At 36.3% G+C, this 57,671-nt stretch carries 52 protein-coding genes and 2 tRNA genes (2 of these 54 running past the window's edge); 9 read left to right on the top strand and 45 right to left on the bottom strand.

Annotation, left to right across the window (positions count from 1 at the left end):
* The 9 genes in view from murG to ACIGAM_RS07150 are tightly spaced (at most 37 nt apart) and all read right to left on the bottom strand, a layout consistent with a single transcriptional unit that may run on beyond the window.
* Nucleotides 1-443: the 5' end (the start) of an undecaprenyldiphospho-muramoylpentapeptide beta-N-acetylglucosaminyltransferase gene (gene murG, locus ACIGAM_RS07190; protein WP_396510788.1), read on the bottom strand. 652 nt of this gene lie to the left of the window's left edge; only the first 443 of its 1,095 coding nucleotides appear in the window; its start codon is at nucleotides 441-443; the stop codon falls past the left edge of the window.
* 18 nt (nucleotides 444-461) lie between these two features.
* Entirely contained in the window at nucleotides 462-1,667 is a 1,206-nt protein-coding gene (locus ACIGAM_RS07185; protein WP_396510787.1) for an FtsW/RodA/SpoVE family cell cycle protein, read from the bottom strand.
* A 26-nt stretch (nucleotides 1,668-1,693) separates the two neighbouring features.
* On the bottom strand, nucleotides 1,694-3,028 hold the full coding sequence (gene murD / locus ACIGAM_RS07180; RefSeq protein ID WP_396510786.1) for a UDP-N-acetylmuramoyl-L-alanine--D-glutamate ligase: 1,335 nt from the start codon (nucleotides 3,026-3,028) through the stop codon (nucleotides 1,694-1,696).
* Nucleotides 3,029-4,261, bottom strand: a complete 1,233-nt coding sequence (gene mraY / locus ACIGAM_RS07175; protein ID WP_396511022.1) for a phospho-N-acetylmuramoyl-pentapeptide-transferase — start codon at nucleotides 4,259-4,261, stop codon at nucleotides 3,029-3,031.
* 37 nt (nucleotides 4,262-4,298) lie between these two features.
* Nucleotides 4,299-5,762 carry a UDP-N-acetylmuramoyl-L-alanyl-D-glutamate--2,6-diaminopimelate ligase gene (locus tag ACIGAM_RS07170; protein ID WP_396510785.1) on the bottom strand — a complete coding sequence of 488 codons (1,464 nt, stop codon included), beginning with the start codon at nucleotides 5,760-5,762 and terminating at the stop codon, nucleotides 4,299-4,301.
* Entirely contained in the window at nucleotides 5,759-7,750 is a 1,992-nt protein-coding gene (locus ACIGAM_RS07165) for a penicillin-binding protein (RefSeq protein WP_396510784.1), read from the bottom strand. The genes ACIGAM_RS07170 and ACIGAM_RS07165 overlap by 4 nt, the downstream gene beginning before the upstream one ends.
* Before the next feature lie 6 nt (nucleotides 7,751-7,756).
* A complete protein-coding gene (locus ACIGAM_RS07160) occupies nucleotides 7,757-8,074 on the bottom strand; it encodes an FtsL-like putative cell division protein (RefSeq protein ID WP_396510783.1) in 318 nt (105 codons plus the stop codon).
* 7 nt (nucleotides 8,075-8,081) lie between these two features.
* Nucleotides 8,082-8,978 (bottom strand): 16S rRNA (cytosine(1402)-N(4))-methyltransferase RsmH, encoded by an 897-nt coding sequence (rsmH, locus tag ACIGAM_RS07155; RefSeq protein WP_396510782.1) that lies wholly within the window; start codon nucleotides 8,976-8,978, stop codon nucleotides 8,082-8,084.
* Nucleotides 8,965-9,438: a division/cell wall cluster transcriptional repressor MraZ gene (locus tag ACIGAM_RS07150; RefSeq protein ID WP_396510781.1), complete on the bottom strand. Its 474-nt coding sequence runs from the start codon at nucleotides 9,436-9,438 to the stop codon at nucleotides 8,965-8,967. Before ACIGAM_RS07150 ends, rsmH begins: the two co-directional genes overlap by 14 nt.
* A 252-nt stretch (nucleotides 9,439-9,690) precedes the next feature.
* Here ACIGAM_RS07150 and ACIGAM_RS07145 point away from each other — a divergent pair, with 252 nt between their 5' ends.
* Together ACIGAM_RS07145 and yihA are read left to right on the top strand one after the other, a co-directional pair.
* Nucleotides 9,691-10,455 (top strand): alpha/beta fold hydrolase, encoded by a 765-nt coding sequence (locus ACIGAM_RS07145; RefSeq protein ID WP_396510780.1) that lies wholly within the window; start codon nucleotides 9,691-9,693, stop codon nucleotides 10,453-10,455.
* Nucleotides 10,456-10,464: 9 nt separating this feature from the next.
* Nucleotides 10,465-11,073 (top strand): ribosome biogenesis GTP-binding protein YihA/YsxC, encoded by a 609-nt coding sequence (yihA, locus tag ACIGAM_RS07140; RefSeq protein ID WP_396510779.1) that lies wholly within the window; start codon nucleotides 10,465-10,467, stop codon nucleotides 11,071-11,073.
* Here yihA and ACIGAM_RS07135 read toward each other — a convergent pair.
* Genes ACIGAM_RS07135 through gldB form a run of 3 tightly spaced genes read right to left on the bottom strand, consistent with a single transcriptional unit; the run spans nucleotide 11,060 to nucleotide 12,774 of the window.
* Nucleotides 11,060-11,425, bottom strand: coding sequence for a GTPase (locus ACIGAM_RS07135; protein WP_396510778.1), 366 nt, complete (start codon nucleotides 11,423-11,425; stop codon nucleotides 11,060-11,062). The two genes, yihA and ACIGAM_RS07135, sit on opposite strands and share 14 nt — an antisense overlap.
* Before the next feature lie 2 nt (nucleotides 11,426-11,427).
* A complete protein-coding gene (gldC, locus tag ACIGAM_RS07130) occupies nucleotides 11,428-11,751 on the bottom strand; it encodes a gliding motility protein GldC (protein WP_028377560.1) in 324 nt (107 codons plus the stop codon).
* 9 nt (nucleotides 11,752-11,760) lie between these two features.
* Entirely contained in the window at nucleotides 11,761-12,774 is a 1,014-nt protein-coding gene (gene gldB, locus ACIGAM_RS07125) for a gliding motility lipoprotein GldB (protein ID WP_396510777.1), read from the bottom strand.
* A 53-nt stretch (nucleotides 12,775-12,827) separates the two neighbouring features.
* Here gldB and nadE point away from each other — a divergent pair, with 53 nt between their 5' ends.
* Together nadE and ACIGAM_RS07115 are read left to right on the top strand one after the other, a co-directional pair.
* Nucleotides 12,828-13,619 (top strand): NAD(+) synthase, encoded by a 792-nt coding sequence (gene nadE / locus ACIGAM_RS07120; protein ID WP_396510776.1) that lies wholly within the window; start codon nucleotides 12,828-12,830, stop codon nucleotides 13,617-13,619.
* A gap of 96 nt (nucleotides 13,620-13,715) precedes the next feature.
* Nucleotides 13,716-14,354: a response regulator gene (locus ACIGAM_RS07115; RefSeq protein ID WP_396510775.1), complete on the top strand. Its 639-nt coding sequence runs from the start codon at nucleotides 13,716-13,718 to the stop codon at nucleotides 14,352-14,354.
* Between the two features lie 2 nt (nucleotides 14,355-14,356).
* Here the strand turns inward: ACIGAM_RS07115 and dnaG are convergent, their stop codons facing one another.
* The 14 genes from dnaG to rsgA form a co-directional block, all read right to left on the bottom strand.
* On the bottom strand, nucleotides 14,357-16,312 hold the full coding sequence (gene dnaG / locus ACIGAM_RS07110; RefSeq protein ID WP_396510774.1) for a DNA primase: 1,956 nt from the start codon (nucleotides 16,310-16,312) through the stop codon (nucleotides 14,357-14,359).
* 122 nt (nucleotides 16,313-16,434) lie between these two features.
* The gene (locus ACIGAM_RS07105; protein WP_396510773.1) at nucleotides 16,435-17,469 is read right to left on the bottom strand and encodes a hypothetical protein; all 1,035 of its coding nucleotides are present in this window, start codon (nucleotides 17,467-17,469) and stop codon (nucleotides 16,435-16,437) included.
* 82 nt (nucleotides 17,470-17,551) lie between these two features.
* Nucleotides 17,552-18,298: a hypothetical protein gene (locus ACIGAM_RS07100; protein ID WP_396510772.1), complete on the bottom strand. Its 747-nt coding sequence runs from the start codon at nucleotides 18,296-18,298 to the stop codon at nucleotides 17,552-17,554.
* Nucleotides 18,279-18,848, bottom strand: coding sequence for an RNA polymerase sigma factor (locus ACIGAM_RS07095; RefSeq protein ID WP_396510771.1), 570 nt, complete (start codon nucleotides 18,846-18,848; stop codon nucleotides 18,279-18,281). The genes ACIGAM_RS07100 and ACIGAM_RS07095 overlap by 20 nt, the downstream gene beginning before the upstream one ends.
* 255 nt (nucleotides 18,849-19,103) lie before the next feature.
* Nucleotides 19,104-20,081, bottom strand: a complete 978-nt coding sequence (locus tag ACIGAM_RS07090) for a polyprenyl synthetase family protein (protein WP_396510770.1) — start codon at nucleotides 20,079-20,081, stop codon at nucleotides 19,104-19,106.
* 72 nt (nucleotides 20,082-20,153) lie between these two features.
* Complete coding sequence (rlmN, locus tag ACIGAM_RS07085) at nucleotides 20,154-21,197, bottom strand: 23S rRNA (adenine(2503)-C(2))-methyltransferase RlmN (RefSeq protein ID WP_396510769.1); 1,044 nt, start codon at nucleotides 21,195-21,197, stop codon at nucleotides 20,154-20,156.
* A 114-nt stretch (nucleotides 21,198-21,311) separates the two neighbouring features.
* A complete protein-coding gene (queA, locus tag ACIGAM_RS07080) occupies nucleotides 21,312-22,361 on the bottom strand; it encodes a tRNA preQ1(34) S-adenosylmethionine ribosyltransferase-isomerase QueA (RefSeq protein ID WP_396511021.1) in 1,050 nt (349 codons plus the stop codon).
* 99 nt (nucleotides 22,362-22,460) lie between these two features.
* On the bottom strand, nucleotides 22,461-23,684 hold the full coding sequence (locus tag ACIGAM_RS07075; protein WP_396510768.1) for a 3-phosphoshikimate 1-carboxyvinyltransferase: 1,224 nt from the start codon (nucleotides 23,682-23,684) through the stop codon (nucleotides 22,461-22,463).
* 26 nt (nucleotides 23,685-23,710) lie between these two features.
* Nucleotides 23,711-24,037, bottom strand: coding sequence for a nucleotide pyrophosphohydrolase (locus ACIGAM_RS07070; protein WP_396510767.1), 327 nt, complete (start codon nucleotides 24,035-24,037; stop codon nucleotides 23,711-23,713).
* A 96-nt stretch (nucleotides 24,038-24,133) separates the two neighbouring features.
* Nucleotides 24,134-26,146, bottom strand: coding sequence for a transglutaminase (locus ACIGAM_RS07065; RefSeq protein ID WP_396510766.1), 2,013 nt, complete (start codon nucleotides 26,144-26,146; stop codon nucleotides 24,134-24,136).
* A 3-nt stretch (nucleotides 26,147-26,149) separates the two neighbouring features.
* Entirely contained in the window at nucleotides 26,150-28,183 is a 2,034-nt protein-coding gene (locus tag ACIGAM_RS07060; protein WP_396510765.1) for a transglutaminase domain-containing protein, read from the bottom strand.
* Nucleotides 28,184-28,186: 3 nt separating this feature from the next.
* On the bottom strand, nucleotides 28,187-30,106 hold the full coding sequence (locus tag ACIGAM_RS07055) for a DUF3857 domain-containing protein (protein ID WP_396510764.1): 1,920 nt from the start codon (nucleotides 30,104-30,106) through the stop codon (nucleotides 28,187-28,189).
* Nucleotides 30,107-30,134: 28 nt separating this feature from the next.
* Nucleotides 30,135-30,587: a D-aminoacyl-tRNA deacylase gene (gene dtd / locus ACIGAM_RS07050; RefSeq protein ID WP_396510763.1), complete on the bottom strand. Its 453-nt coding sequence runs from the start codon at nucleotides 30,585-30,587 to the stop codon at nucleotides 30,135-30,137.
* Between the two features lie 24 nt (nucleotides 30,588-30,611).
* A complete protein-coding gene (gene rsgA, locus ACIGAM_RS07045; RefSeq protein ID WP_396510762.1) occupies nucleotides 30,612-31,568 on the bottom strand; it encodes a ribosome small subunit-dependent GTPase A in 957 nt (318 codons plus the stop codon).
* Between the two features lie 217 nt (nucleotides 31,569-31,785).
* On the opposite strand from rsgA, the gene ACIGAM_RS07040 reads away from it, so the two are divergent.
* On the top strand, nucleotides 31,786-32,433 hold the full coding sequence (locus ACIGAM_RS07040) for a hypothetical protein (RefSeq protein ID WP_396510761.1): 648 nt from the start codon (nucleotides 31,786-31,788) through the stop codon (nucleotides 32,431-32,433).
* Between the two features lie 69 nt (nucleotides 32,434-32,502).
* Here ACIGAM_RS07040 and ACIGAM_RS07035 read toward each other — a convergent pair whose 3' ends face one another.
* Genes ACIGAM_RS07035 through ACIGAM_RS07020 form a run of 4 tightly spaced genes read right to left on the bottom strand, consistent with a single transcriptional unit; the run spans nucleotide 32,503 to nucleotide 36,501 of the window.
* Nucleotides 32,503-33,594: a chorismate mutase gene (locus tag ACIGAM_RS07035; protein ID WP_396510760.1), complete on the bottom strand. Its 1,092-nt coding sequence runs from the start codon at nucleotides 33,592-33,594 to the stop codon at nucleotides 32,503-32,505.
* Between the two features lie 28 nt (nucleotides 33,595-33,622).
* Nucleotides 33,623-34,483 (bottom strand): prephenate dehydrogenase, encoded by an 861-nt coding sequence (locus tag ACIGAM_RS07030; protein ID WP_396510759.1) that lies wholly within the window; start codon nucleotides 34,481-34,483, stop codon nucleotides 33,623-33,625.
* A 48-nt stretch (nucleotides 34,484-34,531) separates the two neighbouring features.
* Entirely contained in the window at nucleotides 34,532-35,680 is a 1,149-nt protein-coding gene (locus tag ACIGAM_RS07025) for a pyridoxal phosphate-dependent aminotransferase (protein ID WP_396510758.1), read from the bottom strand.
* Nucleotides 35,680-36,501 (bottom strand): prephenate dehydratase, encoded by an 822-nt coding sequence (locus tag ACIGAM_RS07020; RefSeq protein ID WP_396510757.1) that lies wholly within the window; start codon nucleotides 36,499-36,501, stop codon nucleotides 35,680-35,682. The genes ACIGAM_RS07025 and ACIGAM_RS07020 overlap by 1 nt, the downstream gene beginning before the upstream one ends.
* 442 nt (nucleotides 36,502-36,943) lie before the next feature.
* Here ACIGAM_RS07020 and gldA point away from each other — a divergent pair, with 442 nt between their 5' ends.
* Together gldA and ACIGAM_RS07010 are read left to right on the top strand one after the other, a co-directional pair.
* Entirely contained in the window at nucleotides 36,944-37,837 is an 894-nt protein-coding gene (gene gldA / locus ACIGAM_RS07015) for a gliding motility-associated ABC transporter ATP-binding subunit GldA (RefSeq protein WP_396510756.1), read from the top strand.
* Nucleotides 37,838-37,846: 9 nt separating this feature from the next.
* Complete coding sequence (locus ACIGAM_RS07010) at nucleotides 37,847-38,896, top strand: endonuclease/exonuclease/phosphatase family protein (protein WP_396510755.1); 1,050 nt, start codon at nucleotides 37,847-37,849, stop codon at nucleotides 38,894-38,896.
* A 293-nt stretch (nucleotides 38,897-39,189) separates the two neighbouring features.
* Here ACIGAM_RS07010 and ACIGAM_RS07005 read toward each other — a convergent pair whose 3' ends face one another.
* From ACIGAM_RS07005 to ACIGAM_RS06980, 6 genes are all read right to left on the bottom strand, one after another.
* Nucleotides 39,190-39,876: a hypothetical protein gene (locus tag ACIGAM_RS07005; RefSeq protein ID WP_396510754.1), complete on the bottom strand. Its 687-nt coding sequence runs from the start codon at nucleotides 39,874-39,876 to the stop codon at nucleotides 39,190-39,192.
* Between the two features lie 121 nt (nucleotides 39,877-39,997).
* A complete protein-coding gene (locus ACIGAM_RS07000) occupies nucleotides 39,998-41,254 on the bottom strand; it encodes a cation:proton antiporter (protein WP_396510753.1) in 1,257 nt (418 codons plus the stop codon).
* Nucleotides 41,255-41,276: 22 nt separating this feature from the next.
* The gene (locus ACIGAM_RS06995; RefSeq protein ID WP_396510752.1) at nucleotides 41,277-41,720 is read right to left on the bottom strand and encodes a VOC family protein; all 444 of its coding nucleotides are present in this window, start codon (nucleotides 41,718-41,720) and stop codon (nucleotides 41,277-41,279) included.
* A gap of 15 nt (nucleotides 41,721-41,735) precedes the next feature.
* Nucleotides 41,736-44,372, bottom strand: coding sequence for an MGH1-like glycoside hydrolase domain-containing protein (locus ACIGAM_RS06990; protein WP_396510750.1), 2,637 nt, complete (start codon nucleotides 44,370-44,372; stop codon nucleotides 41,736-41,738).
* The gene (locus ACIGAM_RS06985; RefSeq protein WP_396510749.1) at nucleotides 44,365-45,183 is read right to left on the bottom strand and encodes an SDR family oxidoreductase; all 819 of its coding nucleotides are present in this window, start codon (nucleotides 45,181-45,183) and stop codon (nucleotides 44,365-44,367) included. Before ACIGAM_RS06985 ends, ACIGAM_RS06990 begins: the two co-directional genes overlap by 8 nt.
* A gap of 293 nt (nucleotides 45,184-45,476) precedes the next feature.
* Nucleotides 45,477-46,697: a serine hydrolase domain-containing protein gene (locus ACIGAM_RS06980; RefSeq protein WP_396510748.1), complete on the bottom strand. Its 1,221-nt coding sequence runs from the start codon at nucleotides 46,695-46,697 to the stop codon at nucleotides 45,477-45,479.
* A gap of 542 nt (nucleotides 46,698-47,239) precedes the next feature.
* Here ACIGAM_RS06980 and ACIGAM_RS06975 point away from each other — a divergent pair.
* Together ACIGAM_RS06975 and ACIGAM_RS06970 are read left to right on the top strand one after the other, a co-directional pair.
* Complete coding sequence (locus ACIGAM_RS06975; protein ID WP_396510747.1) at nucleotides 47,240-48,631, top strand: aminopeptidase P family protein; 1,392 nt, start codon at nucleotides 47,240-47,242, stop codon at nucleotides 48,629-48,631.
* Nucleotides 48,632-48,634: 3 nt separating this feature from the next.
* On the top strand, nucleotides 48,635-50,890 hold the full coding sequence (locus ACIGAM_RS06970; protein WP_396510746.1) for a DPP IV N-terminal domain-containing protein: 2,256 nt from the start codon (nucleotides 48,635-48,637) through the stop codon (nucleotides 50,888-50,890).
* 169 nt (nucleotides 50,891-51,059) lie between these two features.
* Here ACIGAM_RS06970 and ACIGAM_RS06965 read toward each other — a convergent pair.
* The 9 genes from ACIGAM_RS06965 to ACIGAM_RS06925 form a co-directional block, all read right to left on the bottom strand.
* Nucleotides 51,060-51,134: transfer RNA gene (locus ACIGAM_RS06965), tRNA-Val, on the bottom strand.
* 103 nt (nucleotides 51,135-51,237) lie between these two features.
* Nucleotides 51,238-51,312 (bottom strand) — tRNA-Val (locus tag ACIGAM_RS06960).
* Nucleotides 51,313-51,371: 59 nt separating this feature from the next.
* Nucleotides 51,372-52,595, bottom strand: coding sequence for a bifunctional folylpolyglutamate synthase/dihydrofolate synthase (locus ACIGAM_RS06955; protein WP_396510745.1), 1,224 nt, complete (start codon nucleotides 52,593-52,595; stop codon nucleotides 51,372-51,374).
* Nucleotides 52,595-53,425, bottom strand: a complete 831-nt coding sequence (locus ACIGAM_RS06950; RefSeq protein ID WP_396510744.1) for an energy transducer TonB — start codon at nucleotides 53,423-53,425, stop codon at nucleotides 52,595-52,597. The genes ACIGAM_RS06955 and ACIGAM_RS06950 overlap by 1 nt, the downstream gene beginning before the upstream one ends.
* A 150-nt stretch (nucleotides 53,426-53,575) precedes the next feature.
* Nucleotides 53,576-53,968: an ExbD/TolR family protein gene (locus ACIGAM_RS06945; protein WP_396510743.1), complete on the bottom strand. Its 393-nt coding sequence runs from the start codon at nucleotides 53,966-53,968 to the stop codon at nucleotides 53,576-53,578.
* 1 nt (nucleotide 53,969) lies between these two features.
* Nucleotides 53,970-54,674, bottom strand: a complete 705-nt coding sequence (locus ACIGAM_RS06940; RefSeq protein ID WP_396510742.1) for a MotA/TolQ/ExbB proton channel family protein — start codon at nucleotides 54,672-54,674, stop codon at nucleotides 53,970-53,972.
* Between the two features lie 56 nt (nucleotides 54,675-54,730).
* Complete coding sequence (gene nhaB / locus ACIGAM_RS06935; RefSeq protein ID WP_396510741.1) at nucleotides 54,731-56,203, bottom strand: sodium/proton antiporter NhaB; 1,473 nt, start codon at nucleotides 56,201-56,203, stop codon at nucleotides 54,731-54,733.
* 28 nt (nucleotides 56,204-56,231) lie between these two features.
* Nucleotides 56,232-57,458, bottom strand: a complete 1,227-nt coding sequence (locus ACIGAM_RS06930) for a Glu/Leu/Phe/Val dehydrogenase dimerization domain-containing protein (protein ID WP_396510740.1) — start codon at nucleotides 57,456-57,458, stop codon at nucleotides 56,232-56,234.
* A gap of 66 nt (nucleotides 57,459-57,524) precedes the next feature.
* A protein-coding gene (locus tag ACIGAM_RS06925) for an anhydro-N-acetylmuramic acid kinase (protein WP_396510739.1) crosses the window boundary here: on the bottom strand, nucleotides 57,525-57,671 show its 3' portion. 930 nt of this gene lie beyond the right edge of the window; only the last 147 of its 1,077 coding nucleotides appear in the window; the start codon falls outside the window, past its right edge; its stop codon occupies nucleotides 57,525-57,527.

Raw genomic sequence — 57,671 nt, 5'->3', positions numbered from 1 at the left:
TAAGCCACACAAATTTTCTGCACGTTTTTTGCTAATAGTTTATTTGTAATACCTGCAAAACTATTTTGCTCCTGAATCAATGCAGGAATGTTTGACCGTGTTGCCATTTTTAGTAACGGTCCGCTTGCAAAACCACCGGTGCCTATTACTGCATCAGGCTTGAACTTTCTAATTATCTTAGCAGATTTTATTAAACTACTCATTAATTTAAATGGAAACATTAAGTTTGAAAGAGTGAGTTTACGTTGCAAACCTGCAATCCATAATCCTTCAATCGTATAACCGGCAGCCGGTACTTTTTCCATTTCCATACGATCCTGAGCGCCTACAAAGAGAAATTCCGCTTGCGGGTATTTTTCTTTTAAAGCATCTGCAATAGCAATCGCAGGGTAAATATGCCCTCCGGTTCCGCCACCTGATAGTATGAATTTATAGTTTTTCAAATCTTAATTTATATCTTATTAAATCGCTTCACTTAAAATATCAAGCGGATTCATTTCCTCTTCTTCTTTGACCCGTACTTCATCTCGTTTAACACTTACGCTTAGTATAATTCCTATAGCTAAACAAGTCATCCAGATAGAAGTCCCTCCACTACTTACAAGTGGCAATGTTTGCCCCGTTACCGGAAATAATTCTACAGCTACAGCCATATTGATTAATGCCTGAAAAACAATAGGGATACCTACTCCTATTACAGCTAATTTACCAAACACAGTAGGCGCTTTGTTTGCGATAACCAAAATTCTAAAAAGCAACAGTAAATACATTACTAAAAGCGTTAACCCGCCTATTAGACCAAATTCTTCAACAATTATCGCGTAGATAAAATCTGAAGATGATTGCGGTAAAAAGTTTTTCTGAATGCTTTTACCCGGCCCCATACCCACAAGACCACCGGTCGCGATCGCTATTTTTGCCTTTTCTATCTGGTAATCACCCTCACTATCTTCATCATCAGAAAAACTGTCTATACGACTAATCCACGTATCAACGCGGTTAGGAAAAACTCCCGGAAATGCTTTTGCTGCCAGAACAAATAAGGTTAGCGCTAGCAAACCTGTAGCTACAATAATCGATAAATATTTAATGGGATATCCACCTAAGAAGACCAGTGTCAATACCATCACAAACATGATAGCAGTTGTAGAAAAGTTAGCCGGCAATATCATTCCTAAAATAAGCGCAACAGGAACCCAAAGCGGCAAAATACTCTCTTTAAATGTGATTGTTTTATCCTTAATTCTAGAAAGATAGCGCGCTATATAAATCATTAACACAACCGAAGCCAGCGTAGAAGTTTGAAACGTAATCCCTACAAATGGCACTTTAATCCATCTACTGGCATTAGAACCGTCTATCACAGTGCCCTGAGCCATTGTAATTATTAGAAGAATAATTACAATAGGGATACCTATAATTGAAAGCCCTTTAAAATAATGAGAAGGCACTTTATGTACACCGTAGATAATTGCAAAACCCAAAACTAAGTGCATAAAATGACGCAACAAATACGGAAACGTATCTCCGTTACCGCCGTATAAATACGCGAGGTTACTGCTTGCACTAAATACCGGTAAAAAAGAAAACAATGCCAGAAAAGCAGTGATAGCCCATATAGAGCGATCTCCTTTTAAAGTGGCAAATATGTTTTTTGATGTACTCAACTAAGTTTGTAATTAATTATTAAGTATTATAAATTTCTTACTGCATTTTTGAATTGTCTGCCGCGATCTTCGTAATTATCAAACAAATCAAAACTTGCACAAGCCGGTGACAGCAATACATTATCTCCCTTATCTGTTAATTTATAAGCGATCTTCACTGCTTCAGAAATAGATTCTGTCTCAATAATAGTTTCTACCATATTACTAAAAGTGTGTAGCAATTTTGCATTGTCAACACCCAGACAGATTATAGCTTTCACTTTCTCATTCACTAACGGAAAAAGGTCTTTATAATCATTTCCTTTATCTACACCTCCTACAATCCAGACTGTAGGTGCGCTCATGCTGTCAAGGGCATAAAATGTAGCGTTCACATTAGTTGCTTTAGAATCGTTTATATAAGACACATTGTTAATCTTTAAAACGTATTCTAAGCGATGTTCTACACCCTGAAAACCTTCTAAAGATTCTCGTATGGTAGCCTTGCGAATACTTAGTAATCGAGAAGCTGTCGCTGCTGCCATCGCATTTTTAGTATTATGAGCACCTTTAATTTCTAATTTTTTTGTTGACATAGTCATTCTCGTATCGTCAGTTATTATGTTTATTTCTTCGTTTGCGTAAAACGCTCCTTGTTTTAATTCTTTTGTAATTGAAAAAGGCATCAGTCTTGATTTAACCGGGTGCTTTTCTAACCATTCTGTAATCACGGGATCATCAGCATCGTAAATCAAAAAATCATTTTCGGTTTGATTTTCCGCTATGCGGAATTTAGACCGGATGTAATTTTCAAATTTGTACTCATATCTATCCAGATGATCTGGTGTTATGTTCATTAGTATGGCGATATGCGGTGCAAAACTTGTTATACCATCTAATTGAAAGCTACTAATCTCAAGCGCGTAATAGTCTTGATCATTTATAGCTACCCACTTTGCAAAACTGTCTCCTATATTACCTGCTGCAACACTCTTAAGTTCTGCATGTTTTAATATATGTGCCATGAGCATTGTGGTAGTTGTTTTGCCATTACTACCCGTGATACCAATTAAAGTTCCGGTTGTAAATCGCGCCGCAAACTCAATTTCTGAAATCACTGAAACTCCTTTAGCCACTAATACTTTTACTAATGGTGCTTTATCAGGAATCCCGGGACTTTTCATAACCAGGTCTGCGTTAACAATTTTAGCCTCAGTATGACCGCCATCTTCCCATTCAATCTCAAACTCTTTAAGAACGTCTCGGTAGTTGTCTTTTATCTTCCCAAAGTCAGATACAAAAACTTCAAAGCCTTGTTTTTTACCAAGTATTGCAGTACCAACTCCGCTCTCACCACCACCCAAAATCACTAACCGTTTCATCTACCTTACTTTTAAGGTTACAATTGTGATAATAGCTAGTAAAATGCCTATAATCCAAAAACGAGTAACAATCTTACTCTCGTGTATTCCTTTCTTTTGGTAATGATGATGTAACGGCGACATTAAAAATATGCGACGCCCCTCACCAGATTTTTTCTTAGTGTATTTAAACCAGCTCACCTGTAGCATTACCGACAGCGTTTCCATAAAGAAGATCCCGCAAAGTATAGGTATTAGTAATTCTTTACGAATCGCAATTGCAATAACCGCAATAATACCTCCTATAGTTAAACTCCCCGTATCCCCCATAAACACTTGAGCTGGATAAGTATTGTACCAAAGAAAACCAACTAAGGCTCCTACAAAAGCGGTAATAAAAATTACCATCTCCCCAGATCTCGGGATATACATAACATCTAGATAATCACTAAATATGATATTACCAGAAACCCAGGCAAAAATCCCCAGGGTCAACACAATTATAGCCGAAGAACCCGCTGCGAGCCCATCTATTCCATCGGTAAGATTTGCACCATTAGAAACTGCTGTCACTATAAAAATTACAATAGGGATAAATAGCAACCACGAGTATTTTAGATAATCAGGACCTAACCAACTTACCAAAATACTGTAGTCTATCTCATTATTTTTGACAAATGGGATAGTTGTAGTCAATGCTTTTTCTTCCGAAGAAAATTCACGCGCACTACTATCTACAAGCTCTTCTTGTTGAATAGGGTTATTTGCAATTTCTTGCTTAACCGTAATTCCCGGATGAAAGAACATTGTTGCTCCTACAATTACACCCAGCCCAATCTGACCAAATATTTTAAACTTCCCCTGAAGCCCTTCTTTGTTCTTCTTTTTGATTTTTAAGTAGTCATCCATAAAACCAATTGCACCCATCCAAAGAGTAGTTACAATTAAGAGGATCACATAAATATTCTCTAGTTTAGCAAGTAATAAAACTGGTATTAAAGTTGCCAATATTATAATTAGACCTCCCATAGTAGGAGTACCTGCCTTTTCTACCTGACCTTCTAAACCAAGGTCTCGTATAGATTCTCCTAATTGCTTTCTTTGTAAATAAACAATGATTCGCTTTCCCCAGATTGTAGAGATTGCTAACGACATTAAAATTGCAATAGCCGCCCTAAACGTAATAAACCCAAAGAGACTTGCCCCCGGGAAATTGTATGTACGCTCTAAATATTCAAAAAAGTAAAACAGCATATTTTTAAAATTCAATTACGCAATGCGCGTTTTTGACTTATTTATTTAGTTCAGTTAACAGTTCTTGCACAATTTTGAAATCATCAAAATCGGTTCGTTTTCCTTTTACTTCCTGGTAAGTTTCATGTCCTTTCCCGGCGATCAAGATGATATCATTCTCTTCTGCCATTTGACAAGCCGTTTTAATTGCTTGTTTTCGTGACGTAATTGAAAGTGTCTTTTTATAATCTAGCGGCTCTACACCTTTTTCTATTTCTTCAATAATAGCATCAGGATCTTCACTACGTGGGTTGTCACTCGTGAAAATTACTTTTGTACTTAATGCTGCTGCAATCTTACCCATAACTGGACGCTTAGTGCGATCTCGGTCACCACCACAGCCTACAACTGTAATCAGGTTTTCATTTTTTGTACGGATGTCATTAATTGTTTCAAGCACGTTTTTTAATGCATCTGGCGTATGTGCATAATCTACAATCGCAGTAATTTTTTTTGATGAAATCAAATACTGAAACCTTCCACTTACACTCGTTAATTCAGACAAATACTGAAGTGCCTCAATCTGTGTTAGACCCAGCAACTCTGTAGCAGCATAAATAGCCAGTACATTATAAGCGTTGAAAGATCCTATTAACTTCACCCAAACTTCAGTATCATTTACCTTAAGCAATAAACCAGTAAACTGATTTTCTAAAATTTGTGCTCTATAGTCTGCATACGATTTAAGCGCATAGGTTAATTTTTTTGCCTGAGTATTTTGAAGCATAATCTGCCCATTGCGATCATCTATATTCACAAGCGCAAATGCATCTTTAGGTAACTTGTCAAAAAATGATTTCTTTACATCTCTATATTCTGCAAAACTGCTGTGGTAATCGAGATGGTCGTGTGTGAGGTTTGTGAAAATTCCTCCAGCAAAATGTAAACCTTCAGTACGCATTTGATGAATGCCGTGTGAGCTAACTTCCATAAAGCAGTACTCAATACCTTCAGCATTCATTTCTGCTAAATATCTATTGATTGTAAGTGAATCTGGTGTGGTATGAGTGGCAGCATATTCTTTATCTGCGACCATAACCCGTACTGTAGAAAGTAAACCAGTTTTAAAACCCGCCTTAGTAAAAAGCTGATATAATAATGTGGCTATAGTTGTTTTACCGTTTGTACCGGTAATACCTACTAATTTTAAATTTTCTGATGGATTGTTGTAATAATTAGAGGCAATTATTGCCAAAGCTTTCGCAGAGTTTGAAGTCTGCACATACGTTATCCCATTTACAAATTGAGACGGCATCTCTTCACAAATGATGGCAATCGCTCCCTGCTTTTCTGCTTTTGCTATATACTCATGACCATTGCTTTGCGTACCTTTTACAGCTACAAAAACATCATTTAAGCCTACTTTACGCGAATCAAAGTGCACCTCATTAACAGGCACATTAGGATTACCTGTTACAGACTCTAATGTCACTTTATACAATATGTCTTTTAATAAAATCACGACAGTTGTAAAATGATTTTTTGGTTCTTACTCAGTTTTTGTCCGGCTTTTAAAGATTGTTCTCTCACTTTACCGTTGCCTCTATATTCTACTTGTAAACCTAAATTCTCTAAAATAGATACCGCATCCATCCCACTCATACCTTTAACATTAGGTATTGTTTGCGCTCTGTTTTGCGACATTTTATAGTAACCCTCATAATCAGAAACCACAGGTTTTGTATTTGTGTCAGCCAATTTAACCTCATCAATTATAGGTGTATCACTGTAAATCTTTTGCGCAATTTTTTTAAATACAGGAGCTGAAACTATATTGCCATAATACCCTAAGCTTTTTTTAGGCTTATGAATAACCACAATACACGAATACTCAGGATTTTCAGCAGGAAAATAACCTGCAAACGAGGCAATGTATTTACCCTCCTCTAACCAATACTCTGTTTGACAGGTCCCTGTTTTACCTGCCATAGAAAAATCTTTAGAATAGATATTACTTGCTGTACCACGCTCTACAACATGCAGCATCATATCTTTTACTTTATTAATAGTCGTCTGTGAACAAATCGCCGGGTTAATTACCTGCTTTTCAAATTTCTCTACAGAAACATCCCACTTTTTTATCTCTTTTATAAAACGAGGTTTTACCATCTCTCCATTATTAGCAATGGCATTATAAAATGTAAGTGTCTGAAGTGGTGTCAACGAAACCCCATAACCAAAAGCCATCCATGGTAGTGTTGTACCGTACCAGTTTGCGTCACCCGGATATGGGAAACGTGGCGATCCTTCTCCTTTTATCTCTAGTCCTATTTTATCATTAAGACCCATATTATAAAGACGCTTTAAAAATCGCTTAGGATCGTCTTTATAATTTTCATTAATCATTTTTGCAAAGGCTGTATTTGAAGAAAGTTCAAATGCTTTTGCTGCGCTTATTTTACCATAGCCTCCCCAATGCGAATCATAAACAGTACGGTTATAAAATTTAACCCGCCCGTTTTCGGTATCTACAACATCGCTACTATCTATAACTTTATCTTCTAAAGCAGCAACCATAGACATTAACTTAAAAGTAGAACCAGGCTCTGCAGACTCATACACTGCATAATTACGATCTTCATAATAGCCACCATCTTCCATACGACCCAGATTAGAAATCGCCTTAACCTCTCCCGTCTTTGTTTCCATTACTACAACACAGCCGTGATCTGCTTGAAACTTTTCTAAGGATTCTAATAAAGCGTGATGTGCAATATCCTGAATGTTTACATCTATTGTAGAAATTACATCATAACCATCTTGCGGCTCTACAATATTATCATCGCCTATAGGTTTCCATTGCCCTTTGGCAATACGCTGCTTTAAGCGCTTGCCTTCTTTACCCCTTAAATATGTACCAAAAGCACCTTCAAGTCCCGCTTCGCTATATCGTCCATATTCGGTTAAACGATCATAGCCTATGGTTCGCTCTGCGATTTTATCTAACGGATGCTCTCTTACGGTACGCTGCTCAGTTATGATACCTCCCTTGTAGGGACCCTTATTAAACAACGGTAATTTTTTAACAGCTAAATATTTTGAATACCCCAGGTTTCTCGCCAAGAGCAAGTATCTGTTTTTATTAACCCTGGCTTTACGCAACGCACTTATGTAATGCTCAACCGGCTTACCCAATTCTGCAGATAAGCCCTTAGCTAGATCCTGTACATTTGCTTCAAAATCTGTCTGCGTAGGTGCTAATGCATCAAAACGGATATCATACTTAGGTACTGAAGTTGCTAGCAAACTCCCATCACCAGCATATAAATTGCCTCTATTTGCAGGAATTGTAAACATGCGCTCTGTACGAGCTTCAGCCAGTGCCTTATACTTATCACCTTCAGAAACCTGAATATTAATAAGTTTAAACGCAACAAAAAAGGCAAAGAGAAACATAGCTCCTGCCACTAAATACATCCGGTTTAATATGTTCTTTTCGCTAGTCGCCATTAGAACTTAAGGTGCTTTACTTACGTTAATTTTTTTTGGCGGCGTCATTGAAGGTGCCAAGCCACTTTCTGACACTTTACGCGTCACTACACTTTCCATTTTAGATCTGCGTGCTTCTAAACGTGCATCTACAAACTCACTATGTAATTCTTTCACTTCTGCACTAAGGCGTGATATCTCGTGTACTTTCTTATCTGCACGATGCGAACTGCCAATCATTATAATCGCCAGAAATGACAAGAATATGATCATACGCCAGTTCTTCATAGCATCATCGCTAAAAAGAAACTTACCTTTTAATATGTTATAAATACCTTGCTTCAAAATGCACTTATAGTTTTTCAGCAATACGCAGTTTTGCACTACGCGCTCTATTATTCTCTTTAATTTCAACCTTACCGGGAACGATAAGACCACCTACCTTTTTAAAAGGCACAGTGAAATTGCCAAACATATCTTTCTCAGGCTCACCTTCAAATAACCCATTACGTATGTAACGCTTTACCAACCTATCTTCTAAAGAGTGATATGAGATAAGACTAAGTCTCCCACCTGGTTTTATAAGCTCTTCGGTCTGACTTAAAAACTCTTTTAAAGCTTCAATTTCCTGATTTACTTCAATACGAATCGCCTGATATACCTGAGCCAAAACCTTATTCTCTCTATTAAGAGGTAGATATGGTTTTAAAGCACTTTTTAAAGCTTCAGTAGTTTTAATAGAATTTTCTTTTCGCACAGAAATAAGCGTTCGTGCAATTTTAGGAGCACTTCTCAACTCACCATACTGTAACAATACTCTACTCAAATCCTCTTCAGCATACTCGTTAACCACATGATATGCAGAAAGCTTATTTTTTTGGTTCATTCTCATATCCAATTCCGCGTCAAAACGTGTTGAAAAACCACGTTCTGCGACATCAAATTGATGAGAAGAAACACCAAAATCCCCCAATATACCATCTACCTTAGCCGCACCGTAAAATCTCAAAAAGCGTTTTGCAAAGCGAAAATTCTCGTGAATAAGTGTAAATCTTGAATCTTCAATTTTATTCTCTAAAGCATCAACATCTTGATCAAAAGCAAATAATTTTCCGTTTTCATCAAGACGACTTAAAATCTCTTTTGAGTGACCACCACCTCCAAATGTCACATCAACATAGATACCATTTGGCTTTATAGCCAAACCATCTACTGTCTCTTTTAATAATACTGGATTATGATAACTCATCTATTATATCATTTTGACCTCCCATTACATCTTCTGCAAGCATAGCAAAATCACCATCATTATCGCTCACAGCCACTTCATAAGCTACTAAATCCCAAATCTCAATTATATTACCTCCTGAGGTCAACACAATATCTTTTGAAATTGAAGCAAATGATATCAAGTCTTTAGGAATAAGTAATCTGCCGGCAGCATCTGCTTCAATCAACTTAACTCCCGCAGTAAATCTTCTTATAAACTCTACATTCTTTTTAACAAAACGATTAAGACCGTTAAGCTTTTTCATCATTACCTCCCACTCAGACATAGGCCACAACTCAAGACATGAGTTAAAAACAGAACGCTTTATCACAAAGCCCTCCTGCAACTCTTTTGCCAGCTGTTTTTTTAATGCAGAAGGCATCATAAGACGTCCTTTAGCATCAACTTTGCATTCATATGTCCCTATTAGGCTGAGCACTAATACTGTAGGTTTTGATTATTATAACTTCAAATATATAGAATTTATTACCACAATCTCCCACAATCTACCACTTTGTTAATAAGTCTACCCACTTGTTGACTATTGCTAAAATCTTAACAGTGGGCTATATCCCTGTGCGCAAACTCATTGTTGATAAACCCTTGACATACTTCTACAATCCCTTTATTTTTAAATTTCGATTTTAGTCTAATTGTCTATATTTGTGCGAAAGCCTCTTGCCGACCAATTATGAAGCACCAATTAAAAACCGAGGGAAAATTCACCTACCTAGAAGCAGGCGAAGGCACCCCTATAATTATTCTTCACGGACTCATGGGCGGACTCAGCAATTTTGATGAGGTAACCGAGCATTTTTCTAAACTTGGTTATAAAATCGTCATTCCAGAATTGCCTTTATACGCTATGCCTCTCATAAAGACGGGTGTTAAGACATTTGCAAATTATCTGAATGAGTTTATAAAACTAAGAGGGTATAAAGACCCTATTTTATTAGGAAACTCATTAGGAGGGCATATAGGTCTTATACACACAAAACTCTATCCTGAAGCCACAAAAGCTTTAATTATCACAGGAAGTTCTGGCTTATACGAGAGCGCAATGGGCGAGAGCTATCCTAAACGAGGAGATTACGAGTATATAAAAAAGAAGGCAGAAGATGTTTTTTACGATCCTGCTGTAGCAACAAAAGAAATTGTTGATGAAGTTTATCAAACGGTTAACGACCGCAATAAACTCATTAAAACTTTAGCAATTGCTAAAAGTGCTATACGTCATAATATGGCTCAGGATTTACCACACATGAATACCCCTACTTGTATTATTTGGGGTAGAAATGATACCGTCACTCCACCAGAAGTAGCAGAAGATTTCAGCAAACTTTTACCCGATTCAGATTTGTTTTGGATTGATAAATGTGGTCATGCAGCAATGATGGAGCGCCCGGTTGAATTTAATGAGATTCTTTCAAGCTGGTTAAAAGACCGCAATTATTAAAACCAAACCATGCGAATCAAATCTGCTGAATTTTTAGTAAGCAACTCTAACGTAGCTAAGTGCCCGCAAAACAAAATGCCCGAATACGCCTTTATAGGCCGTTCTAATGTGGGTAAGTCGAGCTTGATTAACATGCTTACCGATCGTAAAAATTTAGCAAAGACATCTGGAAGACCTGGTAAAACTCAGCTTATTAATCACTTTGTAATTAATGAAACCTGGTATCTAGTTGATTTACCCGGTTATGGTTATGCCCGTGTATCTAAAAAAGCTAAAAAAGAATTCCAGAAATTTATCACCCAGTATTTTGAAGAACGAGAGCAATTAGTTTCGGCTTTTGTACTTATAGACTGCAGACATGATCCTCAGCCTATAGACAAAGAGTTTATGGAGTATATGGGTGAAAAGCAAATACCGTTCTCAATAATATTTACCAAGGCAGACAAATTAAAACCAAAAGCACTTGAGCGTAATATTGAAAATTACAAACAAGCTTTACTCGAAGGAGCATGGTTAGAGATGCCCAATTACTTTATAAGCAGTGCCTCTAATTCTGAAGGAAAAGAAGAAATTCTAGAATATATAGGATCTATAAACGAGCAGCTTAAAGACCAGTAGTCTTTAAGTTAATTAACGTTATAAGCTCTTTCTCGTTTTTCAAATTATCTAATTCTGCTTTAGAAATAAATTCTCGCAAGACATTATTTTCTTCATTGAGAATTATAGGATAGGTAAACCGTGCACGTGCATCTGCTCCAAATTTATTTTTGAACTCATCTAAGTGATGAAACTCTAAATCTAAATCTGTATTATCTTTAAATGATTGCCACTCTGGCTTTATTTTTAAAACACCGTAGGTTATATCACATAAACTACAAGGATATGTCTTAGGACTTATCACTTTATGCAAGCTATCAAGATACCCATTTAGCTTCCCAGAGTTGGCGTTATAAACAAATATGAGTTTCATATTTATTTCTTTAATTCTAATTTTTCTGCAAAGTAATCACAGAAATCCATCATCGTTGCAGACATTTTCTCATCATCTGTTGCGCGCTGAAATGTTTTAGCCATACTCACTAAAGTTTGATGAAAAAACACCTTCATCTCATCTACAGGCATATCTTTTGTCCATAAATCTATACGCGCTGCCTCCTGTGTTTTTGCATCCCACAAGGCAAGCATTAAAGCCTTAGCAGGCTCATTTGCAACACCACCATCGGGAGCATTCCAGGAAATTTTTTCGGGTACTCGATTTGCGTCTAATTCTACGTTTATTCTAATTTCAGTTTTCATGAACCGTTATTAATTACGGGGTTTATAATTTGTTTTCTCAAAAATCTCATCTGTGCTTTTTTCCGGAAGCATTTGCAAAGGTATTGCATTACGCTCCATATAGCGATTTACAATTCGCCAGCCTATATAGCGTCCTAATCTAGGTGGGCTGTCATTATCAAAATCAAGATAAAATTTTGAAAAAGGGGCCGGATTCACAAAGCGACTTAGCAGCTTACTGTCTGTATCAAAAAGTAATTGATTTTCTATAAAATATTTCCAGATGTCAACTTCATTTGCTTCAGCCCAGTTATATTGATCTGCGGTATAACCTATAATCTCATACTGCGGCTTTAAAGTCAAAAGTTTTTGCATCATATACAGTCGTTTTCCGTGATAAATCATTTCATCAAGAAACCTGCGATTACCTTTATGCTTTATAAGTTTTGAAACAAATGCATCTGCCACATTTACATCTATCTGCTCTTTTTTAAAATTTTGCGTGTAAAAACGCTGTATTCCATTGTAAAAAGGATGTTCTGGACCTAAATAATTATCAAGGCCTATAAGAAGTAAACTATCTGTTAAAATAACAGGCATTTTATAAGATACATCTGAAGTTATTGTTACCACCTCTGGAGCGGTAAATTTTGGATAATAGAACTTTATATGCTTAAAAACGTTTTCTAACTCGAGCTCAACAATATCTAAATGAGGAAAAGCTTCTGCTACCTCTGTATTTAGCTCAAGCTGTATGGTGTCGTTAATTTTAGCCACCCAAAAACTATCTGGATATTCTTCTGGAAACAGATATGGATACTCGCTTATTAAGTTTTTTAAACCGGCAGAATCTACCCTGGCAAACTTAGCATCAAACCTATCTATATGTATATCTATTGCTATTTCAGAAATTTCATCGGGTAATTTTGCATCTTTCTTACAAGCGGTAATTAAAAATAATAAAAGCCCTAAAAAAATGCTAAATCTACCAAGTATAGCCCTCTTCGCTCCAATAAACTTTTTAAAATTTAGTAATTTCACCATAATAAAAAATTGCGCCGCAAAGGTAGTATTTACATCTAATAAATCTGTTTCTTATGCAAACTGAAAAAGTAATTGATCACATCGTAAACTGGCTAAAAGATTATGCCATCAATGCCAACATAAATGGTTTTGTTGTGGGTATTAGCGGCGGAATTGATAGCGCAGTGACCTCTTCACTTTGCGCAAGAACAGGATTACGCACACTATGTGTAGAAATGCCCATACATCAACCGCCTGCGCACGTAACTCGAGGTAAGGAGCATATTGCACAGTTAAAAAAACGATTTGCAAATGTGAGCGATGTAAATACAGATTTAACCGAAACATTTGAAGTATTTAAGGCTGCACTTCCTGAAATATCAGCTAGTCCAGAACTTGAGTTAAGCCTTGCAAATACAAGAGCTCGCTTACGTATGAGTACTTTATATTATTTTGCTGGCGTTCATAAATACTTAGTCGCCGGGACAGGAAATAAAGTTGAAGATTTTGGCGTGGGTTTTTATACAAAATATGGTGATGGCGGAGTAGATCTTAGCCCTATTGCTAATCTTATGAAAAGCGAAGTTTATGAACTTGCTAAAGCTTTAGGCGTGCCTCAAAGTATACAAGTAGCCAAACCTACTGATGGACTATGGCAAGATGATCGTAGTGATGAGGATCAAATAGGTGCAAGTTATGACGAACTCGAATGGGCAATGCTTGAAGATGAAAAAGGCCATACGGCTACAGATTTTGAAGGACGTCAAAAGCAAGCTTTTGAAATTTACAAACGCTACAACAATGCTAATAAACACAAAATGGAACCTATTCCTGTTTGTGAGATTCCGGCTAATTTGAAAGAATAATGACGTTAAACCTGTAAATTTATTCTTACACCGAAAAGCATTTGCAGTTCAATTAAATCATACTATTTTAGCTGTTTAGAAGAATTTTTCTCTCTTATGATTACAATTACAGTAGCAGATCACCATCCCATAATAACAGATGGTTTGTCACATATTTTACGCAATACAGAACACCAGATTTTAGATGTAATTGTTGACGGAAACAACTTAGCAGCTTCTCTAGAAAATCAGGTTCCTGATCTTGTGGTAATGGAGATTGACTTGCCTAATCTACAAGGCCTGTCTGCTATTAAAGAGTTACGCAGAAATTTTCCGGGATTGAAGATTATGATTTTTAGTACCCACCCTGAAGAAATGTACGCGCTAAGCGCTATCAAGGCAGGTGCAATGGGTTATGTAGGCAAAACGGTAGATTCTGCAACAGTTTTAAAAGCCGTAATACAAGTAGCTCGTGGTGGCATCTACTTGAATAATGCTCTAGTAGAAATGTTATCAAATACAGATCCTTCTAAAAATAATTCGCTTGCATACCGTTACAAAAAGCTTTCTACTCGTGAGACCGAAGTTTTAAATCTATTATCTTCAGGAAAACGCAATAAAGACATTGCAGAATCTTTAGATATAAATGAGAAAACAGTAAGTACTTATAAAACACGTTTGCTTAAAAAGCTAGATGCCGGTAGCCTTGCAGAACTTATTCAGCAAGCGCGATTGTTGCAAACTTCAGATTTGTAGCACTAGACTACCCTATTTAATTTTAAGGCTATAAATTTATTCAGCTCCTGATAATCTTTTATATCCATTAGTACTTCCATAGAAGAATTCTCGGGTACCCTTATTACTTCAGCAAGTTGTTCTATCTTTTGTGAAACGTAAAAACGCCGTAGATAAAGCACTGTTTGAGAAACTACCTGTGCAACCGTATGTTTTTTAAGCTTTACGTAGATTTCCTGAGTATCCCACCTGTGTAATACATACTTATCTTCATTTAAAATGATATCAGAAATTAATGACCCCTCATCAGGATTAACTGTATTAATAAAGGTTTCTATTTTAAAGTTTTCGCGTTGTTGCGTCAAGGCATCAATCAATTTAACGTAGAGATTTCTAAATTGCTCATTTGCAAACTCAGTCTCATCTTCTTGAAGATCAAGGTATATTTTCTCATACACATCAAGCTCTAATACAACTGGTTCCTCTACAGGATCACCATCTTCATTTTCTTTTACAATAACATCATCAAATTTTATTTTCTGATTTCCGTAGAGTAATAAAAGCTCTATAAGTTTACGCTCTAAGACAAATTGCCGGTCAACCTTTTCGGTGGTCTTTTTTTCAACCACCTTCATTTGCCCTGCGTTAGGCTTAGTAGGCGCAGGTGCTTCTTTTTGCCCTTTATTTAGAATTTGAGCGAGCGTATTAAACAGCACATCCTCTTTAATGTCCATTATGCGGGCGCACTCCTGAATGTAGATCTCCCGTTTAATAACATCAGGAATTTTACCAATGCTCTCTACCATATCGCGCACAAGTCCGGCTTTTTTTATAGGATCACCATGCGCCTCTTCCATAAGAAGAGAAGCTTTATACTGTATAAAATCTTTGGCATTGTCCTTAAGAAAATCCTGAACCTCAGTCAACGTATTTTTACGCGAGAAACTATCAGGATCTTCTCCTTTGGGAAAACTACACACCTTAACATTCATCCCCTGCTCAAGGATTAAATCTATACCTCTCAGCGATGCCCGTTGACCAGCGGCATCCCCATCAAAAAGAACTGTAATATTTGGCGTAAGCCGATTTATAAGACGTATTTGTTCTGGGGTAAGAGCAGTACCAGATGAAGACACCACATTCTCAATTCCCAATTGATGCATTTGAATCACATCTGTATACCCTTCAACCAGATAGCATGTATCCTCTTTAGCTATAGCTTGCTTTGCGTGATATATTCCATAAAGAACTTTACTCTTATGGTAGATATCGCTCTCGGGACTGTTTAGGTACTTTGCGGCCTTTTTATCATTTGTTAAAATACGCCCTCCAAAGCCTAAAATTCTTCCGCTTAAAGATTGAATAGGAAAAATTACTCTTCCCTTAAAGCGATCAAATTGCTTTTCTTCTTTAATTATTGAAAGTCCTGTTTTTTCTAAGTACTCTAGCTTATAGCCTTTGCGTATCGCTTCACTGGTAAATGCATCCCAGGTATCTGGTGAATATCCTAACTGAAATTTTTCTATAGTTTCTGGAGTGAAACCACGTTCTTTGAAATAAGTGAGACCAATAGCCTTACCGGCTTCTGTATTTAAAAGTGTTTTATGAAAATAATCTTTTGCGTATTCTGAAACCACATACATGCTCTCACGCTCATCTGCCTGCTCTTTTTGCTCATCTGTTTGCTCGGTTTCTTCAATCTCAATATTGTATTTTCGAGCCAGGTATTTAATGGCTTCAGGATAGGTGAAATGCTCGTGCTCCATTAGAAAAGCAACTGCATTGCCTCCTTTTCCGCTTGAGAAATCTTTCCAGATCTGTTTAACCGGCGACACCATAAAACTGGGTGAACGCTCATCTGTAAACGGACTCAACCCCTTATAATTACTTCCCGATTTTTTGAGATTTACAAAATCACCTATAACCTCCTCTACACGAGCAGTTTCAAACACATTATCTATGGTGGTTTTAGAGATCAATTTTTTTTAAGTTATCAGTTAAGCACTAATTGCATAGGAGCGGCTGCAAATTTAAGCAATAAAAAACCTGCACGTTAAGTTAACGTGCAGGCTTATTAAAGTTTTTATACACACAGTAGACACTAGTCCATATCAAATCGAAGACCTACAGATATATTGCGCTGATCAACAGGATTATCTTTAAAGATGGTATTTAAATCGTATTTGACGTAAAGCGCTGTATCACCAAAAGCAACATAACTACTTAAGCCGTAAATAAAATTATTAGTATTAAAATTTTGCTTAAACTTATCTTTACGATCCTCACCGTTTTCTTCGTATTTCAGCTTTTGAATAGTCAATAAATTAAAGCCGGCATAGCCCCCTAACCCAAGTTTGAATTTGTTTTTTGTAGAATATCTAAAGTAATTATCACCTTCTCTTTTAGTTGAAGGCCCTATCTCAAAATGAATTGGAAACACTAAATTATCCATTCTAAACTTAGCCTTATCGAGATTTAGAGGATAGGTTTCTAAAACCGTCTCATCACCCTGCTCCACTAAGTATTGATTGTCATCAATCTTCAACCCATTAAACTGAAAACTAAAACCGTATTTTAAACGTAGAAAATTAGAGTTATCAAACACACGTGTTTTCCACGCGTAACCCAACTCAAAAAAGCGGCTTCCTCCTATTTTATAGGGTGAATCATTTAATCCCTGACCGTTAATAATCGCATTATTAAAACCTATTGCCAAAACAATATCTGCTGTTGTGCGGCGATCGTAAACGATGTCACGCTCACTAGAATCACCTAATTTAAGTTTATCGTTACCTATAAAAATCCCAAAAACACTACCATCATATATACTATTGTTACGTTCTAAAAGATCTATTTGACTTTCTATAATAGCAAGCTTATCTTCTATATTGCGGGCGTGCTTTTTAGCAGCTTCTTTTTTTAATTTGCCAGCTTCTGTTTCCGTGATTTCATTATTCGAAAGGCGTTTATTTATGGCCAGCACTTCGGTTTTCAAAGCTTCTTTTTCTTGATTCACAACCTCTTCTTTTTTAATTTGAAGTTGTTTTACAGTTTCTGTATTTTCTTCAGATTGTGCGAATGTTAGCTGTGGTATAAAACTTAGCCCAACGATAAAAAGTAAAATTAAAGTTCTCATAATTTTTGATTTAGTTTCAGGTCACCACTCTCCGCCATAGACGGAGATTAGCTTCCCAAAGATTGATGAATGAATATTTATATTAATTATTGCGAGATACAACAGCCTCTCTAGCTTTTAAAAAACCATCTTTAAGTGCTTCAAATATGCGGTCTCTAAAGGAGGGATCTAACTCTTCTTCAACTTCATAAAGTAATGCCTGTGCATTTACTTCATTTTGAGCATTTTTAAATAGTTTTTCGGTAATTATATCACGTTGCGCTTCGCGTAATAGCATATCGATTTCTACATCAGAATAAGCTACACCGGTGTTTTGCTGCTGCTGTACTTTTAAAAGCAGCTGATCTACTTCTTCATTAATATAATTCTGAATAGGAGCATCTAAACTAGTCTCTTTTGTAGTCTTTTGAGACAAAGCTACAGCCTCAGTATTCTTTTTAACTACAACTGAATTTTCAGGAAGTATAGCAACCTTTTTAACTGCATCTTCTCTTTCTACTTCAGCAACTACCTCCTTAGCTGTATGAGGCAATTGCTTTTCAGTAAGCTTGTTTTCTGGCAAATAATCTTCAGTTGTAGTTTTTTCTACGGGAATTTCTACTACCTGTTGATTTTGTGGAATCTCGTTTTCAAAAAATAGCGTTCCTGTTAGTATTAATATTCCAACAAAACTAGCTGCCATAACTAACCAACCGTAGCCTTTTTTATTTTTCCGCTTTGCGGAAGAATCAAGCTCATTTTCTATACGTTCCCAGGCAATTGAAGTAGGATTAATCTCCCTATTCTCAAGCTTCTCGCGTATGTTTTCTTCAAATTTCATCGGTGCCATACAGGTATAGATTAGATTCTTTTAATTTGTACTGAAGTAGTTTTCTAGCCTTAAACAGTTGAGTTTTAGAAGTACTTTCTGAAATTTCAAGCATCTTTGCAATCTCCTGATGCTTAAATCCCTCAACGGCATACATTACAAAAACAGCACGATAGCCTTCTGGTAATTCGTCTATTAAAGCTTGAATATGCTCAACCTCAAGGTCACTGTCTTGCGGACTGTACGTCGCATCATTAATCTCTTCTGAATATTCCGTAAAAATGATCTTTTGCTCTTTGCGCAAATAGGAGATTGACTCATTTACCATTATACGTCGCATCCAACCTTCAAAACTACCTTCTCCTCTAAAGGATTCCAGATTTTTAAATACCTTCAAAAAGCCATTGCACATCGCTTCTTCAGCCTGCATAATATCTTTTAAATACCGTCTGCAAATACTCAGCATTTTAGGAGCATGCAAATTATAAAGTGTTCGCTGCGCATCACGATTTCCGTTAGCTGCTTTCTTTATAAGCTGTTTCTCGTTATTAAAAAATGAAATGACTTTCACAAAAGAGGGTTTTAAAACTGCCTTCACTTATATAGACGCAGCATTTTATAAAATGGTTGCCTGAGATTAAAAAAAAACTGAATTTAATTTTAGATAGCTCATTATCAACAACCAATTGTAAAATAAAACAAAATGAAGTCTATAATAAAACAATTGAAAATAAGTCTTTGTAGATGAAGACATTTATAAATTGACGCACGACTATATATAAGCACTTTGAAGATTATAGCGCTACTACCTTTTAAACTAAAAGTGTTACTTTTTACGTTCAATTACATAATTCACCATAAGAATAAGTGAATCTTTATATTGAGATTCGGGATATTTATCAAGCATTCTAAGTGCCTGTTGTTGCAGGGAGACCATTTTATCAACTGCATAATCTAAACCCCCAGATTTCTTCACATAATCAATCACCTCGTTTACGCGATTTTTATCTTTATTATGATTCTTAACCGAGTTGATGAGCCATTTACGCTGTTTTTTATCACTATTGTTTACCGCGTAGATTAGCGGAAGAGTCATTTTTTGCTCTTTAATATCTATTCCGGTAGGCTTTCCTATTTGTTGAGTTCCATAATCAAAAAGGTCATCTTTAATCTGAAACGCAAGGCCTATTAGCTCTCCAAATTTGCGCATAGCCTCTACATCTTTTTTACCTGCGTGTACGGCACAAGCACCCATCGCACAACAAGCAGCTATTAATGTTGCTGTTTTTTGACGTATGATTTCAAAATAAATTTCTTCGGTAATATCAAGGTTCCGTGCTTTTTCTATCTGAAGTAATTCACCTTCGCTCATCTCGCGTACTGCTACTGAAATAATCTGCAAAAGATCAAAATCTTCGTTATCTATAGAAAGTAGCAATCCTTTTGAAAGTAAAAAGTCACCTACTAAAACGGCGATTTTATTTTTCCAAAGTGCATTAAGACTAAAAAAACCACGACGGCGGTAACTATCATCAACCACGTCATCGTGCACTAATGTAGCTGTATGTATCAATTCTATTACAGAAGCACCGCGATAGGTACGGTCGTTAAGGCGATCATCTCCCAGCATTTTTGCTACCAGAAATACAAACATAGGTCGCATTTGTTTTCCCTTGCGATTTACAATATAATGGGTAATGCGGTTGAGAAGTGGCACTTTTGATTTCATCGAAAGCGAGAACTTTTGCTCAAAGAGTTCCATCTCGTGAGCAATAGGTTGCTTAATTTGTTCGACTACTTTCACTAATTTTTGTGTTATTATATACCTTTAAAAATCTCTAAAGCATCTTACAAATGACAGCAGAGAACTAATTACTTATCCATTTTTATTTGCGAGTTGACCACAAGCCGCATCTATATCTTTTCCTCGAGAACGTCTTACGGTTACCGTTATACCTCTCTCTTCAAGTTTTGTAACATAACGATCTATCACTTCTGGTGCTGCCTGTTGAAACTGGCCGTCGTCTATAGGATTGTATTCGATCAAATTTACTTTACTTGGTACTGCCAGGCAAAATTCGATTAACGCCTCTATATCTTTATCCCGATCATTTATACCACCCCAGACAATATACTCATAGGTTATAAACTTCTTTGTTTTAATATACCAATATTGGAGCGCTTCTTTAAGTTCTATTAAAGGCATTTGCTCATTAAAAGGCATAATATCTGTACGCACCTCATCTAAAGCAGAATGCAACGAAACAGCAAGATTAAATTTCACGGCGTCATCTGCCATCTTCTTAATTATCTTAGGCACACCAGAAGTAGAGACCGTTATACGTTTTGGTGACATTCCTAAACCATCTGGAGACGTTATTTTCTCAATAGATTTTATTACGTTATTGTAATTCATCAACGGCTCCCCCATACCCATAAATACGATATTAGAAATTGGTCTGTCGAAGTATAATCTACTCTGCTGGTCTATCGCTACAACCTGATCAAAAATCTCATCAGGATTAAGATTACGCATACGTTTTAAACGCGCCGTAGCACAAAATTTACAATTTAAACTGCATCCTACCTGTGAAGATACACAAGCTGTAGTTCTACTAGCCGTAGGTATTAAAACAGATTCTACAGTAAGATTATCGTGAAGTTTCACCGCATTTTTAATTGTACCATCTTTACTGCGCTGCATCTGATCTACCTTGATGTGGTTAATCACAAAATGAGTATCTAAGAAGCTGCGGGTTTCTTTAGACAGGTTTGTCATGTCATCAAAAGAGTGTGCTCCTTTGCTCCACAACCATTCATAAACCTGATTGCCTCTAAAAGCCTTCTCACCCTGAGTTACAAAATAATCCCTCAATTCATCACGGGATAATGCTCGAATATCTTTTTTAGTTTGTATCACGCTGTAAAGTTACTATTTAACAAGCTGCTTCCTATAACCAAAGCCTTAAGTTTTATACTAAAAAAATCCCCGACACAACTGCCGGGGATTTTAGTATTATAACTACAATTAGAATTAGATGATTAACATCGCATCCCCGTACGTGTAGAATTTATATTTCTCTTTTACTGCTTCTTCGTAAGCCTCTTTCATAAAATCATGACCTGCAAATGCTGAAACCATCATCATTAGCGTAGATCTTGGGGTATGGAAATTAGTTACCATACAATTTGCAATACTAAAGTCATAAGGAGGAAAAATAAATTTATTTGTCCAGCCCCCAAACTCGTTTAACGTATGATTAGAACTTACTGCACTTTCAAGGGTACGCATTACCGTAGTACCTACAGCACAAATTCTTCTCTTTTCGCTTATTGCTTTATTTATTACCTCTACAGCTTCGGGCTTAATGTAAGCCTCTTCGCTATCCATCTTGTGCTTAGATAAATCTTCTACCTCAACGGCGCTAAAAGTACCTAAACCTACGTGAAGTGTAACTTCAGCAAAATTAAGACCTTTAATCTCAAGACGCTTTAATAAATGCTTGCTGAAGTGCAATCCTGCTGTAGGAGCAGCAACAGCACCTTCTTCTTTAGCAAAAATAGTTTGATAACGCTCTGCATCTTCAGGCTCTACCTCACGTTTGATGTATTTAGGAAGTGGTGTCTCTCCTAATTCTGTAAGTTTATTTCTAAATTCCTGGTATGAACCATCGTATAAGAAACGTAAAGTTCTACCTCTAGAAGTCGTATTGTCAATTACTTCAGCAACCAGACTCTCATCATCGCCAAAATAAAGCTTATTACCAATACGTATTTTACGTGCAGGATCTACAAGCACATCCCATAATCGCGTTTCTGAATTAAGTTCTCTCAATAAAAACACTTCAATACGAGCGCCTGTTTTTTCTTTATTTCCATAAAGACGTGCAGGAAAAACCTTTGTATTGTTAAGAACCATGATATCATTAGGCTCAAAATAATCTATAATATCTTTAAAGAGCTTATGCTCTATAGTTTTAGTTTTACGATTAAGAACCATTAAGCGTGCTTCATCCCTATTTTCGGCAGGATATTCAGCTAATAGCTCGTCTGGCAAATCAAAATTAAAATGCGAAAGTTTCATTCCCATGGGATGTCTTTTTTAGGTATTTAAAATAGCGTGCAAATATACAACCTCAAGGTAGGGGTTGTCAAGTAAAACACGGTTTAATTTAGTACAAGCCTAAACTTGCTCTGTTTTGAAGCCCAGCCCCCTAAAATCAGCCCAAAAATCAGGATATGATTTGTTTACAACCTCTGCATCTTCAAAAATAATTGGTACTTTAAGTGCTAAAGGTGCAAAAGCCATCGCCATTCTATGGTCTTGGTAGGTTTTTATAGTAACATTTTCTACACAGGTTCCACCAGCTTTTAAATGAAGAGATTTATCAGTCACTTCAATAGTCGCACCTAGTTTAGTAAGTTCAGCTTTTAAGGCCTCAAGACGATCTGTCTCTTTAATTTTTAAAGTGTGAAGTCCCGTTAAATCGCAAGATATTCCCAGACCAAAACATGTAACGGCTATTGTCTGAGCTATGTCGGGGCTGTTTGCAAGATCAAAAGATATGTGCTTTAAGTGAGCATCTTTTTCTTTTTCAAGAATAATCGAATTTTCTAAAAAAGTAGTTTTTACACCAAGTTTAGTATAAAGCTCTGCTAGAACAGCATCACCCTGTAGGCTTTCCTTTTTATAACTTGATAGCGTAAGTCTCGCCGTTTCTGAAAGTGCAACCAGACTGTAATAATAAGAAACGCTACTCCAGTCAGACTCTACCGTCATTTGTGCAACAGTCACATTATGAGCCGGTGCTACACGTATAAGTTGACCTTCAAAACTGCTGTCTATCTCAAGTTGGGTTAATAAAGAGCGTGTCATTTCTATATAGGGTACCGAAGTAATATTCCCCAGTAATTTAATTTCGATACCATTTTCAAATGAAGCACCTACCATCATAAGCGCAGATATATACTGGCTACTTACGTTAGCGGCTAATGACACTTTATTTTTAGTAAGTCTTTTGCCTTTAATTAATAAAGGCGCAAAACCCTCTGCATCTACATATGTAATATCTGCACCTAAACTTCTAAGTGCATCAACCAGAAGCCCTATTGGACGCTCCTTCATACGTGGGCTACCGGTAAGTAAGGTTTCTCTACCTTCATAAGCTGCGAAGTAGGCGGTAAGAAATCGCATAGCCGTACCCGCATGGTGTATATCTACAGTTTTTTCTGTGGAAGCTAAAGCTTTTTGCATCACTTCACTATCATCGCTATTTGAAAGATTATTTATCTCAAAATTGCCAAAAAGCGCCTGAAGCAGCAACAATCTGTTGCTTTCACTTTTTGATCCTGTTATACGTACATCTCCAGATAAATGCGGACTTTTTTGTTCTAATTTAAGTATCAAAATTGTAGTGTATTAAGAAAGTGCGATTACTTCAGTTTATCATTATTATGGTGACGATCGTGATCTCGCTTCGTCTTTAAATCAAGCTTTTTATCAAAAGCGTCCTGTAGATTTATTCCGGTTTGATTTGCTAAACAAAGCACTACAAATAGTACATCTGCCAATTCTTCTCCCAGATCTTTATCTTTGTCGCTCTCTTTCTCGCTTTGTTCACCATAACGGCGTGCGATTATACGCGCAACTTCACCTACTTCTTCGGTAAGTTGAGCCATATTAGTAAGTTCATTAAAATAGCGAACTCCGTGTGTTTTTATCCACTCGTCAACAGCTATCTGAGCATTATCGATTTTCATGATTGGGTTGTTCTTACTTACGACGCTAAAATAAGGTAAAGTAAAAAACTAATCACTTAAAGAATCAAAAAAGCCTAACAAAGCATTTACAACAGGTCAGATTTTTTGAAGAATCACACGTTCATTTTCTTTATCTACTTTCAATTTGAAAAATTCTTTTAAAGAAAAATAAAATGCACTATCTATAATATGCTGTTTTACATTAAAGCGTGCCATAATTTGCAACGTTCCGGATGTATGTACAATAGTATATAAAAAATCTCCCATGTCATTGGGCAAACTTATACGCATTGCCTTAGGCAAACTATTTACCTCATAACCTTCAGGTATTTTAATATTAATACGAATATCGCGTAGAAAAGGATACTCAAAATCTATAGGAAACTGGCGTTCATCAGATTTGAAAGGTGATTCAGTTTCAGTGAAAAATAATAAGGGGCTTATGACAATTTTATCCCCTATAATATCTACTGCAACTTCTCTCTTAAAGTTAAAAGTCTCTACCACGGGCTCTGGTAATTCTTTAAGATTCTTTAATTTGTAATTGCTAATTGCATCTAATCCCAGTTTTTCCTGTTCCTTTTCTGCATAGTTATTTTTGTCGGCATTGCTGTATTTTGCTCTAAAATCTAAAGCATCAAGACCTGTATAACGCTTAATGACCTCTCCACTTAATGAGCCTTCTTTAGATAGCGTAGCATTTAAAAAGATATGTGTAGATGGTTTTAAATCTTCAAAAAGATCTATTTCCTGAGAAATACCGTCTTTATTGATCATTCTGCCATACCAGTTGTATACACGCGTGGGAAGAATATTAGGCGCGCTGAATTTATCTGTAGCATCAAGAAGTATCGTATTACCACCATCCCGCACACCTGCCAAGACATAATTAAACCCTTCTAAGGTGGGAAAGTTAGGAATCCCGTACTGCTTTGTACTTACTAAAACAGGGTTTGCATTCACTCCTACCTCCCGAAGAAGAGCTACAAGCATAAGATTAATTTCAGCAACATTACCAGAACCTAAAATGAAGGCCTTTTTTAAACCCTGATCTGTATATTTCCCGTAATCCCCATTCCACGTCATTTTACCTTTGATGGTTTCTAAAGATGCTGTGATTTTATCTTCGGTACTTGTATTAGAGATAGTAATTGTTTTTCCTAAATCCCTAAGGTAAATAGTACGCTCTAATTGGCCTCCAAAATTAACCGACTTAAAAATTGATTTTGCAACCTCTTCCCAGTTTGTGGCATACTCTCTTTTATTTCCTTTATCAAATTCTGTTGAAACCAACTCATAGACTACAGACATTCTGTAATTTTCAGGATTGTTCATAAACACCTCTTTCTTTAAAGCTGGGATATTTTGTTTTGAAAATTCAGCAGTGATTTCACTAAATGTAATATTCATATTTCTTGTAGTAGAAAGACGCGAACCATAAGCTCCTTCAGGATTATAACTAATTCCCAAAGTTCTTTTCTTTACAGATTCTTGAGGTTCAATAGTAAAATATCCTTTTTTAATTCTTCTAAATGTAAACATACCCGGTGTACGCACTTTGGCATAATAATTTAAAACCGGTATATTCTCCTGAAGTATTAAATCGTCAATTTTATAAAAAGGAGATATTGTCTTATAACTCCATTCTACAATACTGCCTACACGTGCATCTGGAAGCGTAAAACTGCTCTCATTAAAATTTTCGCTTACCTCTTGTTGAAAAATTGCCTCTTTTGTAAGCTTGTGTTTTTTAATCTGCCCATTATCTAAATTATACGTAAGACCGCTCACATCTTCAACTTCCTCTTCTCTTTTTTCTTTTTTATATAATTTGATTCGTTTTGTAGCATAATCAAGCCCGCTCGTATTTAATATTTTAATACGCTCTGTAATTTCATTTATAAAAACCCAATTTTTAAGAGTAGAGTCGTAATCAAGATAAGTCTCCCTTATTTTATCAATATAAACTGCGGGTACTGTAGAATCATTCTCATAGATTCTAGAACTTAGATCTTCTTCAGAAATTTTATCAAGCTTGTACTCTTGTGCACTAAGTGTATTGAAAGAGATAATAGCTATTAGGCATAACCTTAATTTGTAAAAACTCACATCTTATGCTTTAGATAAAACTATCTTATCATTTTGCTTGGAGACGACAAGCTCGTAGAATTTCTTCAAATCCTGGTAATATTGCGGGGTAATTATAGATGAATTTAATGCCATTTCACAAGAAACCTGCACATACCCATTAGTATTGGATATTAAATATTTAAATACCCCTAAATCTTCAGCAAGATTTACAATCGTATTTTGAGGAAGGCTTTCTACCACATAGCCTTGAGGAACTTTAATGTTTATGATAAATCTATCTTTCCACGGATACATAAAGTCTACAGGATGTTTGCGCTCTTCAGATTTGAAGGGATTTTCTTGTGTTGCTAAATGTAGAAATGGCGATATGTAGAGTTTACCTCCTATTTCTTCTATACCATCTAGAATTTCAAAACTATAATTCAATTCTACAGGCTCGTAAACTTTTTCTATATTTTTAACTTCTAATTCATTAATTTCAATCCCCGAATACCGTTCTTCAAGAGTTTCCAAACTTTCCTGCTCACTTTTTCCACTATAATTTCTTCTGTAAGACAAACCGTAATTACCCGTATATTGGCTACGCGCCTTACAAGAAATTGCTAAATCTTCTGATATTTCTAAATTAAGCATGGTATTTTCTAACGCATGTTTTATAGGGTTTAAACTCACCCATTCTGATGAACCATCTTCACGTATTAATCTACCATTCCAGTTTAAAAGCTTTTCCTCAAGCAAATTTGCAGCTCCCATTTTATGAGTAGCGTCCATCAGAATTACGTTCTCATCAAGTTTAACTCCCGCAATTACATCGTTAAAACCATTACGCGTAGGAAAAAGAGGAATACCATTATCGCGTGTACTTAATATAATAGGGTTTGCATCAAGTCCCGCATAACGCAACATACTTACTAACAACAAGTTTATATCTGCAGTATTACCTACTCCTGTTTTATAAGCATCTTTCACACCCTCATCTGCATAAATACCTATGTATTTATTCCAATTCATTTTTTGTTTAACAAACTCATAGATTCGCGTTGCTTTTTCTTCAGAAGTTGTTGAGCCCGATATAACCGCATCTACATCATCAGCATAAAACCGGTCGTTTTTTAACTGACCTCCAAAATTTTCAGAATCATAAATCGTTTTTGATACAGCCTCCCATGTACTGGTAATCGTCTCAAAAGGTTCGTTGGGGTATTTAGTATAGGCCAGCTCAAAGGTTATTGCAGACCTATAGTTATCAATATTAGAAGAAAACACCTCATCTTTCATTGCGGGTACATTTTCAACATTAATCGAATAACTATTAGCTTGATAATCTATAGTTTGATTCTGCGTGGTATTTCTCTTTTGTAATTGACTGCCACTTAAGGTTGCAAAGCCTGCATTGCGATCAACACGTACTACATAATTTAATTTTGCAGCTTTACTCGACTCCTCTACTTTAAAAGGTTGTAATCCTTTACGATGCATCTGATACACCAACCACTCTGGGCTGTAAAAGCGAATATCTGCCTTGTTTAAAGGGATATCTTCCTGAAGACGTATTTCATCAATATTTGATAGAAACGGGGATACAAGCTTATACTTAAATTCTATAATACAACCCGCCTGAAGATTAGGCATTGTAAACTTTTCTACGTTGTAAAACTTATTACGTACTTCTTTAAAAATACCGTCATTCTGTAATTTAGTTTCAACTACTTTTCCATTTTCTAGCGTATAGGTTACCGCTTTAAGACTATTAATGTCTTCTTCATTATCACCTCCTCCCTGATATATTGGGATTACATGAGTACCCCATTCAAAACCTTCTGCGTTGTAAATTTTGATACGCTCATATATTTCTGTTGTGAGTGTAAAACCGTTATTCTGACTGTAATCAATGTGAGAATATTGCTCTCTAAATAAAATAGCTGCATCAGCATCAGAATCAAGCGCGTGAGATTCTTCTTTGAGTTCTTCTATAGAAACTTTTCCAAACCTAAAGTCCTGACCAAAGTTTACTGTCGTAATTAGTAAAAACAGGAATAATGTAATTTTATGCATATTTTATTTTGTTTCAATTAGTAATTTTTGACCATCTAAACGCACACAGTTTTTATAAAAATCACGATACGCATTATAAACACCTACCGAATATTCTCCTTCGTTTAATTTTAAAATGCGCGTATAGTATAGCATACCCTCTTTGATTTTGTAGGTTGCCTTGTAGGAGGCAAATTCTTCAGTAATTTCGATATCTTCAGGAAGACTATTTACTGTGAAATTTTGAGGAAGCGCAATTTCAACTTCCTGTTTTTGCACCGTGCCTCTTAGAATTATAAAATTCGATTTTCGATCTACATAACGTGGCGGTATTGCATCTCTTGTAAGCGCAAAGGGATTTACTTCAATTAAAAAATTCTCGTTTATTTTTGAAGCATATCCAGATGCTTCAATGTTCATGTCTTCTTTATAGTTAATTGCCAGCTTATCATTTTGCAAACTAATATCTGATACCGACAGATTCTTTATACCGTCAAAAGTGTTGTAGTAGTAATCTTTGAGATCTTTATCATTCTTAGTGTCTAACTGCATTCGGGCCGAATAATAAATTCCCTCAGAAGTTCTGGAAATAGAACCCGATAAATCACCTGCGGCGTCTAAAATAAATTTTGCTGAGACTTTATTGAGATTATCTTCCTGCTCGTATTTTGTAGTTCGTGCCAGCTTACCACCTTCTTCGGTTACTAATAAAACGTCTCTGTCATCTGTAAACAAACCCATATAACCAAATGGAGTCTCCTGACTGGTACATTCTAAAAATTTAATAGAATCTCCAAGCTGTACACCCAAAATTGCGTGATTACCCTGCATAGCAACAACATCTGTCTCTAATGACTCTTTACCGGTATCACCGTATAAAATGGTATAAAAGGATTTTATACCCGCCGCTTTAAGCAAACTTTGTGTATAGCTACTTAAAGCCTTACAGTCGCCATAACTTAATCGCTGTACATCTGAAGCATTCATAGGTTTCCAACCACCTATTTCAACCTGCACACTAATGTACCTTACCTTATCCTGTACAAATTGATAAATAGCTCTTGCCTTAGCCTCCTCATCTGGTAAATCTTTAACAAGTTCCTGCACTTGCGCTATAGTCGCTGCATCGAGATCTTGTGTATCTATAACCAATTCATCATACATCCATTTCCCAAAATCTTTCCAATTGCCGGCAATACCGGGTACCCCTTCTAAATAAAACGTATCAAAAAAGCACTTTACACGTGGCATTCTTTTATCGAGAGCAGGAGAATTATATTCTTGTGATATCGGGGCAATATTACGTGCCGTCCAAACGGTTTTACCTGCTGTTTCTTCTACCGTAACATCATACTCCTCTAGTTGTGTAGATTTTGATCTTAAGATATTTTCAGGGTTATGTATTACGGTAAATTGTGAATATTGAGTTCCACTTTCATACCGGGAGACGGGCATCCATTCTCTGAGAAAAGCAGTGGTTTTAGATTCGGTTTCTGAAACAAAACTTACCGTATAGGGATATGAAGTTGCCGTATAATCTAAATACATGATGCGACTATCTGCATACAACGTTCCGCCGCTTACTGCACTCACATCTTTAAAATCGCGCTTTTTTATTTTTTGCTTTTCATTACCCAGTAAGTCATAGATAACTGCTTCAATTTTAGAAACTTTAGAATTGTTATTGTAACTAGCATAGGCTTTCACATCAGATAAACCAGCCTTATTATAAACGGTAACAACTCTATAAACTGAAGTTTTTAAAGTGCCTTCTTCTGAAAGATCTAAAGTGATTTCTTCGTGTATAATTACACTGTCTGCTCCCTGAGAAAGGGCAGAGTCGACATTTAATGCTGAGAAGTTTACTTCTTGACTAAATGTAAGTAGGGGGCAAACAATTAGGAGGAATAATAACTTTTTGATAATATGTATATTGTTTAGCAATATACTAAAATCTTAATATTTTCCTAAACTATTCTCTGTTTTTAGAATCAATTGTAATAGTTACTGGCCCATCGTTGATGATGGAAACTTTCATATCGGCGCCAAATTCACCTGTTTTAACCCGTTTACCAAGCTTCTGAGAAAGGGCTCCTACAAAATTCTCATAGAGCGGTATTGCAATTTCGGGCTTCGCGGCATTTAAAAATGAAGGACGATTTCCCTTTTTTGTTGATGCAAATAAAGTAAACTGACTTATTAAAAGTATCTCACCATTTTGATCAATAATACTTTCATTCATTAAACCTTCGGCATCACTAAAAACACGAAGCCCACATATTTTTGAAGTTAGCCAGTCAATATCAGACTCGTTATCATTAGGCTCAATACCCAGAAGTATCATAAATCCAGAAGCTATTTCTCCTTTGATAACATTATCTATTATTACTGAAGCTTCGCTTACCCGCTGAATTACTACACGCATACTTTAAATATTAGTAAATGAAACTTAGGGCTGAGGTTGATCATAAACATTACGACGGTAATTTTCCTCATCTCCTTCAATAATCTGTTTGTAGCTTTGATAACGCGACCAGCTTAATTGGTCATCTTCAAGCGCTTCTTTTATTGCGCATTTAGGTTCTTCAAGGTGTAAGCAATTATTAAATTTGCATTGATCTTTTAAAGCAAAAAACTCAGGGAAATAATTGCCTAACTCTTCTTTCTCAATATCAACAACGCCAAAACCTTTAATGCCAGGAGTATCTATAATACGAGCGTCAAATGTAAGATCATACATCTCTGCAAAAGTAGTTGTATGTTGACCTTGCATATGCTGACCGCTTATTTCTTTAGTTTTTAAATCTAATGAAGGCTCTAGTGCATTGACCAGCGTAGATTTACCCACACCACTATGCCCCGAGAACATACTGGTTTTACCCAGCATTAATTCTTTGACCTGATCTACATTTTTACCGGTTTTTGCAGAAACACCAATACAGGTATACCCTATTTCACGGTACATTTCGGCCAGATATTTAACCTCGCCAAATTCTTCGTCATTTAACGTATCTACTTTATTAAAAAGCAGAACAGCTTTAATATGATAAGCCTCACACGTAACTAAAAAACGATCTATAAATGCAGTAAATGTAGGTGGATTGTTAAGCGTAACTACTAAAAAACACAGATCTATATTTGCAGCAATAATATGCGTCTGCTTAGACAAATTTACAGATTTACGTATGATGTAATTTTCTCGTTTGTCTATATCTTTAATAACTCCCGTTACAGCATCACTGGTCTGCTCTAACTCAAACACAACCGTATCGCCTACCGCCACAGGATTTGTACTTTTTATACCCTGCATTCTAAAGCGCCCCTTAATACGACAATCGTAAGATGTGCCGTCTTCTGTTTTAACGCTGTACCAACTTCCGGTAGATTTGTAAACCGTTCCTTTCAAAAATTATTTTTAAATAATGAGTTTGTAAAACTACTTTATTTTAAAGAACTCAAATAGTTAAAGCGTAAAATACATTAGCGGTAAAGCGCTTTAGATTAAAAAAATAAAGGAGATTGAGTCAAAGTCATAAAACGCCTTTATAAAATAATTTTGAATAATACTAATTTGAAAAGTCATTAGTTTTGTGGTTATTGCGAACCAAACAATAACCTCAAATATGAAAAAAATTACACAATTCCTTTTTCTAGTTACTTTTTTAAGCGGATTTATCGCCCAGTCTCAAACGCATTTATATGAAAATCCAAAGTTTGACGAGCTAGCCAAAGACCATAAAAACATTGCTATTCTACCTTTTAAAACAAAAATAGAATTACGCCCCAAGCAGATGGAAAAGTTGGAGCCCGGTCAACTGGAAGAGATGCAATTAAGCGAAGCTGAAAGTCTTCAGGACGCTATGTACTCCTGGTTTCTTAAACGTAAAAAACGAGGAACCCTCGCAATAGATGTGCAACAACCATCACGTACAAAAGCTTTATTATTGAAGCAAAACATCAATGCAGAAAATATAGAAACCTATACTCCAGAAGAACTTGCTCAAATTCTGGAAGTTGACGCCATCATATCTGGCACTTACGACACTAACAAACCTATGTCTGAGGGGGCTTCTATTGCATTAGGCCTTTTAATAGGCTTCTGGGGAAGTACAAATTCTGCGATTGTAAATATGAATATTAACAATGCAGCAGATGGCGAGTTACTATGGAATTACAACAAGAAAGTTTCCGGAAGCTTTGGAAGCAATTCTGATGATCTCATAAATGTTTTAATGCGAAAAGCTTCAAGAAGACTTGCTTATACTAAGTAATCTTTAAAAAGATTAAATAAAAAAAAAGGCGCTCAATGAGCGCCTTTTTTTATCAATTAAGAATGAGAACTATGCCTCTTCCATTCTTGAGATTTTCTTCTGGTGGTTAATTGATTCTTGGTGAATCGCTTTAAACACACGTAGAATAAATTCTTCGCTTAAATTGTGTTTCTCACCTTCTAAAATCATTGCTCCTAAAATCTCATTCCAACGTTTAGACTGTAAAATCGCAACATTGTTTTGCGTTTTAAGCTCCCCTATAGAATCTGCAATTTTCATACGTTTACCCAGACTTTCAATAAGCTGATGATCTACTACATCTATTTGAGTACGTAGTGTATTTAATTTGTTATTAAACTCTGCTGCAGTACCTTCTTCTTTACGTATTTTCAAATCTTTCATAATTTGAACTAGTGTAGAAGGAGTAATTTGTTGAGCAGCATCACTCCAAGCATTATCAGGATCGTAATGCGTCTCTACCATAATACCATCGTAATTAAGGTCAAGACCTGTTTGACACAAATCAAATATAATATCACGACGTCCCGCAATATGAGACGGGTCTAAGATTAAAGGTAAGTCTGGAAATTTATCTTGTAAATCTACAGCAACTTGCCACTCAGGATTGTTACGGTAACGTGTTTTCTCATAGGTAGAAAACCCTCTGTGTATCACACCAAGATTTTTAACATCTTGTGTGTAAAAACGCTCAACAGCACCTAGCCACAATGCTAAATCTGGATTTACCGGGTTTTTAATAAGTACAATTTTATCTGTTCCTTTTAAAGCTTCAGCAATTTCCTGAATGTTGAATGGAGAAACAGTAGTACGTGCACCTATCCATAAGATATCTACATCATGCTTAAGAGCCAGTTCAACATGGTTTGGGTTTGCTACTTCAGTAGTTGTAAGCATACCGGTTTCTTCTTTTGCTTTCTGAAGCCACTTTAAACCTAAAGCTCCTACTCCTTCAAACATTCCCGGGCGCGTACGCGGTTTCCAGATTCCTGCTCTAAATACAGTTGCGTCTGTATCTTTTAATTCATGTGCAATTTTTAGCACTTGTTCTTCGGTCTCTGCACTACAAGGTCCTGCAATTACCAGAGGATGATCCAGATTGAATGCATCTAACCAGTTTCTAAGTTCTTTCTTGTTTTCCATATCCTACAAATTTACGGCATTTTGCCAATTACGATAATCCTTTAAGTATTGATTTTATATGATTTGTATTTTCCATTTCGTTATAAACCTCCTCATAGTTACCAGCTTCAAGGACATTTTTGAAATGTGTTAAATTGTTTATGTATTCGGCAAGACTTTCTAACACATTAGCCTTATTCTCTTTGAAAATGGGAGTCCAAGTCGCCGGGTTACTCTTTGCCAGCCTTACTGTAGACGCAAAACCACTACCTGCCATATCAAAGATATCTTTCTCGTTTTTCTCTTTTTCGATAACTGTTTTGCCCAGCATAAAACTGCTTATGTGCGATAAATGCGATACATAAGCAATATGCTTATCGTGTGAATGTGGGTTCATATACCGAATGCGCATTTCTAAAACTTCAAACAACTGCATTGCCTTAGCCAGTAATACATCGTCTGTCTCTTCTATCTCACAAAGAATCATTGTTTTTTCTTTAAACAAATTTTCTATTGCTGCAGAAGGTCCAGAAAACTCAGTACCTGCGATAGGATGTGCTGCTAAAAAATTAGCGCGTTTAGGATGGTTACGCACAGCATCACAAACACTTCCTTTAGTAGAGCCTACATCTATAACCAGCGCTTTGTCTGCTACTGCATCAAGAACAGGAGGTAAAAACAAATTAGCCTGATCTACCGGTATTGCAAGAATAACGAGGTCTGCCTGGCTAAGTGCTTCAAATCTCGAAGAATGATCAATAACGCCAAGACCTACCGCTTCTGCCAGGTGATTATCACTACTGTCTATACCATAAATTGTACTCTCTGGTAATACGCGTTTTAAATCGCGTGCAATAGAACCACCTATAAGCCCTATACCTAAAATAAATATGTTTTTAAATTCTTCCAAGCTTACTTGTTTTAATGCTATTCTTAACTTCTCTACTAATAAGCAAGCTTAAAACCTGCTAATTGCTTCTTTAATTTTATCTTCTGTTACGCACAGCGAAAAACGTATATAACCTGCTCCCTGTGAGCCAAATATGGTTCCGGGTGTTATGAAGATGCTTTTTTCTAAAAGAATGTCATCTATAAAAGACTCTGCATCTGCTGCTCCTTCAGGTAGTTTTGCCCAGATAAACATACCTGCTGCCTCTTTATCGTACGTACACCCCAGAACATCTGCAAGTTGCCACATAAGCTCTCGTCTTGATTTATAAACCGAATTAAGTTCATTAAACCAACCTTCACCTTCGGTTAAAACAGCAGCTGCACCTTTTTGAATTCCGTAGAACATACCGCTATCCATATTACTTTTTACGGTTAGCACTGCGTTTATATAATCTTCTGCACCCAGCAACATACCCACGCGCCAGCCAGACATATTAAATGACTTACTCAATGAGTTAAGCTCAAGTGCCACTTCTTTAGCACCTTCTATACTTAAAATACTCTCAGGATTATCATTTAAAATAAAGCTGTACGGGTTATCATTTATCAATAGAATATTTTGAGCTTTGGCAAAGGCAATTAACTTCTCAAAATCTGCTGTAGTTGCCTTAGCCCCTGTTGGCATATGGGGATAATTAACCCACATCAACTTAACCTTACTCAAATCTAACTTAGCAAGCTCTTCGTAATTAGGCATCCAATTATTTGCCGCATCAAGATTGTAATATACAGGCTCAGCCTCAAGCAAATTAGTTACCGAAGAATAAGTAGGATAACCGGGATTAGGTATTAAAACCTGATCACCCTGATTAAGAAACGCCATGCTTATGTGCATAATACCTTCTTTAGACCCCATTAAGGGTAAAATCTCTGTTTCAGAATCTAAGGTTACTGCATACTTACTCACATAAAAGTCGCTCATCGCTTTTGTAAGTTGAGGCAAACCCTTATAACTCTGATACTGGTGTGCCGGCGCATCTAACAAAGATTTTGTTAGGGCGTCAATAACGTGAGGCGGTGGTGGCAAATCTGGACTACCCACACCCATATTTATAATAGGCTTACCTGCTGCTGCAAGCGCTCTTACCTCTTTAAGCTTACGCGAAAAGTAATATTCTGATGTCTGCTGTAAACGTTTAGCCGATTCTATAATCATTATTTTCTATTTTTATATTCACCCAGTACCTTAAACTCTGCAGCCATTATTGCCAATAACTTTTTAGCTTTATCAAAATCTTTATATTCTTTAAAAGTCACATCAACAAAAAAGGAATACACCCAGGGGGTTTCAATAACCGGTAACGACTGTATTTTGGTAAGATTCAATTTGCAATCGCTCATCACATTAAGTACCGCTGCCAGACTGCCTCTTTTATGGTCTGTCAAAAATTTAAGCGAAGCTTTATCAGGTACATCAATATCTGTACGACCATTATTATTTAGAATAAAAAAACGTGTTGAATTGTCTTTAATGGTTTGCATGTTTTCTGCTAAAATCTCTAAACCATAAATTTTTGCTGCAGTGACACTGGCTATTGCTGCTACATTTGTCAATTGACCCTCGGCGATGCGTTTTGCCGCTCCTGCAGTGTCGTCATCTTCAACAAGACGTATGTTACTTCTGTCTTTAAAAAAATCTTTGCATTGTAATAGAGCCATCGGGTGCGACCACACTTCTTTAATATCTTCTAAAGTCTGGCCGGGGACCGCCATTAAATTTTGACTTATAGGCAAATAATGTTCTCCTTCAATATTTAACTGGTGACAATCTATAAGAGCGTAATTAGGTATAATGCTTCCGGCGATAGAGTTCTCTATTGCCATCACTGCATCTGTACTTTCGCCTTTTAAAAGACTATTAACCACATCTTGAAAATTGCGGCAAGCCACAACCTCAACATCCTCGCTAAAAAAATCCTGAGCTACCTTATGGTGAAAGGATCCTTCAATTCCCTGTATGGCTACCTTATGTTTCACAGATGCGTATTTAGTTTTTAAATTTCAGTTTAAAACAAAAAAAGTCCCGATTTTTTAAATCGGGACCTATATGATATATCAATACTATACGATTATAGCGGTCCCGTTTCTCTCAGAAAGAAAAAGAAATAATAACGGTTATAAAAGTAAGGTACGTTGAACATGTGTTGTTTCTGTTTTACGGTGCTAAAGTAATTAAATAATTAGGAATCTTTTAAAATGCGACTAACTTTTACAGATAATCAATTAAATAGCTCATTTTATTAGACTAAATCAAATTAGACCTTTAAAAAACATCCTTTTTTTAGTGATAAAGCTTTTGTTAAATCAAACTCTCCAAATTATTAAGTAAATCATTACGTATTTTAAGTATTTAGAAAGATAAGGCTGTTGCCTATTTGTTTAATTTTAGCCACCCAACCAAAAATAAAATGCGCAGCTTATGTCTATTGTGGTAAATGCCATCTCAAAAAATTATGGAACGCAAAAAGCGCTTGATGCGATCTCCTTTAGCATACAGAAAGGAGAGATTACCGGGTTTTTAGGACCTAATGGAGCCGGTAAGAGTACGATGATGAAAATACTTACCACCTATCTAAAGCCCACTTCAGGTGATGCATTAGTAAATGACTATTCTACGCAAACACAACAGCTTGAAGTTCAAAAAAGTATAGGTTACCTGGCGGAAAATAATCCGTTATATCCTGAAATGTATATTAAAGAATATTTAAAATTTCACGCAGATCTCAATAACGCCCCAAAAGAACGTATTGAAAAAGTCATAGCACTTACCGGCTTAACTCCAGAAATCACAAAAAAAATTAAACAGCTTAGTAAAGGATACAAACAACGTGTAGGGCTTGCTGCCGCATTAATTAATGATCCCGATGTTTTAATTCTAGACGAGCCTACAACGGGTTTAGATCCCAATCAATTAAAAGAAATACGATCGCTTATTAAAGCTATAGGTAAAACTAAAACCGTTTTACTATCTACGCATATTATGCAAGAGGTTGAAGCAATTTGTGATCGTGTAATTATAATCAATAAGGGTAAGATTGTAGCAGATAAAAAGCTTGACAATCTTAGAGATGATAAGGAGCAAGTTATAGAAGTAGAATTTGATTATCGTATAGAAGAAGTGGCTTTACTACAATTACCTAAAGTAAAATCTGTTAAAAACACAAAAGGATTTGTATATGAAATCACATTTGATACGGCAAAAGATATGCGACCTACATTATTTGATTTTGCCCACGACAACGGCTTAAAAACATTACAACTCTCAAAGAAAAATCGATCACTAGAACAGCTTTTTCAAGACCTCACCAGTTAATTACAAACCATGGTATTTTACGCTTTTGCCCTTTTTCTAATACTCATTGCCTTACTGCCCCTAACACAAGGAACACACTGGGTGATACGCGGTTGGGATTTCATACGTGTTCAAACCAGTTTTTTACAATTACTGGTCATTGTATTAATTGCTGTTTTTGCTTTTCCCGAAACTACTTGGGAGTATATTGTAGGAGCTTGTCTTATCGCAACGCTTCTATTTCAGATTTATAAAGTATTCCCATACTCCCACTATTATCCTATACGCGATAAAAAACCTGAAAACCCTGAAAGTCTTCAGCAAATAAGCCTACTTACATCTAATGTCTTACAAACCAATACAGACTATGACAAGCTTATACAACAAGTAAACCTTCACAAACCAGATTTATTGCTGGTAATGGAAACCGACAAAAACTGGGAAAACGGACTCAAAAGTCTTGAGACAAACTATCCTTATATTGTACCTGTACCGCTAGATAATTTCTATGGAATGCATCTCTACAGCAAGTATGAGTTAGGAGACACTCAAGTAAATTATCTGGTCGAAAAAGATATCCCTTCTATTTTTACAAAAGTTTATTACGACGCTAAGAGTTTTATTAATCTTATATGCGTTCACCCCGCTCCTCCCAGTCCTACTGAAAACGAAACTTCAGAAGAACGCGACGCTGAGCTACTAATTATAGGAAAGGCTGTACGTGAGTTAGAAAGCCCTGTGATTGTTTGTGGAGACCTTAATGACGTTGTCTGGTCACGTGTAAGTAGATTATTTGCTAAAATGACAGGCTTAATAGATCCCAGAATAGGTCGCGGTCTTTTTCCTACTTTTCATGCAGATTACTGGTATTTAAGATTCCCTATAGATCACTTATTTCATTCTGAAGATGTTGTGGTTGATAAAATGAAACGTTTAGAACACGTAGGCTCTGACCATTACCCAATGTTCTTTACCTTTTGGCTAGAAACCGGTGAAGTTATCGAGAAGCCTGAATTAGATGAAGAAACAAATGAGGAGATTGAAGAACGCATAAACGAAGGACTCGAAAGCGCAGAATAAGTAAAATAGAAAGCCCCCTTACGGGGGCTTGGTTGTCAGAAAATAATGTTCATCTCTGAACGAGTCCCTAAACCCGATCCTGACAATAATTCATAATAGTTAATTAAAATTCACTTGTACAAAAATATAATATTATTTATTATTTCTAATTATTAAAACTTAAAAAGTGTTTTCTAACATTAAAAAAAATAAACTACTTAAGTAGCTTATTTTAAATAATTTGCGATAAAAATAATGAAATTGAAATCGATTGCTTTTTTGAAATAATTCAAACAGTATTATAATTTGTAGTATTATTCTATCCCGCAAGATTCTCGTATAAGATAAATGACCTCATAATCATCGTTTAAAATTTCAGTCTGACCAGAAGCTATCAAACTTACAGATAAAGGATATTCTAAATTTATAGAAACTATTGTTTTGTAATTTGAAATTATATAATTGCTTAGTTCTTCTTCCGTTAAAAAAAGCATCGAAGCTTCATTTATGCGTAGTGAAACCGGATAACTTATAGTGAAACAAGCTCCAGAAATTTGCTTTAGTTGAGTATAATCAACTACCTCATAACCACAATTGTTTATCAATGCCTTAAAATCGGCCTCATCCGAGATTGTGGAAATTGAGCCATTATCACTCACTTTAACATCAAAAGGGAAAGCTATTCCATTTATATGTTTCTCAAGACTTTCGTTCAATATGATTTCAAGAAGATTATTAAAATCTGAAACTACAATAATTGAACCGTCTGAGTACGATAGCGAGATTGGATATACAAACTGAAAACACAATTCTTCTTCTTCAGCCATTTTTGACTCGTTACTACTTTTCTCATTTTCTGCTTTGAAACGTAATTCTTCTAATGTAGCACGCAGCGCAGCGCTTTGTTCTATTTTAAAATTGTCTTTAGGAGATGGAGTAAGCTCTTCGTTAGAGCAAGACAACAAAAATATTGAACATAAGATTACATAGATATTTTTCATTACTCTAGATTGCCTTAACTAATTATTATTTTGCAAATATATCATAATAACCCAAATAACAACTTTATGTCGGTAAATAAATATCTAATTATAAATAAATTGTAAGATTATTACTACATTTTTAATTTGATTTATCAAGAGTACTTAAGCCTAACTTCTCAATTACTTTACCTACAGACAAGCCCTGAACTAAAATTGAAAATATTACAATTATATAAGTAATGACTAGAAATAAGTCACGATGCATGTCTGCCGTTAAACTAAGTGCAAGAGCTATTGAAATCCCACCACGCAAACCACCCCAGGTCATTACTAAATTAGTTCTAGGCGCAAAATTAAGGTGCTTTTCAAAAAAAGTAATTGGCAGTAGTAATGATAAATATCTGCAAATAAGAACCACAGGTATTGCTATAAGACCCGCTACTATTGCACTAAAATCTAAAGTAAGCACAAGCATTTCCATACCTATGAGAACAAATAGAATTGTATTAAGTAAAATATCTATTAACTCCCAGAATTTATCTACATAGGTTTCTGTAAGCTTAGACATGGTATGTTTACGTGCCGTATCGTTACCTACTAGTAAACCGGCAGTAACCATTGCCAATGGTGCAGACATATGAAGTTGTTGGGCAAGCACCGTACCGCCCATTACCGCAGCTAATGTAATTATAACTTCAATATCATAATCGTCTATAGATTTTAAAAGCCTGTAGGTAACCCACCCTATAGCAAGTCCTAATCCAATACCTCCTAAAACTTCAAGCCCAAAAAGTTTAACAATTTCACCTGCGGAAACAGACTCCGTTGAACCCGCAATTTTAAATAAGGTTAGAAATACTACAACTCCAACACCATCATTAAAAAGGGATTCGCCAACAATTTTTGTTTCTAAATTTTTAGGTGCTCCTGCTTTTTTAAGTATACCCAAAACAGCGATAGGGTCTGTAGGTGAAATTAGGGCTCCAAAAAGCAAACAATAAACAAAATTAATCTCTAAACCTAATAATGCAGTTACTCCGTAAAGCGCAATCCCTACTAGAAAGGTTGATGTTAATACACCTATAGTTGAGAATACTAAAACCGGCCAGCGTTGTATTTTAAGTTGCTCAAAATTAGTATGTAATGCTCCTGCAAAGAGCAGAAAACTAAGCATCCCATCAAGCAACACGCTTTCAAAATCTATACTTTTGATTATAGCTTTTTCCGCATTCAGTAATGTGTCGTTTACCGTACCTAAGATAACAACAGCCACAGTAAACAGCAGTGTAATTAACATTAAGCCTATGGTATTAGGCAACTTTAAAAACCGAACATTGATGTAACCAAAAACAGCTGCAAGAACTACTAGAATAGTTACAATTAGAAAATAATCCATAGTTTATGTAGCGTATTTTATTCTATAATTTATTAGTATTTACTTCTATCCAATATCCGTCAGGGTCTGTAAAATAAATCTGTCGCACACCATCAGGGCGGGTGTTAGTTGCTTTTTGTTCTCCGGGCCAATTTTCGAAATGAACCTCTTTTTCAATTAAAAAAGCTATAAAACCATCAAGATCATTCACGTTAAGCGCCAGATGTACTCCTTTATGTGGTGTAAATAACTCTTCACTTTCAATAAGGTGTATTTGAACTTTATTTTTTAATTCAAACCATTTGAATTTAGGACCAAGACCTGCATTGTCAATTTCCTTTAGACCGAGTATATCTCTATAAAAAGCTACCGCCTTATCGAGATCTTTTACTAAAAGCGCATCGTGATCTTTATTAAAACTAAAATTTTGTGCTGAAGCTATATTCATTGTAAAAAGTACTAGTATTAGGTACCATGCAAATTTCATTGTATACCAATTAAGTTAATAAATCTCATCTATCATATTAGCTACAAGAGCTGTCCATCCGGTTTGATGTGATGCGCCAATTCCCCTACCGGTATCACCGTGAAAATACTCGTAGAATAGAATAAGATCTTTAAAATTAGGATCTCTGTACGTTTCTTTGTGTAATGCATTCACGGGCCTGTCACCATGCTCGTCTTCTTGAAAGATACTTATTAAGCGCTTCATTAAGTCTTTCCGTATTGCTTCTAATCCTATTACGTTACCACTTCCGCTAGGGTATTCTAACTCTAACTCATTACCATAATAATCTCTAAACTCTTTTAAAGCGGTTGTAAAAAGATAGTTAAACGGCATCCACACAGGACCACGCCAGTTAGAATTACCTCCAAACATAGAAGATTCTGACTCGGCAGGTTCGTATTTTATATCATAACTCGTATTTGCAATATCTATAGAGTAGGTTGTCTCGTGTATTTTTGAAAGTGAACGTATTCCCTGATTACTTAAAAACTCGTTCTCATCAAACATGGTTTTCAACAAAATCTCTAATCGATCTTTTGGCACAAGCGCCAGTAATAAATCAGATTCATCTGAAAATTCCTGAATAACCATATATTTTAGGTTTTTCATTCGGTATTTTCTAAACCAGTCTACACTGTATTTAAAATTGGGTAATCTATCAAGAGTCTCTTTGCTAATATGCAATACTGCAACCAGCGACATCATACCTACAATAGATCGCACTTTTATGGGCTGGTAAGTCCCATCTTGAAAAACGAGCTTATCGTAAAAGAACCCTTCTTCTTCATCCCAGGTTCCGGCATACTTCTCACTACGCTTATTAAGTGCTTCTGCTATAAAGATAAAATGCCCAAAAAACTTAGTACACATTTCTTCATAGGAGCTATCTTCTAGAGCTATTTTAATACTTATCTCTAGCATGTTTAGACAATACAATGCCATCCAAGAGGTACCATCTACCTGCTCTAAATGTGCATTGCCGGGGATACCACTGCTTCGGTCAAATACTCCAATATTATCTAAACCTAAAAAGCCACCCTGAAAAACATTATTTTGCTTTCGATCTTCCTGATTTACCCACCAGGTAAAGTTTAGAGAGAGTTTATTGAAAATACGTTTAAGAAAAACGATATCAGATTTTCCCGCGCTGTCCCGTTCTATTTTAAAAATCTGTAAAGCTGCAAAAGCCTGAGTAGGTGGATTTACATCACTAAAATTCCACTCATAAGCGGGAATCTGCCCGTTAGGCGCCATATACCATTCTTTAGTAAACAGCAACAACTGTTTTTTAGCAAAATCAGGGTCAATATAGGCCATTGTAATACAATGAAATGCACTATCCCAAGCTGCATACCACGGATATTCCCAGGCATCTGGCATTAAATGAATATCGTGATTTCGTAATGTTTTCCAAGTACTATTACGCCCATGCTTGCGTTCTTTAGGTGGTGTAGAAACCTTAGGGTCTCCCTTCAACCACTGCTCTACTTCGTAATTATAATACTGTTTTGACCATAATAATCCGGCAAATGCCTGTCGCTGAATATTTTTTGCTTCAGGATTAGCCACAGATTTAATACCCTCATAAAAGTCTGCGCACTCCTGCGCCCTATCTACAAATAACTGATCAAAATTTTTGTCAAAAGCATCTTTGGGTTCGCCAGATGTCAATCTCAATTTAAAAACTACAGTTTCACCACCTTTTAATTTACGACTGTAATGCGGTGCAAACTTGGTTCCTTCTTGTTTCTTTTTTGCTAAGCGATAGTCATTTTTAACTACTGTATTATGAAAAAAGTCCTTTTTATAGGGATGATCATTAGGCTGTAAATACAGCTTCTCTTCATTGGTTTCATTTTCAGTAAACAACAAATGATCTGGCTTCTGAAAGAAAAAATTATATTCTCCAGTGTATGGGTGCTTTATTTGAACCGAAGGATTTTTTCTTGCTTTACTTTTTTGAATTGATGGTTTAAAAGGCATTTCTCTAAAATCCCAGAAATTACGAACCCATAGTGTAGGTAACACGTGTAATTCTGCCTCTTTAGTATTGCGATTTGTTACCGAGATTTTTATACAAATATCATCTGGGCCTGCCTTCGCATATTCCGTTACTACGTCAAAATATTCATTTTTATTAAACAGGCCGGTATCTAGAAGTTCATACTCAAGTTCTTCACGGGTTCGCTTTTTATTAGATTTAACTAATTCTCCATAAGGAAATTCTTTCTGCGGATACTTATATAAATGCTTCATATAAGAGTGCGTGGGCGTATTCTCGAGATAATAATACAACTCTTTCACATCTTCGCCGTGATTACCTTCAGGCCCTGTAAGTCCAAACAGACGCTCTTTTAAGATTTTATCTTTTCCATTCCATAAAGAAAGTCCAAAACAAATATTGCAATAACGATCTGTAAAACCTGCTAGACCATCTTCTCCCCAACGGTATACCCTACTACGGGCATGATCATGGGTAAAATACCCCCAGGCATCACCTCCGGGACTGTAATCTTCTCTCACAGTACCCCATTGTCGCTCACTTAAGTAAGGCCCCCAATGTAACCAGTCTTCTTTATCTGAATAGTGCGCATCAAGGCGCTTTTGTTCTTCTGTATTTTTCTTAGCCATTTGTTGTAAATCCTGGATAGCACGTCATTCCCCCATCTACAAAAAGGGTAGTGCCATTAATATATTCTGATTCATCTGAAGCCAGCCAGGCAGCTGTGCTTCCTATGTCATCAGGTACGCCTATGCGTTTGTACGGTATTAATTTATTTAATTCTTGCAAAGCTTCTGGTGTTTGCCACGCTTCTTTATTAATTGGCGTTTTAATAGCACCCGGCGCAATACTGTTACACCTTACCTTTAATGGAGCATATTCCTGGCAAATACTTTCCATTAGCATAACTAGTCCACCTTTAGAAGCTGCATAATTGGTGTGTCCTGCCCAGGGAATGATTTGATGAACAGAACTCATATGTATAATTTTACCTAAAGATTTTGAAACGTCAGGGCGCATACCTCTACGCATAAATTCACGCAACGCTTCTCTAGCACAGAGAAACTGCCCGGTAAGATTTACATCTATAACCAGCTGCCAGTCTTCGAGCGTCATCTCGTGTAGCGGAGCATCTTTTTGTAAGCCTGCATTGGCAACTAAAATATCTACGGTACCAAATTTGCTAATGGTTTCCTTAAACATTTGCTGCACCTCATCTTCCTTGCTAACGTTACATTGGATAACAATAGCTTCACCGCAGGTACTATCCTCATTAATTTGCTTTGCAACTTCTTCTGCTCCCTCATCTGAAGAGTTGTAATTAACAACAATATTAGCTCCATCCCGGCCTAATGCAATTGCTACTGCAGCACCTATTCCAGAACTTGACCCTGTAACTATAGCTGTCTGTCCCTTTAATCGCTCGTTGGGTTTTTGCATAACTTTAAATTTCGATTTTAAATTACAAAAATCATATATAACTCGTCCAATTTACGTTATATACTACACCCTAAATTAGAGATTAACTTTAATTATACCCAAAGAAGAATCATTCAAAAAAAACTATAAACCATTATATGAACAGCAAAAATTCTGTGTTTTTAGTTTGAATGTGTTATTTATCGCTTTATCAGCACTTGATAAATGTTAAAGCGATTTACGAAAGAGAAGATTTTACGGACTTAATTTGAGCAAATAGCAGGCTCAAAAACTAGCAGAATTCATACAAAAAACTATAAGCTTACGAGTTCTGACAAACCAAATTTACTAGCCGGAGTATTCATTATATTTTTAATAATATCATGTAGTTCTGGTATTACTGACGTAGCCAAAGGAGTCATACTATTAAACAGTACGCAAACGCCAAGATCTTCTGCAGGATATAATGCGATTTCATTTCTAAAATTACTAACAGAACCGCCGTGATGAACCATACTCGTTTGAGCTCCGGTTTTTGCATCTATAAAATCATGTATTCTCCACCCAAAAGCGTAGGATGACTTTAAATGTCCTTTCCAACGCTGGTAGTACTTTCGACCATCAAGCATTTCTATTTGAGGTGTAAAAACCGTTTTCAAACCAGATTTAGTCAAGACAGATTCCTCGTGTCCTAATAAAAAGCGCATCCACTTTGCCATATCTTCAGCACTGGCATTTACACCTCCTGCAGGAACCGCATTGTAATACTTTTTATTAACCGGAATTTGCATCCACCCCTTAGCCGTGTTTTTATGTGGAAAAGCATAATTATCTGTACTTATCATCGCATCATAATCTGTAGATGCTGTTTTCATATTTAAGGGGGTAAAAATTTTATTCTGAAGCAATTGCTGAATGCTCTGCCCAGTAGCTACTTGCATCATCTCACCACTTAAAGCAAACATTGCATTTTGATAACTATATAAATCTCCCGGTTTAGAGATGGTATTTACAACCCCAAATCTTTCAGCGATTTGAGACATTGTTAGTCCTGCCTCTACAAGATTTGTATAGCAGTGATAAGGAACTCCCGTTGTATGAGATAAAACATTAGAAAGTGTTATCGCCTGCTCATTCAATTTATTTTTTAGATGAAATTGTGGTAATGCCGTTGCCAGTTTATCTTCCCAGCTTATGTTTCCCTCTTCTACTTCTATACTGGCTAGAACTCCTGTAAATCCTTTTGATAACGAACCCAATCTAAAAACCGTCTGTGCATTTACTGAATCTAATTTAGAAAAGCTACGCATCCCAAACCCTCCATTAAACAATATAGAATCACCTGAAATTACACTTACACCTGCACCAATAATTAAATGTTGATCAATAGCTTGTTTAAAATAATCTGCTATAGCCAGATTAATAGCAGCTTTACGCAGTTGAAAAAGGTCTTTTTCCTGCTGGGATACTGTAGTTGATAGGCCAACTTCATTAACTGCTGCTGTAGGAGACTTTAAACTATTTTGAGAATTCAAATTAGTATTGGATAATGACAGAGAAACTAGGAGTATTAAAAATGTACTCCATATCAGGAACTTTTTATTAATCATTATAAGTTGGGGTTGTGGTGCTTAATACAATCAAATTTAGCTTAAAAACAAATAATAACGTCAAAGTACATTTTACTCGATTATAAAATAATTATAAGTAGGTCTCATAAAGCACAATTAGTACAAATACAGAACTACAAAACTCTTTTATTAAAAGAATCTTTTTGTTTCATTTTAGCACTTTTAAACATTTTTTCGATTTTTATAGAGAACTTAATTGAAGACCATTTAGTATGTGTTATTAAATGAAGTTATAAACGTTTTTAAATTCCCCTTAGAAATCTAAAAGTTATGAGGTGCTAATAAATCTTAACTCTAAATAAACAACTAGAAGAATTAGCTAATAAATGACAAGAATTAGTCAATATATACCTAGAACTTCAGTATCTATTTAATAATTTGACGCTTCAATTCTTTATTTATTTAAATCATAAAGGAGTTTTAAACTCCCATAACAATACAGCTTTATGTTTCCAAAAGACACGTACAAACACCGCCGTTCAATTTTGAAAAACGCATTAGGCTCAGGCCTAATAATTTTTCCGGGTAATGGTGAAAGTTCAATGAATTACAAAGACAACTGGTATGCGTTTAAACAAGACAGCACTTTTAGTTATTTTACAGGAATTACTCAAATTCCAGATTTATACTTTGTAATCAACATAAATGATAATGATGAGATTCTATTTGGCGACAATCCTACTGCCGAAGAAATGGTATGGACGGGAGCAAAAGAACCCTTAGAGTCATTTGCTCAAAAATCTGGTTTCAGCACAGTCAAATCAAAATCTGAACTTTCAAAATACATCAGTTCTCAAATAAAGAAAGGTCAAAACGTACATTACCTCTCACCATATCGTGCTGCTCAAAAAATAGAACTTAGTCAACTCTTAAATATTCCGTTAGGCGAACTAGAAAACAGAAAATCTGTTGAACTTATAAAAGCTATTGTTGCGCTCCGCGAGTTGAAATCCCCAGAAGAACTTATAGAAATTGAACAGGCTGTAAACACGACTGCGGCTATGCATAAATTTGCAATGCAATATACCAGACCCGGTATGAGTGAGATGGAGATTGCCGGTAAGCTACAGGCTATTGCTATCGCGGGAGGCGGCAATACCTCGTTTCCTATAATTTTATCTAAAGACGGGCAGTACTTGCACAACCACGCTTCTACAACAATTCTTAAGGATGGTGATCTGGTTTTATGTGATTGTGGCGCAGAGAATGTGATGGGTTATGCAGGTGATATGACACGTACCTTCCCGGCAGGAAAGCGTTTTAGTCCGGTTCAAAAAGATATTTACAATGTGGTGCTTCACGCACACAATACAGCAATAGCCGCCCTAAAACCGGGAATTAAATTTCTTGATGTGCATCTTCTGGCTTCAAAAAAATTAGTTGAAGGACTCATTGATCTAAAACTTATGAAAGGAAATGCAGATGATGCGGTTACCGCAGGCGCTCACACGTTGTTTTTTCAATGTGGTTTAGGTCATATGATGGGGCTGGATACACACGATATGGAAAATCTGGGCGAAGAATATGTAGGGTATACTCCTGAACTTAAAAAAAGTACCGTCTTTGGTCTAAAGTCGTTGCGTTTAGGTAAAGAATTAAAAAAAGACTTTGTACTTACTGTTGAACCCGGTTTGTATTTTAATCCTTATTTAATTGATGAGCGCAGAGCTCAAGGAATGTATACTGATTTTGTAAACTATGATGCGGTAGAAAAGTTTAAAACATTTGGTGGTGTACGGGTTGAAGAAGACCTTGTCATTACAGCTACCGGAAGTATAATTTTGGGAGAACCTCTAGCAAAAACAGCAGAAGCAATTGAAAATCTTAGAAGCTTTTAATCTATGAAGAATAAATTTACCTGGTTTGCTTTAGCACTCGTGGTGTTATTCAACTTTCAACTTACAGCTCAGGAAAATGATTTGAGCATGTTGTCTCTAGATCGTATTTACACCTCAAATGAATTTAATTCAGAAAGTGCCCGACCTATATTCTGGATCAATAACGGAGATGCTTTTATAACGGTTGAACAAAATGCATCTGGCGCAGATGAACTTATAAAATATAGCAGTAAATCTAACGCGCAAGCCACCTATTTAAATGCAGCTGCGCTAACACCTGCTTTAGCTTCAAAAGGCCTGTCTATTGCAGATTTTAGTCTTTCTAAAGACGAAAGCAAAGTACTCATTTTTACAAATACAAGTCGCGTATGGCGCTCTAACACTAAAGGGGACTATTGGATTTACGACTTTGATAATAACAGCCTCAAACAATTGGGAACACAGCTTCCGGCATCTTCTATAATGTTTGCTAAGTTTTCTGAAGATAACAGCTATGTCGCGTACGTTTCTGACTTTAATATTTATAAAGAAAACTTTAAAACCGGCGAGGTATTACAACTCACTCAAGATGGTACCGGCGATATCATAAACGGAACTTTTGATTGGGTTTATGAGGAGGAATTTGGTGCTCGCGATGGTTTTAGATGGAGCCCAGACGCTTCTCAAATTGCCTACTGGCAACTTGATGCTTCTGAGATTGAGACTTTTTATATGATTAATACGACAGACTCAGTATATTCAAAACCTATCCCATTACAATATCCTAAGGTAGGTTACAACCCGTCATCTGCCCGGCTGGGATTGATAAATACAAGTACTAAGCAAACCAGATGGATTCCCATTCCGGGAGATCCTGTACAGCATTATTTACCAGCCATACAATGGGTAAGCAATAATTTACTCTTAATTCAGCAATTAAACCGAAAACAAAACAAGCTTGTTGTTTATACCTATGCTCCTGCTACGGAAGAATTAAAAACCGTCTACACTGAAACTGAAGAAACCTGGGTTGATTTAGGTTATCCGGATATTTCGGCAAATCAATGGGGTAAAAATGACCTGCTGCTTTCTCCAGACAAATCGGCTTTCTTACGTATGACTGAAAATGATGCCTGGCGTCATATTTACAAAGTGAATTTTAAAACAGGAGCTAAAACACTCCTTACTCCGGGAAATTACGATGTTGCTACATTTTACACCGCTACAGATACAGATGTATTCTTTTCGGCTTCGCCAGAAGATCCTGCACAACGCTATTTATACACCGCATCTCTAAACAAAAAAGGAACTCCAAAACGTCTAACACCTAAAGAATATAGTGGTGTAAATACGTATCAAATCGCTCCTAACGGAAATTTTGCTATTCACAGTCATACAGATGCTAATACACCTACAACGGTTCGTCTAATCCATTTGCCCAGTCATAAAACCATAAAAATCCTTGTAGATAATGCAGAATTAAAAAAGAATTTAGTAAATCTGAAGCTTCCGGAAACTAGCTTTTTTCAGGTTACAACAGAGGATGATGTTGTTGTAGAAGGCAGAGTTACAAAGCCTGTAGATTTTGACGCTTCAAAAAAATATCCGGTTCTTTTTCACGTATATGGCGAACCTTGGGGGCAGATGGCTACAGATACGTTTATAGGTACTTACGATATTCTTCTAGCCCAAAAGGGGTATGTCATCATCAATATGGATAATAGGGGTACACCATCGCTAAAAGGTAGCGCATGGCGCAAATCTATTTATCGCAAAGTAGGTGATATCAATGCTCGTGATCAGGCTATGGCGACTAAAGAGCTTCTAAAAAAATGGAATTACCTGGATGCTGACCGTGTTTCTGTGTGGGGATGGAGCGGTGGTGGCTCTATGACACTTAATTTAATGTTTAAGTATCCTGAGATTTACAAAACAGGAATGGCAGTTGCAGCTGTCGCCAATCAGTTATTTTATGATAATGTTTATCAAGAACGATATATGGGGCTTCCGCAGGAGAATAAAGAAGATTTTATAAGCGGCTCTCCGGCAACATATGCTAAACATCTAGATGGTAATTTACTTATCGTACATGGTACGGGAGATGATAATGTGCACTATCAAAATATGGAATATCTCGTAAACGAACTTATTAAAAACAATAAGCAATTTACAATGATGGCTTACCCTAATAGATCTCACGGCATAAATGAGGGCAAAAATACCAGAAGACATTTATACACACTTCTTACTAATTATTTAATGGAACACAATAAAAAATAACAGAAAATCACCGTAGAAAGACTTCCTGAAAACAGAAGCTTTTTTATTTAAGAACTCAAAAATTTTTATGATATGAAATAGCGATGAAACGAAGTCCTGATGATTCGGCAAATTCTTATCCTAAATTTATTTAATAAAAAAAGGCTTCACATTTCTGCGAAGCCTTTAGTGGGCAATGAGGGATTCGAACCCCCGACCCCCTCGGTGTAAACGAGGTGCTCTGAACCAACTGAGCTAATTGCCCTTATACCGGCGTAATTGTAAACCCTTATTAAAAACACCAAACTATTTTGTTTGCTATCTCTTGCTAAAGGATAAAAAAAGGTTTCCAATTCTGGAAACCTTAGTGGGCAATGAGGGATTCGAACCCCCGACCCCCTCGGTGTAAACGAGGTGCTCTGAACCAACTGAGCTAATTGCCCTTTAGAGGGTGCAAATATAAACCAACTTTTAAATATACCAAACACTTTTTCAAAAATAATTAAATCACTTCTGCAACCACAAATGTACTCCCACCTATAAATATCAGATCATCAGGTTTTGAAGTCTGTTTTGCCGCTGTAAACGCTTCTGAAATATTTTCATATTTTTTTCCTAGTAAACCAAAGTGTGCAGCTTTTTCTTTTAAAATTGACTCATCAAGACCACGCGGCCCTTCAGGTTTGCTAAAGTAGTAGTGTGCATTTTTAGGAAACAAAGGCAGTACCGTACTCAATTCTTTATCAGAAACCACTCCTAATACAATATGAAGCTGGTTAAATTTTTCCTTTTTGAGTTGGGTAGTTACATATGTAAGACCTTCAGCATTATGACCGGTGTCACAAATAATTTTAGGACCAACTTCTTGAAGCACCTGCCATCTTCCTAAGAAACCGGTATTTGTAACTACACATTTTACTCCAGCTTCTAGAGCACGTTGAGAAATCTCAAAACCTGTGGTGTTATTTAAAACTTCAATTGCTTTTTGTACGGTTTGCTTATTTCTTTGCTGATAATTACCTTTTAACTCACTCGCTAACTCAGGGTAATCAGACTCATCTGTAAAATATATAGGAGCATCATTTTGCAAAGCTACAGACTTAAAAACAGTTGTCGTCTCTTCCTGTCGCTCTCCTATGACTACCGGAATGCGATTCTTGATAATACCTGCTTTTTCTCCGGCAATTTGAGATATAGTTGTTCCTAAAAATACGGTATGATCTAAGCCAATGTTTGTAATTACTGAAAGTATTGGAGTTATAATATTAGTTGCATCAAGTCGTCCTCCTAATCCTACCTCTATAACAGCAATATCAACTTGCTTATCTGCAAAATATTGAAAAGCCATACCTACGGTTAGCTCAAAAAATGACAGCTCATTATCTTCAAGAAATTGTTTGTGCTTTTTTATAAACTGAATAACGAATAACTCTTCAGCCATTACTCCATTAACTCGTATACGCTCTCTAAAATCTTTTAAATGTGGTGATGTGTATAACCCGGTTGAATAGCCTTCCTCCTGAAGTACAGAAGCAATCATATGACTCGTTGAGCCCTTGCCATTTGTGCCAGCAATATGGATACTCTTAAAATGCTTGTGAGGATTTCCTAAGTGCTCACTTAGAAGTAAAATATTATCGAGATTATTTTTATAAGCTGCAGCGCCCTGACGCTGAAACATGGGAAGTCTCCCAAACATCCAGTGCAGCGTTTCATCGTAATTCATTATTCTGACAAGCTAAACTTATAGACGATTTTGCCTATTTGGCGTGATGGAGCATCTGTATCTCCATTAAACTTTGTAGCAAGCGCAGCTGCTCGTGCAGGATCTAAAAGGCATCTGCTGTTGTTCGTAGTACCTCGCACTCCCGGAGTTGCTTTGATTACATTACCATTACGGTCAACCTCTATGCTTACAACTACAATACCTGCTTCGTTGCATTCTTGTATACGTTTAGGTTTACTTAAAGCCTTACGACCGCCTAACTGGTAATTACCGTCCCCGTCAAGACCTTTTCCGGTACCGTAATAACTAGATGCATTAGGATCCCCATTAGGATCACCTTTATCACCTGCCTTGTTATCGTTGCCTTCGCCACCGCTAGCAGTACCGTTACTTTTTGGTCCATTAAGAATGCTTGAAAGTGCATCTGTGGTAGATTTATCTGGCTTAGGATCTGGTTTTTTAGCTTCGACCGGTTTTGTCACCACCTTTTTAGGCTGCTCAGTAACCGGCTTTTTAATTTCTTTTTTAGGTTCGTTTTTAATCACGGGAGCTTCCTCAACATCTTGAGTAACTACTTCTTCCTTAAGCTCTGCAGATTGCTGCGTTTGAGGTTCTGGAGTTGCATTACGAGGAGCAGATTGTATTGCCTCTGTAGGCTGAATTGTACCAGACCCAACATCTGAAGTACCAAAATTAATAGCAATACCACTTTCTGGAGGTGGATCTAAATATTTTAATCCTGCAAAAAATAAAACAACTAGTAACAGAGCATACAAAATGCTTGTTATAGTAAAAGATTTGCGTTTATATTTTGTGTCTAAAAAGCTCAATATGGCGTTTTATTAAGGATGATATTTATTAGGAATATTACTCTTTGATGTATCGCGTTAAGGATAGAGGCGGCATCCTTTTTTATCTTCTTTACGATTAAAAAAGATACAGCCGAAAAGTCTGACGGCCCTAGCCGTAACGCCCAAAAATTAATTAGGCCTTACCGCTAAAACAATCTTATACTTATTACGGTTTGCAATGTCCATAACGCTAACGGCCTCTTCTATAGGCACTCCCTCTTCTGCTCTTAAAATAATTGTAGGGTCTTCTACCCCCACTAATTCGCTATTAATAAAAGATTCTAAGTTAGCTTGAGTAACACGCTCTTTATTTACATAAATATCTAAATCTTTAGTAATACTTACAGATAGATTCTGTTGATTACTGGTCTTTCCTTTAGCCTTTGGCAAAATAAGGTCTAATGCATCTGGTGTAATGGCCGGTGAGGTTAGCAAGAAGAAAACCAATAACAGAAATACAATATCTGTCATGGAGCTCATACTAAACTCAGGGCTTACTTTATTTCTTCCGCGTAGATTCATATTATGCAGGCTCGTTTAACATATCCAGGAAGTCAACAGCCGTAGCCTCCATCTGGTGCACAACTTTATCTGTACGTACAACTAAATGATTATATCCCATATATGCTATGATACCAACAATAAGACCTGCAACAGTAGTCGTCATAGCTGTGTAAATACCTTCTGCAAGGTTACCCATTTCTGCTTGCCCGCTGCTAGTTGCTAGTTGATGAAAGGCTAGCACCATACCTATAACTGTACCTAAAAAACCTATCATAGGACCTGCTCCAGCAATAGTTGCCAGTACGCTTACATTTTTTTCAAGACGGTAAACCTCTAGCTTTCCAGAATTTTCAATAGCGGTATTGATATCTTCTAAGGGACTGCCTATACGGCTTATGCCTTTTGCTGTTAATCTAGAAACCGGGCTATTTTGCTGTGCACAAAGAATTTTTGCAGCTTCAATATTGCCATTAGCAACGTGATCTTTAATTTGATTCATAAAGTTGCTGTCCATCTGGGAAGCCGCTTTAATTGCAAAAAGACGCTCAAAGTAAATATAGATTGCTACAAAAAGTAAAACAAAAAGAACCAGTATAATGATTTGACCGGGTAAACCACCGCTCATTAACAAGTCTAAAAGAGAAAGCGTTTTTTCTACCGGTTCTTCTTCGGCAGCAAGTGATGGTAGCGTATCTGCACCTTCTTGCAACAAGAGTGTAAGCATAAGTTTTTATTAATTAGTTATATTGTTAACGTGTAAATTAGATATTAATTATATGCTTAAAGTAGAAAATAAACTCCTGCTAATCCTACACCTCCTAAAACAATAGTGTAAGGCAATGCCATCTTCACCATCTTACCATAAGACAAGTTAATTAATGGTGCTAGTGAAGAAGTTAAAAGAAACAAGAATGCAGCCTGGCCATTAGGAGTTGCAACACTAGGAAGGTTTGTACCTGTATTAATTGCTACAGCTAAGTGATTAAACTGTTCTCTGGTAATGTTACCTGCATCATAAGCAACCTGCACTTCATTTATATAAACGGTAGCTACAAATACGTTATCACTAATCATCGATAGTACCCCATTAGCTAAATAAAACATAGAGGGCTGAGCATCTACAGGAAGACTTAACACATAATCAATAATTGGAGTAAATAAATGCTGATCGTGAATCATAGCAACAATTACAAAGAACACTACTAGAAGACCTGTAAATGGTAATGCCTCTTCAAAAGCTTTTCCTAAACTGTGCTCATCTGTAATACCCATAAATGCAGTTTGTACTACGATTAAGAATAAACCTATAAAACCTACAGGAGCTAAGTGCAATGCTAAACTCAATATTAAAAGTATCGCTGAAACTCCTTGCACCCAAAGACCAAAAGCTTCTTTTGGAGTACGTTTCTCATCTTCCTCTTCGGTATATTTCTCTATAATAGTACGAGCAACATCAGGAAGTTTTGCTCCAAAACCAAAAGTTTTAGTTTTTTCAAGAATAAAGGTTGTAATTAAACCACAAATTAATACAGGTATAGTTATAGGAGCCATGCGCTGAAAGAATTCAACAAACTCCCACCCTAACTTCTCACCTATTAATAAGTTTTGAGGCTCTCCTACTAATGTACAAACACCACCTAAAGCAGTACCTACAACACCGTGCATAATCAAACTACGTAAGAAACTTCTAAATTGTTCTAAAGTCTCACCACTTAGAGCTTTGCGGTCTAACACAGAGTCTTCATCATAATCTGCAGTTGCACTCGAGTGTATTTTGTGATAAACCCCATAAAAACCTACCGCAACACTTATTAATACAGCAGTTACAGTTAAAGCATCTAAGAAGGCTGAAAGTATCGCTGCTAAGAAAACAAATAACATAGAAAGCACAGCTTTAGATTTTATCTTAGTAAACACCTTACTAAAAATAAACATAAGCATGGGTTTCATAAAATAAATACCCGCTACCATAAACACTAAAAGCAATACCACCTCTAGATTTTGGGCAACTTCTGCGTAAGCAGCATCAGGAGTGGTAAGACCTAATATTAATGCCTCTAACGCAAGTATACCTCCAGACTGAAGCGGATAGCATTTTAAAGCCATCGCCAATGTAAAGATAAACTCACCTATAAAAATCCATGCGGTTACCATGGGCCCTAGAGTGTAGTAAGCAAAGACGTTGAAAACTAAGAAAGCTACCATAGCTAACTTAAACCAGCGTGGGCTGTTACCCAAAAAATATTTTAACATGTGTGTTTAGTTGTTGGTTAATGATTATTTAAATAAGCTGCTGCAATGCTATTTCAAATGCGGTGCGGCTAATATTTTTATTACTGCTATTATGATTATATGTATTTTGAATCGCATCACGTATTGTTTGTGAAGTATCGCTAAAAATTGCTTCATCGGTCATTTGTACACGACGCTCCATAAAATAAGCAAAGACACGTGCCATACCACAATTAGATATAAAATCTGGTATAACCGAAACCTGCGCATCGGTGTGTTCCATAATAGATCCAAAGAAAATTTCTTTATCTGCAAATGGCACATTTGCACCACAGCTAATTACCTCAAGACCGGCATTAATCATTGCATCTATCTGTTCTTTTTTGACCAGACGTGATGCTGCGCAAGGTGCAAATATCTCTGTTTTAATACTCCAGATTTTTTCATTCACCTCATCAAAGGGAATCAAATTATCTGCCTCTAATTTATTTCCATTTTTATTTAAAAAAAGTTCTTTTATTTCTTCAAAAGAAAACCCTTCTTCTTTTATAAGTCCACCTGCTGCATCTATGATTCCCACAATTTTAGCTCCTTGCTGTGCCAAATAATATGCTGCTGCAGAACCTACATTACCAAAACCTTGTATAACGGCTCTTTTACCCTCGATGTTTCCACCATAGATATCGTAAAAATGCCTAGCTGCTTCTGCCACACCATACCCGGTGATCATATCTGCAACGGTGTATTTTCTAGAAACGTCTGGAGAAAAGTTTTGATTCTCGAGCACTTTAATTACACCTTGGCGCAGTTGACCTATACGATTAATTTTATCTGCTTCGGTAGGTCTAAAGTGGCCATTAAAAACACCCTCCTGCGGATGCCAAACACCACTTTCTTCAGTAATGGGAATAACTTCGTGTATCTCATCTACATTAAGATCGCCACCCGTACCGTAATAACTTTTAAGCAATGGTGATACTGCTGCATACCAGCGTTCTAAGACGCCTTTTTTACGTGGATCGTTAGGGTCAAAGTTAATTCCACTCTTAGCGCCGCCTATTGCCGGGCCAGAAACCGTGAATTTAACTTCCATTGTTTTGGCCAGTGAAAGTACTTCATTGCGGTCAAGACCTTTTCGCATACGCGTACCACCACCGGCGGCACCTCCGCGTAACGAATTAATCACCGTCCAGCCTTCTGCTTCGGTTTCGGGGTCGTTCCAATGAAAAACAATCTCTGGCTCTTTAGTTTCGTAACGTTTTAGTAATTCTTTCATTAAATAATTTAGAAGGTTGACAAATATAACTACTTAGGCGGTTTTCCCTATAGTTTTCGTATTAAATTAAGGTGAATACAGCTTTCCTGCACAGTGATCTTCAGAAGCTCCTGTAACGCTACGCAACACATTGATAGTGTTACGCAAACGTAAAACGCCCATAAAGCTAAAGATTAGCGCTTCTTTAAATTCTATCATTTTAGGAGCTGCTTT

It is taken from the genome of Leeuwenhoekiella sp. NPDC079379 (assembly GCF_044542075.1).
GTDB lineage: Bacteria > Bacteroidota > Bacteroidia > Flavobacteriales > Flavobacteriaceae > Leeuwenhoekiella.
Note: the sequence above shows the minus strand (reverse complement) of the source record. Positions and strands in the feature narration are given on the sequence as shown.

Bases quoted from the DNA above. Each gene is read 5' to 3' on its own strand.
- murD (WP_396510786.1), bottom strand. From the start codon at position 3,028: ATGAAACGGTTAGTGATTTTGGGTGGTGGTGAGAGCGGAGTTGGTACT.
- mraY (WP_396511022.1), bottom strand. From the start codon at position 4,261: ATGCTGTTTTACTTTTTTGAATATTTAGAGCGTACATACAATTTCCCG.
- ACIGAM_RS07165 (WP_396510784.1), bottom strand. From the start codon at position 7,750: ATGGCGACTAGCGAAAAGAACATATTAAACCGGATGTATTTAGTGGCA.
- rsmH (WP_396510782.1), bottom strand. From the start codon at position 8,978: ATGAGTTATCATAATCCAGTATTATTAAAAGAGACAGTAGATGGTTTG.
- ACIGAM_RS07145 (WP_396510780.1), top strand. From the start codon at position 9,691: ATGAAGCACCAATTAAAAACCGAGGGAAAATTCACCTACCTAGAAGCA.
- yihA (WP_396510779.1), top strand. From the start codon at position 10,465: ATGCGAATCAAATCTGCTGAATTTTTAGTAAGCAACTCTAACGTAGCT.
- ACIGAM_RS07135 (WP_396510778.1), bottom strand. From the start codon at position 11,425: ATGAAACTCATATTTGTTTATAACGCCAACTCTGGGAAGCTAAATGGG.
- gldC (WP_028377560.1), bottom strand. From the start codon at position 11,751: ATGAAAACTGAAATTAGAATAAACGTAGAATTAGACGCAAATCGAGTA.
- gldB (WP_396510777.1), bottom strand. From the start codon at position 12,774: ATGGTGAAATTACTAAATTTTAAAAAGTTTATTGGAGCGAAGAGGGCT.
- nadE (WP_396510776.1), top strand. From the start codon at position 12,828: ATGCAAACTGAAAAAGTAATTGATCACATCGTAAACTGGCTAAAAGAT.
- ACIGAM_RS07115 (WP_396510775.1), top strand. From the start codon at position 13,716: ATGATTACAATTACAGTAGCAGATCACCATCCCATAATAACAGATGGT.
- ACIGAM_RS07105 (WP_396510773.1), bottom strand. From the start codon at position 17,469: ATGAGAACTTTAATTTTACTTTTTATCGTTGGGCTAAGTTTTATACCA.
- ACIGAM_RS07100 (WP_396510772.1), bottom strand. From the start codon at position 18,298: ATGGCACCGATGAAATTTGAAGAAAACATACGCGAGAAGCTTGAGAAT.
- queA (WP_396511021.1), bottom strand. From the start codon at position 22,361: ATGAAACTTTCGCATTTTAATTTTGATTTGCCAGACGAGCTATTAGCT.
- ACIGAM_RS07070 (WP_396510767.1), bottom strand. From the start codon at position 24,037: ATGAAAATCGATAATGCTCAGATAGCTGTTGACGAGTGGATAAAAACA.
- ACIGAM_RS07060 (WP_396510765.1), bottom strand. From the start codon at position 28,183: ATGCATAAAATTACATTATTCCTGTTTTTACTAATTACGACAGTAAAC.
- dtd (WP_396510763.1), bottom strand. From the start codon at position 30,587: ATGCGTGTAGTAATTCAGCGGGTAAGCGAAGCTTCAGTAATAATAGAT.
- ACIGAM_RS07040 (WP_396510761.1), top strand. From the start codon at position 31,786: ATGAAAAAAATTACACAATTCCTTTTTCTAGTTACTTTTTTAAGCGGA.
- ACIGAM_RS07035 (WP_396510760.1), bottom strand. From the start codon at position 33,594: ATGGAAAACAAGAAAGAACTTAGAAACTGGTTAGATGCATTCAATCTG.
- ACIGAM_RS07025 (WP_396510758.1), bottom strand. From the start codon at position 35,680: ATGATTATAGAATCGGCTAAACGTTTACAGCAGACATCAGAATATTAC.
- gldA (WP_396510756.1), top strand. From the start codon at position 36,944: ATGTCTATTGTGGTAAATGCCATCTCAAAAAATTATGGAACGCAAAAA.
- ACIGAM_RS07010 (WP_396510755.1), top strand. From the start codon at position 37,847: ATGGTATTTTACGCTTTTGCCCTTTTTCTAATACTCATTGCCTTACTG.
- ACIGAM_RS07005 (WP_396510754.1), bottom strand. From the start codon at position 39,876: ATGAAAAATATCTATGTAATCTTATGTTCAATATTTTTGTTGTCTTGC.
- ACIGAM_RS07000 (WP_396510753.1), bottom strand. From the start codon at position 41,254: ATGGATTATTTTCTAATTGTAACTATTCTAGTAGTTCTTGCAGCTGTT.
- ACIGAM_RS06995 (WP_396510752.1), bottom strand. From the start codon at position 41,720: ATGAAATTTGCATGGTACCTAATACTAGTACTTTTTACAATGAATATA.
- ACIGAM_RS06990 (WP_396510750.1), bottom strand. From the start codon at position 44,372: ATGGCTAAGAAAAATACAGAAGAACAAAAGCGCCTTGATGCGCACTAT.
- ACIGAM_RS06985 (WP_396510749.1), bottom strand. From the start codon at position 45,183: ATGCAAAAACCCAACGAGCGATTAAAGGGACAGACAGCTATAGTTACA.
- ACIGAM_RS06975 (WP_396510747.1), top strand. From the start codon at position 47,240: ATGTTTCCAAAAGACACGTACAAACACCGCCGTTCAATTTTGAAAAAC.
- ACIGAM_RS06970 (WP_396510746.1), top strand. From the start codon at position 48,635: ATGAAGAATAAATTTACCTGGTTTGCTTTAGCACTCGTGGTGTTATTC.
- ACIGAM_RS06955 (WP_396510745.1), bottom strand. From the start codon at position 52,595: ATGAATTACGATGAAACGCTGCACTGGATGTTTGGGAGACTTCCCATG.
- ACIGAM_RS06945 (WP_396510743.1), bottom strand. From the start codon at position 53,968: ATGAATCTACGCGGAAGAAATAAAGTAAGCCCTGAGTTTAGTATGAGC.
- ACIGAM_RS06940 (WP_396510742.1), bottom strand. From the start codon at position 54,674: ATGCTTACACTCTTGTTGCAAGAAGGTGCAGATACGCTACCATCACTT.
- nhaB (WP_396510741.1), bottom strand. From the start codon at position 56,203: ATGTTAAAATATTTTTTGGGTAACAGCCCACGCTGGTTTAAGTTAGCT.
- ACIGAM_RS06930 (WP_396510740.1), bottom strand. From the start codon at position 57,458: ATGAAAGAATTACTAAAACGTTACGAAACTAAAGAGCCAGAGATTGTT.